The sequence below is a fragment of the Methanovulcanius yangii genome (assembly GCF_018687785.1).
GTDB lineage: Archaea > Halobacteriota > Methanomicrobia > Methanomicrobiales > Methanomicrobiaceae > Methanovulcanius > Methanovulcanius yangii.
The window spans coordinates 2,177,024-2,231,894 of sequence record NZ_LTBL01000001.1 but is presented as its reverse complement, the minus strand read 5'-3'; the positions used below and the strand labels follow the sequence as shown (position 1 = coordinate 2,231,894).

Below are 54,871 nucleotides of genomic sequence, written 5' to 3'. Positions count from 1 at the left end.
CCTCGGATGGAAGACTCCTGATGTCCCACGTGACCAGTGGGGACGATTATACCACCATACGGTATGAAATCTGGTATCCCATCCAGCCCGGGGAGGAGTTGACCTATATCCTTGAATTCGATTCCCGCGACCTTGCCCAAAGAGGAATCCTCTTCACGAATATCGCCATACCGGTGGCATCGGATCTTCCCATTGAGGACTATTCGGTGACTTTCCTCTCCGACCAGAATCTTGTATTCAAGGATGGCACCTCGGGAAGCCTTGCAAAGGGAGAGATCGCATTTGCACAAGCAGAATTCTCCTCGCTCCCTCTCCCCGAGGCGGGATTTTCATGGTCCGTCGTCCTCTGGGGGCTGGTTCTCCTGGCAGGTATGGCCGGAGTAGTCTGGTACGTAAGACGGGAGCCGGAAAAGAAGGAAGAACAATGACGAAAATGACAGAGCGGAGAAAAATATCAAGGGTGATGGTCACGCTTCTGGTATGCGTGCTCATCGCCACCCTCCCCGGCCTGGCCTCGGGGGATGTCGGTGACGGAAACGTCAGCGACACCTATGGGCCGCAGGAAGGGACTGACCCGGTCCCCCCGACCGGACTTTACGCAGGAGAGTCATGGGTGCCGGGAGACGTAGTGCTCATCGGATATGACGGAGATGTGACGACGGGAACAGTCACCGATCCTGCAGGAATCGATCATGAGATTATCTTTACCTTTGCAGACGGCGTAAGCCGGGCAGAATTCCCTCTTCTGGAAAATGTGATCATCGGGGAATACACCGTATCTGCGGGAGGGGAGACCGTCACGTTCTGCGTCGGATGCTGCGCCATCAATGCGTGGTATGTTGACGGCCGGGTAAACGGAACCATCTCCGAATCACTCAGGAATGAAGGCCCGGTCATCTATGCCTGCGAAGATCTCCACGGAGAAATCATGCCGGCCGATGCAGACGGCAGTTTCTCGATTCCGGTCGACCTGCCCCCCGGCACCTATACCATGAATCTTACCTGCGGAAATGCGCAGACGAACCTGCTATTCACTGTTTATGAGGCCGTTACCGTTCAAAAAGCCGCCGTACAGGCTTTTGACGGCAATGGCATGACAGCCGGGGTGACGGTTTCAGGAATCGTCTACGAAGACCTTGTCGTTACCGACCCCGACCGTATATATGACGCCCCCATCGAAGGGGCACTGGTGGAGATATTTGCCGATGACGGGAATCTCGCCTTCGACCCGGCATCGGACATGCCAATACTCTCGACCACCACCAACTCCGGCGGCGCATACTCCTTCGCCGGACTTGACCTCAATTCGTATTATTTCATAGCCGTGCAGGCGTCGTCGCTTGACACGACACGTGGGAGGGAAAAAGGTGCGGGACCTGAAGACATCCTCGCGGAACAGACCTACCAGGTGACCTTTGACCCGACAACCGGAACCCACGACTTTGTCCTCCGGTTCGGAGGTCTAAACCCTCTCGTGACGGACGACTGGGACGAAGGTGCCTATGAGCACGTGGCGTTGCTCAATGCCAGTGCCTACGCAGATGAATCAATGGACTTCGGATTCTCCTACGATGTCATCGTAAACGACATCGGTGAAGAGGAGGCCCAGGGTTCACTCCACCGGTTCCTCACCAATGCAGAATATATCTCGGGGTTCCAGGAGAGCCGGTTCGTCATGGCGGTCCCCCCCAACACGCATGACGGTACCGCCCAGTGGTGGAAACTGGACCTTGACTATAGTATCGTAAACTTCGACGGGCCTTTCGGACTGAACGGCACGGTGTTTGATATTTCACTTTCCCCCTGGGATACCAACCCCGGCTTTGTTTCATACGACCCGGATGCTCACAGGATTATCTCCGTCAGCTCCCCTGACGGCGTCCCTGTCGGCACCGGGGGTGACGGACGCGAGCATACCTCTGACGACAGCCTGTTTCTTCCCATCGCCAAACCGGAAATAGAACTCAACCCCCCCACCGGCGACGGCCTCCTTGAACTCGGAAGCGCAGGCTCATATGTTTCGGATATTGCAGGATACTCCAGTGGAACGGCCATCAGTTCCCGGGCTCCGGATATCCTCATCGAGCGCTGCCTCATCGGCCTGACGGCAAATGCCACTCCCCCTGAAGAGGAGTATGCGACATCCAAGGACAGCGCCGACGAGGGCATCTTCCTCAACAATGATGCAGCAGGCAATATCGTCCGCGACTCGGTTATCGCCTTTACCAAGCACACCGGCGTCTCACTCGTCGACGGCGCGGAAAACTGCCTGCTGGAAAATGTCCTCGTCTACAAGACGGCGCTGGACCCGACCGGCGGTCATACCGCAGTCGAGGTCGGGGCATCCGACCTGCATATCGACCGCAGCATCATCGCCCATACCGACGAGAAGGATGCCATTCAGATCACGCTCCCCGGAAAGGGAGGGGGCAGCGGACCTCTAATCTCGGGCTCACTCATTGAGATGAATCAGGGGGTCGGCATCAACATCCTGCAGGCGCCGTTTACCACCGTCAGTTCGTCAATCATCCGTGAGAACGGTCATTCCGGCATCGTGGTGGAGAGCCACCAGAGTGTCGGCAACACCTTTACGAAGAACGCCATCTACAACAATTCGTATATCGGTATCGACCTCGGCGTCACCGGCGGCGTCGACAATGTGACCGTGAATGACGGCGTACTTCTGGAGAACAAACCCAACCGCGGTATGGATTATCCGGTCATCACCGGGGCGGTCTGGAATGCCGTTGCGGGCACCCTTACCATCCAGGGATGTGTCGGACTCCCCGGCCATGACAATTCCGACTTTTCCGGGTCGAGAGTGGAAGTCTTCCTCGTCCGCAATGACACTGCAGGTGACAACCTCATCGGGAACAACTGGGACAAGAAGAATGAGATCGATGCATACTACGGTGAAGGGTGGATGTATCTCGGCATGACGGAGGCCGACACCGAGGGCAACTTCAGTGCCGTACTGGATGTTTATGGTATTACCCCCGGAACGGATCTCATCCTTGCCGGAACGGCGACGCTCTACGATGGCTGCACATCAGAATTCGGTGAAGTCTATTACTACGGTGGAACCCCCGAAAACTTCCGGGCAGTGACGGCAACCATCACCCTCTCGGGGACAACTGTCCTGATGAACATCACGTCCGAATCGGGCACCATTCCCCAGGCATCGCTCTACTGGCTCAAACCCGAAGGCATGACGATCGATGCAATGGCCGGAGATTACTTCCTGAATGAATCGGCTGGAAACGAGTTCACGTGGTACTTCACCAACCTCATGGAGGGGGTACCACAGACGGTCGAGCTGCAGTTCAGCCTTGGCCCGCTCGATTCCTGGCGGATAGGTGACCTCTATAACCTGGGGGTGGACCCACGATGAAGATGATTCGCGTATTCCTGTACATTCTTTTGATTGCCCTCTTAGGCATCATACCCGCCATGGCGGCTGATACCACCGTCGAGGAGTACCGTGTGGTATTCTACGGCATCGCCCCTCCTGACCAGACAATCTATTATGACAATGTCATCGTCACCGGCAGTGATGAGATCACGCTGGTCATCAACGGGACGCCATTCCATTTCCCTCCGGGTGGCGGCGCAGCCCAGGTCGCAAAGACACCCTTTGACATCTACGTCACCCTGGAAAAGGTGGACAAATACCACTGGGACTACATCGTCCACAATGACTATGAGTTCCTGACCCCCGTGGATGTCCGGTTCCTCCTGTCCGACAATGTAACACTGACAAACGGGAGCAACTGCGGCCCGTTAACCATAATCGGAGAAGACACCATCGCCCCGATGGCAATCCCCGCCCACGGCACGGGTTCGGTTCATCTGGGTGTCCCGGTGCTCTCCGGGGTCACCGGCACCTTTAGCTATGAGGTGAATCAGAGCTACCTGGACTTCACGGCTGCAGACACCATGGACATCGATAGAACGGTGTCCCCCGTCATCAGCGTTGAGAAGTCGTTCAACGGGACCGCATGGAAGGCCATCTATACCGTCGAAAATCCCGGGGAAGATGAAATAGACGCTGATATCACCTTCTGGTATGAACTCAGGGAAGACCTGATGGGAACGAGCCGGACCGACCTCGGGAATACCTCGGTCACCATCCCCGGCAAAGAAGAGTGGACGACGACCCACACCATCGTAACGGACGGGAAGGTTCCGGTCTTCTACCTCCAGGCGGATGCCCATGCCACGGACACTGTCGGGTACACCATCACTCCCGCATACCCGGTCTATGCAAAGACTCCCGGTGACAACACACCGCCGAATGTGGAGAATATCACCAACTACATCATAGGTGAAGGGCTTGTCGCCGGAGTTCCGCTCACCGTCACCTACCAGGATGACGATGATGACGATGATGACGACGACGGTCCCACCCCCGGTCCGACGGAGACACAGGGGCCGGGGCCGGGACCCACCGACGGACCCGGACCCGGTCCGGGACCTGACGGAACCCCAGTTCAGATAGGCGAAGAGGGCACGACCGAACCGTTCGGTGGACTCGCCGAACTCTTCCCCGGGGTCTCCGGACTCACCTTTGCGGGAGGCATCCCCTGGTGGGTATGGCTGCTCCTCCTTATCTTCCTCGGAGCATTCCTCTTCCTCATCCTGAAGAGGACGACGGACTTCGAAAGCGACATCAGGGAAGGCCCTGCACCGCTCACGGTGAACTTCACCGATCTCTCGACCAACAACCCGACCACCTGGCACTGGGACTTCGGCGACGGGGCGACGTCGGACGAACAGCATCCGGTCCACACCTTTGCAGGCGCTGGCACATACACGGTGACCCTGACCGTGCATAACCGCCTCGGCGACCACGCACGGACCAAAAACGAAGAGATCAAAGTCACCTGAGAACCGTTGATCAAATCGGCCATGGGAGGAGATGGTTCTCCCTGAGCCCATCTCATTTTTCGAATCATTGCCGCGGCAATTTCCCGGCAGAGGTGCCCCTCTGAAAAAAAAATATCGGATTTCACCACCATTTGAAAAAGCGGCGTCCGCGTGTGTGAACGCCATGAAGGTTTTTTATCAAAAGAGCGCATTATATATAAGGAAGGAGTGAGACGTCTGGCGAATCCAAGCAGGAGAAAATCCAATCAAAATGAAGCACCTGCAATCGTACGTGTGCGATTGCCCAATAAACGAAATCGGGAAATGTTTGCCGAAGCCGAGCTGATGCTCGGTGCAAACCACATCAGGGTGCGCTGTTTCGACGGCATAACCCGTACCGGCCGGATCAAAGGAAAGATCAAAAAGCGTGTCTGGATTCGTGAAGGCGATATCCTGATTGTTGTCCCGTGGGACTTCCAGGATGAAAAATGCGATATTATCTACCGCTACACCCGCCCCCAGGTCGAGTGGCTGCAGCGCAATAAATATCTCTGATATTTTTTGATTTTTTTTTAAAAAAAAGGGTATAGGCTCTTTTCAGATCCTTTCGATCTTTACGGTGTACTTCTTGATGACGAGACGTGAAACGTTGGGGGACCTGTACCTATTATCCCCATCAGGAGTAAATCCACCCTCAACGATGGTAGAACCCATGAGGTAATTCTTCCAGGCAGTACTATAGTCAAAGGTGTTGTCGGGGAAATACTCTATTATAATAGTCTGAGATCCTGTCACATCGGCAACAACCTCCGGGGGATCAAGCATGCTCATCTGGATGTTAGCAATCCCGTCACCGGACATGGCATCATCCGCCTCAATCTCCGTGAAGAAGAGCACCAGCGCATCTTCGCTCGCATCATAGAACCACCGCGGGTCCGCCACCATCGTGGACCCTTCGGCATCCTGGTAGCGTTTTACGACCGCACCATTCTCCACGGAGATGGCCGCCTGCCCCTGCGAGGAGATGAACCGGAGTGCACCAAGGGAGAAGGTCTCGTTCACCCAGGCTCCGGTATTGTTGTTATACCAAACCTGGAAGTAGTGGTTATCGGCATCGGTCCGATTCGAGTCCAGCACAAAGATCGACCCGCCCGAAATACCCATCGTCGTATCACGGTACGGGACGTTGGAGAGCGTGAGAATCTTCAGGTCGTTCTGCAGCGTGATCATATTCTGTTCCATAATCCGCTCATCGGACCCTATCTGCGACTGCTGCAGCAGGGGATACCCGTAGAGCGTGACAATCGTGATGCCGAGGACGACGATCGTAAAGATAAGGATAAACCCGATCGCCTCCGAGACTCCGTCATCATTCATTCCTTTCACCCAGTTTCTCTTCATCAGACACCCTCCGAATTATAGTAAATCACATTCTGTCCGGCACCGCTCGTCTTGCCGGTCACACCGCGGGTGCGCCCGATACCCGCTATTGCGATGCGGGATGAGGTCGTTCCGTCGGTCACCATGATCAATTGCGATCGTTTCCCGTCGGGAGCGGGCTCAGCCAGCACCTCCACCCAGTAGTCCTGATTGGCCACATCGTCCGGGAGGTCGAACGTGGTGTTGATTCTCCCGTTCTGCGGCGCAATGGCATAGAGCTCCACCATCCTCGTGGAGACACCGTTGCCGATATCCACGTAGGCATGGTACTTCAGCGTGTTCGTCGGCCCCTCCACCAGTGCCGCGTTGACGACGAGGGTCATGACAATGAACATCGCAATCACGATGGCCGTAATCGAGAGATACTCGGTCATCGTGGAGACCGCATCGTCATTGAGCCGTCGTTTTTCAGAGCCGGACCGGCACCGAGTATTCCTCGTCATACGTTGTCACCCCGTTGTTGTAGTGTATGTCCAGCCGGTTATACTGGTAGAAGAGATCCTCAAACCCTGTATTCCGGTCGATGTCGAAATCCATCACCGCATTGTTGCGGGCCATCGAGAGGGCCTGCATGTCAGCCCTCATTTTGTTCTCCTTGTCGATCAGGCCGGTAGTGTTGGCATCAAGTTGCGCGATGGGGGCAAGATGATACCGTATGTCCTGGATCTCGTTTTTCGGGAACTCCAACACCGCCTCCGCAGTCGACTGTCCGACCATCGGGGCCTGATTGATGATGATGGCAAGGATGAACATACCGGTTGCAACCACCACTCCCATCAGGACAATCCACTGCCCCTCGTCGTCTAGGCTCTCCATAACAACACCTCCAGGAGGACCATCTGCTCCCGGTTATCCATAATATTTCTCACATCCACCGGAAGATACGACGGTTCCCCGGAAAGATGCACATAGCGTGTCACAGAAATCTCCGGTTCGCGTGTCACAAATTCTCCCCCGCGAGTCGAATTTCCGAATGCATATGAATGCAACAAATTGTCGTGATCCGTATCCCGATAGTAAATCGTCGCATTCCACTGGGTCCGTTCGTCAATGATAAACCCGGCAGGATCATCCATGTATGTCGTCCCGGTCCCCTTTTGGAGCAACATATTGAATTCGTCCTTAAAGGCCGCCTGATCATTTGTCATGATCAATTCCTGCAGCCTGCTCTTATCATCCTCGATGGAGCCCGGTGTATCCATCACAAGCAAGGCATCATACCCCAGCTGCTGGAGTTGCATATCGGCGATATGTGCATCGCCGGGGGTGAAGACAAAACCGGTGGAGAAGACCACGTATGCCGTCAGCAGCATGATGATGCCCGCCGTGATGCCCTCGATGGTGTAGAGCTGCCCCTCGTCGTTCATTACCATATCGCCACCTCCATGACGCCGTCCACGAGGTACGGCTGGACCACATTGTCGGAATCGTAGTTGTACTCATGGATGCCACTGAGATAGCGGTGCCCACTTATTGGGTCGCTGCTTCCATCCCATATATAATTGAAGGTAAAGTTCACCCGGAGCCCCGATGTCATCTCATCGGAGAACGGCAGAGGGGGATTCAAATCCATCCGGATATACGTCTCATTCTCTATCGTCTTCGGAAACGACGACCCGTTGAGCACCGACGCTTCAGAGGACCCCGGCGTATTACCATAGTAGAAGATGTAGGTCTCGTTATTCCAGTCGTTCCAGTTATACGGCAATGGCTGGGATGAGCCGTCGTCGAGGACCTTATACAGCCTGACTTTCTCCAGTGTCATCGTACCGTTATTGAGGAACAGATTCCAATCCAGGCTGTGCAGCATATTCTCCATGTCAAACCCGAGTTCTTCGCTACGCGGATCAATGCGGTACGCCGGACTGATGGACCGGTCATACAACTCGCCATAATCCATCTCAACGGCGAAATCTGCCTGATGGGGCGGATCTGTCACGTTCCATACGACTCTGCTGCTACTGTATTCCGGATGGCTCCCGTCGGTGAAATTGATATGCGCAAAACTCTCCTCCTTCACCTTCACGAGCCGCCGCTGGTACCCGTAGCTGCTCTCCGGAATCTCCTGCCCGACGAAGAGCGGCTGCTCCCCGTCGATCCTCAGGGAAAAGTTGTAGAGATACGGGATGTCCCCGAAGATCACCTTTGACCGGTAGTCATCCTCATCAAGGGCGAAGTCTGCATTCCGATTGAAGAACAGATCTATCTTCCCCTGCGAGAGGATATTCGGCGTATCCTTCGAGAGCGAAAGCCCCATCCGCTCGATATCAGCCTTGTGATATTCGTCCATCTGGTTCCATGGCGGATTCGACGGCCATCCGGGATCTTCGACGAGGATGACCGATGTCCGGTAGGCGACCGCATCATAATCGATTGCCTCGCTCTCGATGCCTGCCAGAATTCCCGGCAGGAGGGAGATCACCATGATCAGCGCAATCATGAAGATGGTAAACCCTGCGAGAAAATCGACGGACAGTACACCGTCCTCATTGAATTCCATGCTCCTGTTCATTGCAGCGGCTCCCCGGTCCGTGCATCAAACCGCAGTTTCCGCATATCGCCTGTGGTTCCGGGCAGGACATGGTAGACCCCCCCGGCAAGCTCGATATCGGTTGTATCAACCCCATTATCTGTCATCATCTCTTCAATTACCCCCCGGTTCTGTGCGAATAACTCATCCGGCATCAGAATCTCACCGGTGCAGCAGAACTCTGTCCCGTTCACGGGCTCTTCGGGCCACGCCGCATCCTGCCAGCCGTTCCCGCTCAGGGTGAGAAGACGCGCCCGCCCCTCTCCTTCGGGAACGATCAGAAACGACCAGCTCTCCGCGGCTCCATCCCTGCCCACACCGCTCCCTATTACGGTATACAAAGAATATCCCGAATAGGAGAAAAGCGAATCGGCGATTCCGGCATCGAGGGATGCCATGGCATCACTCAGCATGAAGGATGCGGGCTCCTCGCCTGCCACCTCCCCAAAACCGGCATCCTGACCACCCGCGACGCTCTCAAGGCAGCCGCAGGCACAGCAGAAACATAAGGATCCAATTATCACCGCGGAGAGATATTTTTGCATAAAGAAGATCCTTCCCATTCTTCTTATTAGATTGACTGCATATAAACATTCATATCCAAATCCTGAATATTAACGCTCTTAGAAGGGTTTTTGGCCCGATTCAACGGTAAATATCAGCACCATTAAGAATATTTAATTCATACGGCGATTTTTCGCAAAAAAATGCCACAAATATTGCCCGAATGGCCACCATCCGCCATCTGAGCGGCAGTTTCGCATTGCCATTGCCATGCAATGTGCGCGGCATGACACTAAAAAAAGTTTTGGGAGGGACCTAGTCGTTTATCGTATGAAGAACCAGGCCGGAGAGAAGTTTTGGTTCGAACCATGTTGATTTCGGCGGCATGACACCGCCGGCATCGGCAATCGAGAGCACGTCCTCGACATCGACCGGCTGCATCGAGAAAGCCACGGCAAACTCACCGGAATCGACCTTCTCTTTCAGGTCGGCAAGCGGGCGTGCCCCGCCGAGGTACTGGAGCCGGGGGTCCCCACGGGGATCGGTGATGCCGAGCATCCCTTCCATCACATCCTTCTGGAGGACGGAGACGTCGAGTGCGGCGATGCGGTCGAGTGCGGGGTCCACCGGCCGGGAGAGTTCGTACCAGGCATCGCCGATGTACATGTGCATCACGTGTATCCGCTCCTCAGACTCGCGAAGGGGCGGGATGCGGAAGACGGTGTCATCGATCTCCCCGTACGGCCGGACCTCGAAGAGACCGCCGAGTGCCTCCATAAAACTTTCCGGGGTGTAATCGCCGAGATCGGTCACCATTCTGCTGTACCCGTGGATTTTGACACGGTTCTGAGCGAAGATGATCGCCATGAAGCGCTCCGCTTCCGGAGTGCAGGTGCCTTCCTCGCGGCGGCGGGTCGCCACATTCACGGATGATTTTGCCCGGTGGTGGCCGTCGGCGATGTAGAGGGCGTCCACATCCCCGAAGAGACCGGTGAGGTGGGCGATTGCCGCCGGGTCGGCAATCCGGAAGACCTCGTGGACCACACCGGCATCGGTCTTGACGACGCCGTCCGGCTCACCCTCGGGGACGAGAGAGGAGACATAATGGAAGATCTCGCCGGGGTCGCGGTAGAGAAGGACGACGAGCCCGGTGTGAGTGCCGGTTGTCTCGATATGCCGTGTCCGGTCCTCCTCCTTGTCGTAGCGCGTGTGTTCGTGGCGTTTGATGTTGTTCTCAAGGTAGTCATCGACGCTCACGTTCGCGACAAAGCCCGTGTAGATGTTGCCTCCCTGCTTGACGCGGTAGAGGTAGATCCCCGGTTCGTCGTCACGACGGAAGAGCCCGTCTGCGATCATCTCGTCGAGGTGCTTCTTTGCCGTCGTATAGACCGACGGGTCGGCGGGGTCGACATCCCCCATCGTCGCTTCGGAACGGATGACGCGAAGGAAACTCTTCGGATTCTTCTCAAGGATCGCCCGTGATTCCGCCGTCGAGACGACATCATACGGGACAGAGGCTATCTTCTGCGCCTCGGCAGGTTCTGGCCGGAGCGCCCGGAAACTGAATATCTTAACCATGGTTCTGTGCCTGCCCGGGATTTGGGTGCGTTATTTATTGGCTGCAAAGCATAATATGAGTATCCCGGTCAATGCAATATGAATACTTCGAGCTATCTAATCAGGCGGGCCACCCCTTTCGATATAACTGCGGTCGTGGCCCTGGAACAGGACCTCTTCACCGACCCGTGGGATGAGGAAGGATTCGGTGACGCCCTCAAATACTATCAGGAACTCTTCTTTGTCGCCGTCGAAAATGGCGAGATTCTCGGATTCATCTGCGGCGGCATGGAGAATACCGGCGAGGAGACCTACGGCCATATCATGAACCTCGGCACGGCAAAAACGATGCAGCGAAAAGGGATCGGCGGTGCCCTCCTGCGCCGCCTCGAACTCGAGTGCATGGTCCGCGGCGCCGGAGGGATGCAGCTGGAGGTGAGGGTCTCGAACAGCGCCGCACAGAAATTTTACCGGAAATACGGCTATACCCAGGTCTTCGTCATCGACCAGTACTATAGCGACGGAGAGGACGCCATTCTCATGATGCGCTGGTTTTCATAGCCCTCTCGCAAAAAATGCAATCGTCCAAAAAATGATATCGGAGGGTTATCCGCGCCCGAGCTGCTTGTGCGCCCGTGCAAGGTGGCCGGCACCAAGTGCCCCGAGAAGGGAGAGTTCGCCCGCGAGGACTCCCGCGGCGATGATCTCCGCAAACATTTTTGCATTGTCGCCGGGGTGTTCTCCGCCACCGGCGCACCCGAGGAGCCGCAGGCACTCCTGCTGGGTCGCAATCCCTGTCCCGCCGCCGACGGTGCCCACCTGAAGGGAGGGAAGGGTCACCGAGACGTAGACGCCGCCCGGCACCACATCGACCGTGGTCATCGCATTGCTCCCTTCGACGACATGGGCAGGGTCCTGCCCGCACGCGAGGAAGACGGCGGCGATCACATTTGCCGCATGGGCGTTGAACCCGAGCGAGACCGCCCGTGCGGAGCCGACCAGGTTCTTCCTCGTGTTCACCTCGGCAAGGGTCGCCGCATCGGTCTTGAACGTCTCCCGTACCATCTCATCGGAGAGGAAGACACCCGCAGAGACCGTCTTGCCCCGTCCCATGATGACGTTCATTGCAGCAGGCTTCTTATCCACGCACATGTTGCCGGAGAGCGCCACCCGCCGGGCCCCCGTCGCCTCCTCGATCAGCTCCGAAGCCGTTTCGCTTCCGATGGTAACCATGTTCATTCCCATCGCATCGGCCGTGAAGAACTCGAAGCGGACAAAGAGGTTCGTCCCCGCCGTGTAGGTGGAAATCCCCGTCAGCTTTCCGTGCGAGGTCGTCTTCTCCGCCGCCGCGGCAAGCTCTGCAAAATGCTCGTCCACCCAGCGAGCGGCATCGGTTGCATGCGGGACGCTCTCGCAGGCGAAGAGCGGCGCCCGGGTCATCCCGTCACGCTTGATGCGCACCTCGGCACCACCGGCGCGGGTGATCGCCTTGCATCCCCTGTTCACGGAGGCGATGAGCGCCCCCTCGGTGGTTGCAAGCGGAAGATAATATTCGCCCCCGGCGTACTCACCCTGCACCCCCAGCGGTCCTGCCACGCCCACCGGCACCTGGACGGCGCCGATCATATTTTCGCAGTTGCGCTTCACCACCCGTTCGGTGTCAATCGAATACGCACCCACACGGGAGAGGTCGGCCCCGGTCTCCCCCTCGATATAGGCCCTGCGCACCGCAATCGCCTCGTCCGAGGACATCTCCTGCTCGAGTGCATGGAGTTTGAGTGAACCGTCCCGTATTCGCTGTATATATTCTTCCATACACATATCATAGTGAGAAAACCCAAAAATACTGGTGGTCGCATGGAACGGGAACAGTGGTGCAGGCGGGTGCCGAAAACAGGCGCAGAACAGGTCAGACGGCAGCTCATTGCAGAGGGAATACTCGACACAACGCTTCGCCCGGCATCCGACGGCGAAGATATTCTCTTTCCGGTGACGGAACACGGGGAAGGGGACATACTGTGGCAGTGCAGGGAACTTCCCGTGCGTGCCCCGCTCCCGCGACATGAACTGGTGGGCGGGATTGCCATTATGCAGGACGAGGACGTGGAGGAAGCACGCCGCCTCCTCGCATCCCGCCCCTCGCTGCACACGGTGCTCGGCGGCGAAAGCCCGGTACTGGGGACGTACCGCACGCGCACCTACCGGGTGCTCGCAGGTGTTGCAACGACACGGACCATCGTCACCGAATATGGCCTGCGTCTCGCCGTCGACCTGGAAGAGGCGTACTTCTCCCCGCGCCTTGCAAACGAACGCAACCGCATCGCGGCCCTCATGCACCCCGGCGAACGCGTCCTCGACATGTTTGCAGGTGTCGGCCCCTTTGCCATCGCCTGCGCCCCGAACGCGAGTATCGTCTACGCCTGCGACCTCAACCCCGGTGCGATACGCCTCATGGATGAGAATATCCGGATGAACCGGCGCACGAATGTCATCCCCGTCCTCGCCGACGCCTGCCACCTCCCCGGAATTCTCCCCCACGCCTCGTTCGACCGCATCATCATGAACCTCCCGATGGACCCCGCACCCTTCCTCGATGCCGCCTTCACCCTCGCACGGGACGGCGCGACGATCCACCTCTACGCCCTGCAGGAGGGGGAGGGCGCTCTTCTCCCCGCCCTCGCAGCCCGGACCCTCGGCGACATCCGTGAACACGAGGTCAGGTCCTACTCTCCAACGCAGCACCATGCGGTCTATGACATCGACGTTCTCCGGTAACGGTACGGATATTCCACTTCAATTTTTCCGCCACTCTCTGATGAATGCGGGAAAATCCCATTCTACCGGCGTTGATCCGGCATCATGACTCACCGCGACACCTCCTGCTCCAAAAAAAACCTACTAACCGGACGCTGGAGAAACGTACGAATCCATGGCGTGCATTGAAATTATTCGAAAATTATGAAAAAATAAGGAGATTTTGAGAGCTGTTTTGGGGGTTATGCCGGGACGAACTTTGTCCCGTAGACGATCACGCCGGAATCACCATCGGCCATGATCTTGCGGAATGCCCGTTTCACCGGCATCCCAATGTAGACCTCTGCGGGATCGCAGACGACATGCGCCGTCATCGAGGTCCCCTCGTCGAGGTCAACGATCGCCAGCACAAAGGGGGTCTGGATATCGTAGTCCTCGCTCGCCGTTCGGATAATCGAGAATGTACGGACCTTGCCGTCTCCCTTGAACTCGTAGTCGACAATCTTTCCGTCGCGCCTGCAGTCAGGACAGAGGTTGCGGGGCGGGAAGAAGTATCTTCCGCAGGTCTCGCAGTGCGTGCCCTTCAGGCGGTAGCGATTCTGCTGTTTTCTCCAGTAACGTGGTACAGACATCTTCTTCACACTCCAAGGATATTGGTGACCACCGTCGCACCCGTGCCGCCCACGTTGTGGGTCATACCGATCTCGGCGTCCACCTGGCGTGCTCCGGCCTCGCCGCGCAGCTGTTCGACAATCTCCGCCACCTGCTTGATGCCGGTCGCACCGACGGGGTGCCCGCATGACTTCAGGCCGCCGGACGGGTTGACCGGGATGCTGCCGCCGAGTGCCGTCTGCCCTTCCTCGGTCAGTTTGCCTGCCTCGCCCTTTGCGCAGAACCCGAGATCCTCGATGGCACAGAGTTCTGCGATGGTGAAGCAGTCGTGCACCTCGACCATGCCGATGTCCTTCGGGGTGAGTCCCGCCTGGGCATAGGCACGCTTTCCTGCGGCAACCGTCGCATCCAGGGTAGAGATGTCACGGCGGTCGTGCAGGGAGATGGTGTCGCATGCCTGGGTGCTTGCGAGCACCCTGATGGGGGTGTCGGTGAACTGCCGTGCCATCTCCATCGGGCAGAGGATCACCGCTGCCGCGCCGTCGGTGACCGGTGAACAGTCGAGAAGGCGCAGCGGGTCTGCAACCTGCGTCGACCTCATCACGTCCTCGACCGTGATGTTCTTTCTGTACTGGGCAATGGGGTTCTTTGCACCGTTGGCGTGGTTCTTTACCGAGACCATCGCAAGCTGCTCGCGGGTCAGGCCGAACCGGTTCATGTAGTCCGTTGCGATCATCGCATACAGACCGGGGAACGTGGCCCCGACGAGGCCTTCCCACTCGCGGTCTGCCGCGGCGGCAAGGGCATCGGTCGTTTCGCTCCCGCCCACATCGGTCATCTTCTCGACACCGCCTGCGATGACGATGTCGTTGAGACCGGAGGCGACGGTCGTATAGGCCTGCCGGAAGGCAAGACCGCCGGATGCACAGGCCGCCTCGACACGGGTTGCCGGGATATGATTGCCGGCAAGGCCCGCGTAGTCTGCAATCAGTGCACCGATGTGTTCCTGAAGAACAAACCGGCCTGCACTCATGTTCCCGACGAACATCTCGTCGATCTGGTCACCGCCCATGTTCGCGTCTTCGAGTGCCTTTGCACCTGCTTCCACGAAGAGGTTCCTGAACGATGTGTCCCACTTTTCTCCGAATTCGGTTACCCCGATTCCTACAATTGCTACTTCCCTCATGTAAACCACCTTACTGCATCAGGATCTTTCCTTTGTGTTTGGCATACAGTGCATAGTCGAGGTAGACAGGGTTTGCCAGGAGCTCCTCAACAGTGGGGCCCGCACTCCGGTCGAATGCATCGGAGTCGATGACATCGGTGACAGTGATGTCGAAGGCGTCGCTACCGGCACCGGACCCGTATGAGGTCACGAAGATGCGATCGCCGGGCTTTGCGACATCGAGCGTTGCCGAGATGCCGACGGGAACCGCACCGGAGTAGGTGTTGCCGAGACGGGGGACGGCCAGGCCCGGTTTGATCTGTTCGCGGGTAAACCCGAGCATCGCGGATACCTTCTGCGGGAACTTCGCGTTCGGCTGGTGGAAGATCGCGTAGTCATAGTCGGACGGTTTGGTTCCCATCTGCTCGAGCATCAGCTTTGCTGCACCCTGGATGTGCTTGAAATATGCGGGATCACCGGAGAACCTGCCGCCGTGGCGGGGGTACTCCTGTCCCTCGCGCCGCCAGAAGTCGGGGGTGTCCGTCGTAAACGAACAGGTGTGGTTGATCTCTGCGATCGGGTCGTCGTTGCCTATGATGATCGCAGCGCCGCCCGCGGATGCGGTGTACTCGAGGGCATCGCCCGGAGCGCCCTGTGCGGTATCCGCCCCGATGGCGACCGCATACTTGACCATGCCGGACTTCACAAGCCCCATGCCGGTCTGGATGCCGGCGGTTCCCGCCTTGCAGGCGAACTCAAAGTCCGCTGCCGTCATGACCGGGGTTGCACCGATTGCTTCTCCGACCGCTGCCGCACTCGGCTTGACCGCATACGGATGGGACTCGGAACCGACGTAAATCGCTCCTATTTCGCTGGTATCGATGGGACGGCGGGCAAGTGCGCTGCGTGCCGCCTCCACCGACATCGTAATCGTATCCTCGTCAAAGTCGGGGACGGATTTCTCCCGGACCCCGAGTCCTGCGGCGATCTCTGCGCCGTTTGCACCCCATACCCGTGCGATCTCTTCCGTCTTGATGCGGAAGCGCGGGATGTATGCACCATAACTGATAATTCCTACCATGCTTCTTCCCTCAGTATCTCTACAATCTCGTCCACGTCCATCTCCGTGCACATGAGCGTGATATTGTCCGTCTCCGCAAGTTTGGGAACGAGGGGATGGACCTGTCCGGGAGCAATTCCCTGCAGTATCACACATCGCGGCTTGAAAGGCGTGACCCTGATTGCAATCATCGGCGATTTGCCGGTTGAGACGTTCGTGAAGATGAGCGCCCGTTCCGTGCTCCAGCCGTAAATCCGGTAGAATTCACTTGCCGAAAGCTGCAGAATGGCCTTCTCACTGTTGACTACCGTATATCCGTAGATCCGCTGGTCCACAGGCCCGCTCATATGGTGGCAGCCGATGGCACTGCAGAACCGTTCGAGCGGGATTGCGGCGTTGTAATCGTGCATGTCGTAGATGACATCCAGATCAAAGTCGTTGTAGAGGATCTTGGCAAATTTGTTGATGTTTCGTCCACCATTTGCTTCATCGATGCTCAGGATGGTGTCAACAATCTTTCCGACAACCGCGGTCCCGGGACTCTTGCGCCGGCCTCCCTCATAATCGGAGATGACCGATGGCGAGACGTGCATCTCCTCTGCGAGAAGACCGGGAGGAATGTTGAAGAGCTGGCGCCATTTTTTCAGCGCCTCTCCCGGCGACTCGGAGAGGGTAATCTCCCCTGCCATTTTTTCTGCGAGACGGGACCGCAGTGCGGCGTTCATGCGTAGTATGTCAGTTTCGATATATTATATAATTAACGAACTCCGTTTCGTCATTCCACGAAATCCCCCGAGGGATCGGCACATGGCAACCCATATATGGTATGCTTACCAATTATGGGTATATGGTGGTAGCTGAAGATCTCCAGTGCCTGAAGTCCATCGCCCTCATGGGCGGCATGGACGGCCCGGTCTCAATATCTACACAAAAACTGGGCGCAGAACTGGGTATCAGCCCCCAGACCGCATCCCGCCGCCTCATTTCCCTTGAGGGGCAGGGACTCATCTCCCGGACCATCCGCCCGGATGGCCAGTTCGTTACGATCACCGCCACCGGGGAGGAGGAGCTGAGGACAGAATATGCCGCTTACCAGAGAATCTTCGAGGAGGGCGAACAGGCGTATCAGCTACAGGGCGAGCTGATCAGCGGCCTCGGCGAGGGGCGCTACTACGTCAGCATCGCAGGGTACGTTGACCAGTTCCGCGAACGGCTCGGCATCGATCCCTTCCCCGGCACCTTCAACGTCCGGTTGAGCCCCGCAAGCGTGGAGACCCGAAGAAAGCTGGCAGGGCTCGACTGGACGGCCATCGAGGGCTTTACCGACCATGACCGGACCTTCGGCGGGGCAAAGGGCCTGCGCTGCACGATTGCAGGGTACGACTGTGCAATCATCGTCCCCGGCAGATCCCATTACCCGGATGACATCATCGAGATCATCTCCGGGACGGGCCTGCGAAGAGCACTCGAACTCAAGGACGGGGATCCGGTGACCATCGAGGTGAAGAGGGAATGAGAACCGACGCGATTGAGGCATTCAGGCGAGGGGAGATGGTGCTCCTCTACGACTTTGACAACAGGGAGCGTGAGACGGACTTTGCCATCCGGTCGGACATGGTGACACCGCAGGACATCCTGCGCATGCGCCGGGACGGCGGCGGACTCATCTGCACCGCTATCCACGGGCAGGCCGCAGAGAATTTCGGGCTGCCATTCGCGGCCGACGTCCTCCGGCCGACGCATCTTGCCGAGGAGTTCGGGGAGATCCCCTATGATCGCAGGAACCACTCGTCCTTCTCCCTCTGGGTGAACCACCGGGACACCTTCACCGGCATCACCGATATCGACCGGGCGCTGACGGTGGGTCGCATCGCCGAGCAGGTCCATGCGACCCTGGCCGGCAGGCCCCACACCTTCCACGAGGAGTTTCGCACCCCCGGCCATATGGCTCTTCTCCGGGCGGCGGAAAACCTCCTCGACCAGCGCAGGGGGCAGACCGAACTCTCCGTCGCCCTCGCCCTGATGGCGGGCGTCACTCCGGCAGTCACCATCTGTGAGATGCTCGACGATACGACCGGGTTTGCCCTCTCAAAGGACGATGCAAAACGCTATGCACGGCGTCACGGCCTCGTCTTTGTGGAAGGGGAGGAGGTCTGCGGGATGTGGGATGCCTTCCGGGAGACACAGGCATCCCCGGCGGCAACGGGCGAAACGGTCGCAGAACAATAACCAATACACAACCATTGCAACATACGAGGTATACAGATGATAGACGAGGCACTTGCAGCATTTGAGAGGGGGGAATTTATCCTCCTGTACGATTTCGACGACCGTGAAGGCGAGACGGATTTTGCCATCCGTTCGGATGCCGTCACCCCGAAGGATATCCTGAGGATGAGAAAGGACGGCGGAGGCCTCATCTGTACCGCCATACACCCGCAGGCGGCGAAGAATTTCGGGCTGCCCTTCGCATCCGAAATTCTCCGGCCCACCCATCTCGCGGAGAAGGAAGGCGATATCCCGTACGACCGGAAGAACCACTCGTCCTTCTCCCTCTGGGTCAATCACCGCGACACCTTCACCGGCATCACCGACCGTGACCGTGCACTGACCGTCACCCGGATAGCCGAACAGGTGAAAAAGACCCTGAACGGCGGGAGCGACGACTTCCACGCCGAATTCCGCACTCCGGGCCACATGGCCATTCTCCGGGCGGCGGACGACCTCCTCGACCAGCGACAGGGACAGACCGAACTCTCCGTCGCCCTCGCCGAGATGGCGGGCGTCACCCCTGCGGTTACCATCTGCGAGATGCTCGACGATGCAACCGGCAAGGCACTCTCCAAGGAGGATGCCCGTGCCTATGCAGAGGCGCACGGCCTCGTCTTCATCGAAGGAAGCGATGTCAGGGACGCCTGGCAGGCACGCCGCAAATCCTGATCCCCCACCTTCATTCTCTCCATTTTTCGGGCAGGCCCCGGTCTGTTTCCTATTCCTTCATTACCTATCGCGGGCAAGAGACTACCTGCGTGCATTCCGAACCACTTGCCGGCTACTCTGTCGTCACCATCCCGAAAAATGTCCGTAGGGTATCGATACGGGTCGGCCCGGACCGTACCATCCGGGTCACTCTTCCGCACGGGATCGATCCCGCCCCGTACCTCGAGAAGAACCGGGGCTGGATCATGCAGCGAGCCCTTGAGATCGAGAATGTTGCAGCCTCCTGTCCGGGGTGTGAAGATCAGCTCCTCATCGACGGACGACCATGCACCATGTCCCAGGGTCCTGTCTGCACGCTCGACCGGGAGGCGGGGGAGGCGACCTATACGACACCGGCATCGTTCAGGGACTTTCTCACCCGCGACCTCCGGGAGGACCTTGCCGAAAGGATACGGAACCGGTCGGCGGAGATGGGGGTGCGCCCCGGCAGGGTCGCAGTCCGACGGCAGAAGACCAGATGGGGGAGCTGCTCGTCGCTTGGAAACCTGAACTTCAACCTCCGGCTCGCGGCCCTCCCTGCGCACCTGCGGGACTATGTCGTCGTGCACGAACTCGCCCACCTGCACGAGCTGCGCCACTCCCCCGCCTTCTGGACCATCTGTGCCCGCCATTATCCCGACCCGAAGGCGGCCGAGGCGGAACTGAAACGATACTGGGTACTGATCGAACGCAGCGGGCCATGGCAGGTCATTGCCGGGGCTTGAGACCGGCGGGGAAGAATAAATGAAGACGGCACTGACAAAACTCTGGCAGTCGCGGCATGACCCGATACACCGCGGATGGCATTTCATTTATGCCCTCCTGCCCTTTGCCATCCTCACCGTCTACCTGATCATCCTCTATATCGCCTTCGAGCCGGGCCTCTTCTGGAAGTTCGGGGCACTCGGCCTTGCCTATCTTTTCCCGCCCGCGGGAAAGGAGTCGGTCATCCCGCTGATGGTGGTCGCCGGGATTCCCTGGTGGCTTGCCGCCTTCTCGATCGCGCTCTTCGACGTCCTTGGCGCCCTCTTTATCACATGGAACTTTCAGCTTGCCCTGCGCATCCCGCTGCTCGGCCCGTGGATCGAGAGGTTCATGGTCACCGGACGCCAGGAATTCGACCGCTACCCCACCCTCGAACACCTCTCCTCCATCGGTCTTGCCCTCTTTGTCATGGTACCGTTCGAGGGGTCGGGAGGGGTGGCGGCATCGGTCATCGGGCGGGTGCTGGGGATGAGCCCGATACGGGTCATTCTCAGCGTCGCCGTGGGATCAGCCCTCTCCTCGTCGATCATCGCCCTCTCGGCGGACTATATCATCACCCTCTTCGAGAACGGATTTGTCGCCGGGATGGCGGGTGTTGCCATCATCATCGTGGTCATACTAATACTGGCCCTCACCAGCAGGCGTATGAAGAAAAAAGAGATTGCCGCAACGGAAAATCCGCGGCGGCCCGGACCCTGACGGTCACTCGTACTTTCCGCGGGGCTTGTCCCAGCCGGTATACCCGCAATAGATACAGCATTCACCGCCGCATTTGGGGCAGAGCCGGGCGGGACGCCGGACTTCCACCTTTCCTGTCTTTCCGCAGTACAGACATCCTGCGCCATCACAGTGACGGCAGGTGACCACATCATACTCAACATCTTCTTCGACCATAACAAACACCTGTTATTCGTTCTGTCGGCACCGTGTCTCGAGGATACGCTCCATGATGCGGCGTGACCCCGCATACCCCGGACCGCTGTACGGACCGACACGCCTGACCTCGGCGTCTATGCCACGCCCCTTCAGGGCGGATACGAGCGCCTCCTCGGAGAAATGCTGGTTGAATCCGAGGGTGATCACATCAGGGTCGATCTCCTCAATCGGCCGGAACATATCCTCAAGATCTCCGAGACGGGCATGATCAACCGGTTTTAAGGCACGGACCATGCAGAGCCGCTGATCTTCGGGAAGAACCGGCGTCGGCTTATGCTTCACATTGACATCACGCGCCACGATGACATGCAGTTCGTCGCCGAGGTTCCGCGACTCCTCGAGATAATAGACATGTCCGGGGTGCAGGATATCAAAGGTTCCGGTTGCAATCACCCGTTTCATGGCACGACCTCCAGGCGGGCGGGCGTCCCGTCGGGATAGAAGCAGCGCCATGCATCCTCGGTATACGGGGGCCCGACGATGATGTGATACCGGCCGACCGACCCGAAGAACCGCAGGTCGGCATCCGACGGCATGAGGACACCATTCGGGTGTGAATGGGCGCTGCCTGCCACGTGCGTGTCCAGGGGCATCATATCGTGGGAAAAGGATGCACTGAACTCGTTCACCCGCGTCCCGGGGGCGAGGTCAAATTCTTCGATTATTCCCTCCTCTTCCCGGAGAATCGCAATGAATTCGTTCGGGTGCTGACTTTCCCCCAGCGCAAGAAGGGTCATAAGAAGATCTTTTCTGATGCCATGAACTGCCATTTATGTCATATATGTTGGCAGAGCGCCAAATTAAGGTTTCATCCCTATCCATCAGCCCCTTCCGGGGTGCATGCGGGGGTAACTTTTTTCCCGCAGCGGACATATCCTCTGCCGGAGATGATGTCATGAAATTCAGACGGCTCCTTGTGGCCTATGACGGCTCCGACTTCAGTCGGGCCGCACTCCAGACGGCACTCGACAATGCAGGATTCTGGGGATCGGAGATCTATGCCATCTATGTGGTCGACCCGGGCGCACTTACCCCGACGATCGTCGACCCCCAGATCGGGGTTGCCGACCCGAATACCCTCCGCCGTCTCGAAGTGATCGAGAAGGAAGGGGACGTGATACTTGGCGAAGCCGAGAAGATGGCACAGGATGCCGGGATGGAGCTGAAAGGGACCATGCTCATCGGTGACCCGAAGGACGAGATTCTCGACTACGCAAAGGAGATTGAGGCCGACCTGATCATCCTCGGCTCGGCGGGAAAAGGATGGACAAGGCGCTTTATTCTGGGGAGTGTCAGCTCTTCGGTCGTGGCAAACAGCCCGGTCTCGACACTGGTCATCCATAAACAGAAAAAGGAAGAATAATTTTACACCCCATTTTTACCGGCCGTAATAGTACGCACAACCGGAATGCCGGGGACCACAGGTGGTTGCCGGCGCTTCAGAAGGAACCGTCCTGTTCAAAACTCCGGTCGAACCGCAGGGACAGCTCCGCCTTGTAGAGCTCTTTGCCCAGATAGGCGGCATGGTCCAGGAGTGAGACGGATTCGTGATGCAGAAGGGCGTAAAAGACCTCATCCCACCGCTCGCCGGTATAGGCCGTCCCGTTATGCTCGGCAACGATCCTCCCTCCGGCGATCCCGATACGCACATTTCCGTACGGATCGTATTCGAGTGTCTCGGGAACCGGACCCGCCGGAACCTCCCGTTCATAGGGGATGGGCGGCTCGCGCCGCCGCCGTTTCTCCTTGATGCACATCAGGTCGAGTCCGAGATCCTTCGGATAGGGCCGGGTTCCCATCAGTGCCATCATCTCCGTCGCCCGGCGCATCTCCCGGACCGACCCGCGGGTCTTGTCCGAGTGCTCGCTGGTGAAGATCACCGCGGCACCCGCCTCATGCGCAAGGCCTGCCAGAAGGGCATTGACACCCACCGAATCCGCATCGATAAGTTCGGTCACATTCCCCGCACCGAAGAAGAGCGGGCATCCCACCGGTTCGAAACCCGCAAGCGAGGCGACGAGACCGGACCCCACAGGCTGGAGGAGCGGGTCGGCGATGACGGGCATGATCCCCGCCTCACGGGCGGCCCGTATATTCTCCTCAAGGGACGCGCCGCCGGGCACGACGACCGCGGCTATGCCCGCCTCACGGGCGGCCTCCCCCACCTCGGGAAGATTTTCCTCCTGCAGCGAGAGGATAAGGTCGGCACCCCCCTCGATGGCGGCCAGGATCAGGGCAGGGTCCTGGGTGTCGGCCGCGAGAGGAAGACCTATGTCACGGCAGGCCCCGAGGCAGCGGAGGACGTCCTCCGGCGTCGCATCGAACCCGAACCCGAGGTCGAGGATGTCGGCACCGGATGCGGCCATCCGGGACGCCTCTGCGGCGAGATCCTCCCGCCGGTGTGCGTCCATGATCTCCGCAAGAACCTTCATCCGCGAGCTCCCTCCGATCCTGCACCCGGCAATGGCATAGTCAAAGTCCGCCCCTGCCTCGCGGTCGGCAAGGGTTGCCTCCGCCTCCTTTCGCCGGATATCCCTGAGGAGTTCGTCGGCCGGCACCGTCCGGGAGAGCTCCACCGTCCCGAGGAGCGGCAGAATGAGGGGGAGATCCACGGCATGCCGGGGGCCGAGGTAGACCGGGATGCCCAGTTCCTCTTCGACCGCTGCAAAGGAGGCGGTGCACATCCCCGAAACAAGAATCAGGTCATAGGAACCGCCGCGGGCGATCTCTTTGAGATGGGCAGGGCGGAGAAATGCGGCGATATGGCCGGTGACGACGACATCGGCGTCATATCCACGGGCTGCCGATCGGACGACGGCCTCGGTCAGTTCCCCGGTTGGCAGGAGACAGCGCATACGCTTCAATTTAATTAAGAGGAATGATAAAAGGTATTGATCTGATGCTGCGTTGCGACCTCCATGTCCATACCAGTTTCTCCAAAGACGGGGAGAGCAGTGTCGAGGACTGCCTCCGTGCCGCCGAGGAGCGGGGACTCGACGCCATCGCCATCTGCGACCATGATACGATGGAGGGCGTCCGGTATGCACAGTCACTGGAATCCCCCGTCATGATCATCCCCGGAATCGAGGTTTCCACCCATGAGGGGCATATGATCGCGCTGGGCATAGGGGAACCCATCCCGGACGGTCTCCCGTTCGCAGAATCGGTGAAACAGGCCAGAAGGATGGGGGCCCTCGTCATCCTCCCGCATCCCTACCACAAGTGGCGCCACGGCGTCGCACTGAAGATCCGGGATGCACTGGAGATGGTCGATGCGGTGGAGTCGTTCAACAGCCGATATATCACGGGCTCGGCCAACAGGAAGGCGGATCGGACGGCACGGGAACTGGGAAAACCCCGGGTGGCGGGAAGTGATGCCCACAACGCCAGGTTCATCGGCTACGGGGAGACCCTCGTCGATGCGGAGAAGAATATCGATGCGGTGCTTGCCGCCATACGCGAGGGGCGCTGTCAGGTGAGGGGAAGGATGACACCCCTGCGGACATATACCCGTCAGTCGATGCGGGGGGCGAAACGACGAATAGCACGCAGGATACAGCACCGGTGAGGCTTGCCTTCCGGGTCGCCTATTTTGGCACGGATTTTTTCGGGTCCCAGGTCCAGCCCGGGCTGCGGACCATTGAAGGCGATATGGCGCAGGCATGCATCCGGCTCGGCCTCTTCGAGGACTGGCGGGAGGCGGGACTTGCCTTTGCCGGACGCACGGACCGGGGAGTGCATGCCAGGGGTCAGGTCTGCGCCTTCTCCACAACGCAGCCGACACGTGCGGTGGCCAAACTCAACGCGGTCCTCCCGCCGGACTGCTGGTGCACCGGATGGGCGGCGGTCGATGACGCCTTTCATCCCCGGTACCGTGCCAGGCGCCGGACCTATCGGTATTACCTGTACGATCCACTCCTCGACGAGGACCTCCTCCGGGAGGCCGCAGGGTGTTTTCCGGGGACGCACGACTTCTCCTGTTTTGCCCGTCTGGAGGGCAAAAATCCGGTCCGGACCATCCATACGACACGGATCATCCCCCTGGAGGACTTCCTCGTCTTTGAGATCGAGGGAGAGAGTTTTCTCTGGAACATGGTTCGCTGCATCGCATCGTCGCTGATTGCTGCGGGACGCGGTGAAATGAGCGCAGACGAGATAGGGCGCCTCCTTGCCACCGGAACCGGGAGACATCTGCCACCCGCACCTCCCGATGCACTCGTCCTCTGGGACATCGACTGCGGCACTGCATTTGCCCCGATGGCTCCCGGCAACCGCCGCGAGGATGCGCTCACCGAACAACGGCGCAGGTATGCGTCGTTAAAAAAAGTGACGGATTGTTTATCTATACCGCACGAACGAGGACATCCCTGGGAATGATCATCCCCGACATCCATCCGGGCATCGCCGGTTGGGATGTCCGTGCAACGATGAGGAAGTTGAGGCGATTGTCCACGAGGCCGCGATAGGTCACGGTCAGTGCATAATCGCTCTCCCGCAGTGCCATCCCGTACATCTTTACGGTCATATGCTTTGCCGGAAATTCCACGGTCTCCCCGAGGCCGAACGTGCGCCGGTCATTACCGATCTTCAGGGTAATCTGCTCACCGGACGTGACGGCAAGGACAGGGACGTTGCCGAAGTGGACCTCCTTTGAATCAGGCAGGTGAACGTCGTAGTTTGCGACGTATGGATAGGTGTCACCCCACGGGTTCTGGTTCCCGAATGCATCGAAGGTCAGGTATCCCACGGCCCCGATGACGACCACTGCCGCAAGCAGGAGGATAAGGAACTTCCCGAATCCGAACCTATTCCCTTTTGCCTTCTTTTTTTCCTCGGCACGGATCTCCTTCTCGATTTTTTTACGTTCGGCCGCCTTGCGTTCCTCTTCCTCCTTTACCTTCCGTTCCGCTTCGCGGCGCTCCGCCTCGGCCTTCTTCTCCTGCTCTACCTTCTCGAGCTCGCGGGCCTTCTTTTCCAGTTCCTCTTTCCGCTGCTCTTCTTCCCACTTCTTTCGCTCTTCTTCGACGATTTTCCGGCGCTCCTCTTCCGGGATGGGAGAGGCGGCACCACTGTCTCCTGCAGCAGGAGCGGTACCCGTATGCTCTTCATCTGACATATGCGTAATTTCCCCCTGAATTGAACAATAAATGAAAGCACGTCAGCCTATTTATGCATTCCCAGATATATTCGTGAAAAAATAGGATTTGTCAGACAATTTCCGCGTTGACGGGGTATGCCTCGACATTATCGGGAAGGATGACATCGACAGCCCACCCCGGCAACGGATCCGTGGTCATCACTGCCACATAGAAATCGTTCTGCTGGGTCTGCGGGATGTATCCCCTGAACTCCGCGATCACCTGATAATCGGTTTCGAGAAGGGTGATACCAAAGATACGGATGTTGACCCGCCTCGGATCGGAGAACGTGATCTGGTCGCCGACCTGCAGTTCGGTTCCGAGCCCTCCGGCGATGCTTACGATCACCTTCTCGCCCGTGCCCGAGACTGTCACGGGGATGTTTGCAAACTCCACCGGCGTTCCCTGCGGCATCCGGACATCATAGGTGCTGATGAACGGGAACGATTCGGCCGTTGAGGGCAGATTCATCGAAACGGAGAACGAGAGCAGTGCAGCGACAAGGACAATGACGAGAAGTCCGCCGACGACCATGGCATTCCGTTTCCATTTCCCGTGGCGCTCGTCCTTTCTCCTCTGTTCGTACTCCCGTTCGATCTCCTTTCGCTGGAGATCCTTCTCCTGTTTTGCGGCCTCCTCCTTCTCCTCCCATTCGCGGACGCTGTCGAGACGGCGCCGGATCTCTTCGTCTGCACTGGCATCCTCAAGGCGGCGCGTGAGGTCTTCGGCGACAACGCCCTTTTCACCGACATCCCATGAGGCGTCCATGCCTGCAGAAACATCCGCCATGACCTCTCCGGATGCAGCTGATGGCTCGGCCGCGGGCTGGGCATCGGCGGAAGGAGCGGAACGGCCCACCTCAGCAGGACCGCCAATGATGTCGTCAGGAGTGACGGCCGGTTTTGCCGCCCCTCCCGCCGCCGTTTCTGCAGGCGGAGGGGATGTGGCAGCCCCCCCTCCGCTGTCGGATTCTCCTTCCGTTCCGGCCGGCTCCTTATCTCCTGCAGCACCACGCAGCTGGTCCCTGACTTTCTCCCCCATGGACCTGGTATCTGCCGTTGCAGGAGTGCCGTGAGCATCTTCAGATTTCTCTGGCATTACGGGTACACTTCCTAATAGTAATCGACGATGCACGGATATTTAAGAATATTGAGTTTCGCATTCAGGGAATTATCCCTCATCCGCCGCCGGATGCCTCAGGAAACCCCACCGCCCGATACCCGAAAATTACGGCCATGTCTTTCCCCGAAACCCCGTCGCTGCTGAACCAATACGAAAAAATATACGGCTGATTCCCGATTTCGTGGCCGGAAGGCGCCTTTCGCCTGCATCGTTCCTTCGCATCAGCTCACCGAAATGGACACAGGGGAAAGGCTATACTGTTTCCTTACAAAAATTACCTGACATTCATCATTAATCATGAAAAATTATCTCTGTGGGTTTGAGTGAGTATGGCAATTCCAGACGAGGAGTATATCTTAAAGACGACATCGGCGTGCGCCGGGTGCCCGTCATCCCTGATCCTCCGCTACGTGACCAAGGCGGCGGGCCCGGATACGGTGCTGGTCATCCCGGCCTGCTGTACGAGCGTCATTCAGGGCGTCTATCCGACAACGGCAATGAATATCCCTGTCTACAACGTCGCCTTCGCCTCTGCCGCGGCCGTCGGGTCGGGGATGAGCGAGGCGTTTCGGGCAAGCGGAAGGAAGACGAATGTAATCTGCTACGCAGGTGACGGCGGAACGGTGGATATCGGCATCCAGGCACTCTCCGGTGCCCTTGAACGAGGCAACGATTTCCTGTATATCTGCTACGATAACGAGGCGTATTCCAACACCGGGATGCAGCGGTCGGGGGCAACCCCCCTTGCCGCCCGGACCACCACGACGCCTGCAGGGAAGACGGACCATAAGAAGGATCTGGACGCCATCGTTGCGGCCCACAACCCCGTCTATCAGGCGACCGCCTGCGCCGCCTACCCCATGGATCTCTACAACAAGGTGGTAAAGGCCCTCTCCATTCCGGGCCCGAAGTTCATGCACGTGCTTGCCCCCTGCCCGCCGGGCTGGCGCTTCCCCTCGGATGAGACCGTCGAAATGGGCAAACTCGCGGTCAAGTCCGGCATGTGGGTCCTCTGGGAACGCGACCACGGCAAACTCGCCATTACAGGCGCATCGAAGGCTGCGATGAAGAAACGCATCCCTGTTGCAGACTACCTCACCCGCCAGGGGAGATTCAAGGGCATCACCGACGACCAGATCACCGAGATACAGGCGATGGTGGATCGCACCATCGGCTGCCTGCAGAAGGAGGTGGAAAGCGAATGCTGACCATAGGAACAGGCAACAAGGCCGTCGCTCTTGCCGTCCGTGACGCAAAACCGGTCGTCGTCGCGGCATACCCAATCACCCCCCAGACCGAGATCGTCGAGGAGATCGCAAACTACGTCGCCGACGGGTCGATGGACGCCCGCTATATCCCCGTGGAGTCCGAGCACTCCTCGATGGCCGCCTGTATCGGAGCCGCCGCAACGGGTGTGCGGACCTTTACGGCAACGAGCTCCCACGGGCTCGTCTATATGTGCGAGATGCTCCACATGACGGCAGGCGCACGCCTCCCGATCGTCATGGCAAACGCAAACCGGGCCCTTGGTCCCGGCTGGAACATCGGCGCAGAACACTCGGATTCCCTCTCCATGCGGGACACCGGGTGGCTCCAGTGCTACGCCGGCACCGCCCAGGAGGCCTACGATGCGACCTTCATGGCATTCCGGATTGCTGAGCATGCAAATGTCCTCCTCCCGGTCATGATCAACCTCGACGGGTTCCTCCTCACCCACATCACCCAACCCTTTGACACCGTCGACCCCGAAGGATTCCTTCCTCCGACGAGCACACCCCACGCCATCGATATAGAAAACCCAGGCGGCTACGGGACGCTCACCACCGGCAGCGAACACTTCAAGTTCCGCTGGGACATCGAGCGGGGCATGCGGGACTCCGTTGCGGTCATAAAAGAGGTCGAAGAGGCCTTTGCCGCGAAGTACGGTCGCCGCTACGATATGGTCGAGGAGTACCGCTGCGAGGATGCGGAGGTCGTCATCATCGCGATGGGTACCCTCGGAAAAGAGATGGAGGTCGCCGTCGATATGCTCCGTAACGAAGGAGTCCGTGCAGGCTCGATGCGGGTCCGCTGGTTCCGTCCCTTCCCGGTAATCGACCTTGCCGACAAGGAGGTCGTCGTCATCGACCGCGACTACTCCTTCGGATACGGCGGCATTCTCGCAAACGAGCTTCGGGCAAAATGCGGGTGCAGACCGTTCTCCGTCATCGCCGGCCTCGGCGGCCAGGACGTGACCTACAAGGACATCGCCTCCTTCGTCCGCATGAGAGAAGAAGACGGCGAGTACTGGTTCGGAGTTGATGCCTGATGTATGAAATACGGCTTCACTCCCGGGGTGGACAGGGCGGGGTGACCGCGGCAAAGGTCCTTGCCTACGCGGCCTTCCTGGACGGAAAATACGCGACCGCCACCCCCCTCTACGGCGCCGAACGCCGTGGGGCGCCGGTCGTCTCCTTCATCCGGGTGGACGACACCCCCATCCGGGTCTATTCGCAGATTCGGACACCGGACCTCGTCATCGTCCTCGATGCGTCGATCATGGACCTCGTCGATGTGACGGCGGGCCTCAGGGAAGACGGCGTTGTGCTCGTCAACTCCCCGCACCCGGTGGAGATCGAAGGGCATACGACCTACACGGTGGACCTCACCTCGATTGCCCTCTCCCTGAAGATGGTCCTTGCGGGCAACCCGATTCTCAACACGCCGCTCATCGGAGCGATTGCGAAGATGGGCATCATCTCCCGTGAATCGGCACAGAAGGCCATCGCAGATACATTCCCTGACGAACGCAATGTAGAGGCCGCACTGAAGGCCTATGAGGAGCTGAAGATATGAGCGCAAAACTTGCCATTTCACGCCCGGCACAGGGCGCCGCAGGAAAGACCGGTACCTGGCGGACATTCCGTCCGGTGGTCGACAGGGAGGCATGCAACGAGTGTGGTCTCTGCCGCCAGTACTGCCCGGACGGGACGATCGACGAAAACCTCGAGATCGACCTCGACTACTGCAAGGGCTGCGGCATCTGCGCAAAGGAATGCCCGAAGAAGGCCATCACCATGGTCAGGGAAGAGGACTAAAAGCGTCCTTTCCTCCCACTCAATTTCCCACATCACCTTTTTTCCCCTCATCCCTCATGTGCCGATAATCCGGGTAACATTTAAAAATAGTGACGGGTATTCTCCCTCTTTATTATGAATACCCAATGGATGGGATTTCTGACGCTACACCTGTCCGGGACATCCCGGACAATATCCTCGAAGAAGTGGCCGATTCTGTTGCTGATTGCAGGGCTCCTCATGGTGGCAGGCCCCGCAGCCGCACAGGACGACGCAACCATACTGCCTGTGACTCAGACACCGGAAGCGACCGTTCTCCCAATAACTCCGACGCCCGAGCCGACCAATCTTCCCGGCATACCGGGCTCGGGCACGTCGTACTACGACATCTACACCAATATCAACGGGGCATCGATCTCGTTTGACGGGGAGTACAAAGGGGTGACCAGCGGGGGCCTTCTGACGGTTCCCGTCGCAACGACAGGGACACCGTACTCAACGGTGACTGCCGAAAAGAGCGGCTACCAGTCCGCATCCACGTCGCTTCCGCCGGTACCTGCGGATGGACAACATACCTCGGTCTACCTCACCCTCAACCCCGTACAACCGACAACCGGTGAGATTGATGTGACCTCTTCCCCATCCGGAGCGAGTGTCTACGTGGATGGCGTCTATTACGGGGCGACCCCGCAGCTCTGTTCAGGCCTTCCCCCCGGCAGCCACACGCTCGAAGTGATCAAATCCGGCTACGATACATGGAAGCAGACCATCTCTGTCGTTGCAGGGCAGACGACGCATATCCATGCCTCTCTTACGGCCTCACAGCAGTATGGATCGCTGTATGTCAGCTCGAATCCGCAGGGAGCGAACATCTATCTGAACGGCAAATACCAGGGACAGACGCCGCGGACCATCGGCAGCCTCATACCCGCCTCCTACACCCTTGAACTGACGAAATCCGGCTACTATGACTGGACGAAGTCCGCTGTCCGCATCTATGCCAACCAGGAGACGACCGTCTCGAAATCACTTGAGAAGATCGCCGTCCCGACCACCGGCACCCTGAGTGTGACATCGAACCCCTCCTATGCAGCAATAACGGTCGACGGGGTGGCATACGGCGTCACCGACCCGGCCTATCCCCTGATCATCAACGGGATTTCCGCCGGGAGGCACACGGTCCGGGCGGAACTTGAAGGGTACAATGATGATACGACCTCCGTCTCCGTCATCGCCGGGGCATCCACCACGGTCTCCTTCTCCCTCACACCGGTAGCACCCGGGACCGGCACCGCATCAGTGCAGGTCGCATCCGACCCGCAGGGAGCACAGGTCTACATCGACAATCTCTATAAGGGCGCAACGCCGGTCACCGTGGAGAACCTTGCACCCGGCGAGCACACCCTCAGACTCGCCCTGGCAGGCTACGAAGACTACACCACCTCGGGAACACTCTCCGCCGGAGAGACCGCAAGCCTCACCATCGGGCTCACCCCCGCCCCACCGGCACAGGAGACACCCGCGGGCACCTGTGTTGTCCCTGCCGGTCTTCTGGCACTTGCATGTTTTGCACTTCGGGGCAGAAAGAGAAGAGAGTAGAAGAGAGAACAATATTTTTTTTATTCTTCAATCGGGCACTGCCCGACGTACTCCATGTCGAATTTGTAGAAGTGCGTGTACCCGCAGTTGTTGCAGCGCGTACTGAAGTTGTTGCACCCGATGATAATCTCATGCGGCCCGGTTACCTTGCAGTTCTTGCAGGTCGCCCCCGTCTCGAGCTGCCAGATCTCATAGCAGCTGATCGGCGGTTCGAACTGCCCCGGCTCTGCCACTTCCTCATATTTTGGAATAAAAATCCGGGTTGCCGAACAGTTGGAACAGACCACTTCCGCCTTCGGCGAGACGGCCTTGATCACCTGATCGACATCCTGGCCGCAGTTGTAGCAGACTGCCCGGTGCTTCATAAAAACGAACTTCTCACCCATAATGGTCTATACATCCTTGTATGGCATAAATGTGCGGTCACGGAGGTGAACGGCAGACGTTCCCCCCGAGAGACACTCTCCGGCCGGAAGAACCACGTGGATCATGGCGGCCAAACAGCCTTCCGGTAGATGAGATGCAGCTCCTGCGCCAGTTCCCTGCAGCAGAGATCGGAGCGGACCCTGAGGCGGATCGATGCCATCTGTTCGCCGCTGTCGAGGGTGTCGTCCATTCGTGCAGTCTTCTCATCCACGATCCGCCCAACCGTTTCCATAAGGCCGGGACTCTCCCATATTCTCTCAAATGTCTCCATGATCCTTCGCGGCGACGGCCAGCCTTCGGGACCGGGCTGCATGGAATAGACAACCGTTTTCCCGACGACACGAACCTCCTTCAGGGAAAAGTACGACGCCTCCATGAGATCCCGTGCGGTGAATGAGGCCTCCGACGGATGGTTATGGGTCATGATCTGCCCGGCAATCGCTTTCTGCCGGCTGTCGGGTATGATGGTGCGACATCCCTCCCGAGGCACGCAGGTTCCCTCCAGCCTGAGAAGAAGGACACCGTCCGGGGTGAAAAATCCGGTAATCTCATCATCGGTGAGATTGCGGATCTCCTCTTCAAACCGGAGAATATCCGGGTGTACGGCAAAAACCGGAGATGATGTCATGTCCTGCCACCTTCCTCTTTCCTTCTTCGTAACGCCTGCCGGACCATGAAATTTCGCATATTGGGTATTACCGGTCCCATATTGCCGGACGCATTCCCTGCATCCGGCACGGGCATGAAATAGAAAACGCAGGAGATACGGAACGCCGTGATTTCCCCAAAACGACATCCCTCTCCTTTGAGCCGAAAACAATCGACCCGTCTTCACTCCTTAGCACAGGAGTGCACATGTGGGTGTTGCAGTTATCTGCCGCAGCAGAGTTTGGTAGCGCGTTCGATGCACCGGTCGCCTTCTTTGGCATCCCCTCTTCCCTTCAGGATCTGCCCTTTGTGGAACCAGGCTTCTGCATTGTATGGATCTACCTGAATGGCACGTTCGTAGGACTCCAGTGCTTCATTCTCGCGATTCATGAAATGGAAGCAGTTGCCCTTCTCACAGTGTGCAACGGAGAAACCCGGCGCAAGCGACACGGCCTCATCGAGGAGCGCAAGCGCTCCGTCGAAGTCCTCGCCATCGGCCTTCTGACGAGCCCTCTGATACAGATACTCGGCTTCTGCCAGTATCATGATTCGATCCTTTACCTTCATGATCCTCTTCCCCTGACAACCTCCTCCGAAATGCTTCGGATTGTATGAAGGATCACAATGAATGACGATAAAAATTTGCGCTGTGGCGTTGCATGGCAAAGAACAATATGCGATAGAAGAGCGACATTTTCCGTAATTAATCCCAACATTCCAATATTTATTTTCGTGACCCGATACACCGGCTCTCCCCCCGTGGCATTATTCTCTCACATCCTGCGAAAGAGAAGGAGGGATGTTCGACGAGGCATGACATATCGAACATTCATGCATCCCTCCCACCACGTGAAGCGGCGACAGTTATTTACCGGTTGATGACAAGTAGCACCTCTTTGGAGGTACCATGGTATCATTCAAGTGCAAGGATATCGGACTCGATTGCCCCTTTGAAGCAGAAGCGGATAATGTGCACGATCTCGAAAACAAGATCGCCCAACACGCCCGCGAAGTGCACAAAAAGGAGCACCTCTCGCAGGACGAGTGGATAGAGATCAAAAAACAGATGAAATGAGGATTTCCCCATTCCAACACACGACTTTTTTTTTCGCCGCCCCGGCAATAGAAGAACTAGACCCATGATCTACATAGGCAAGAGGAATTTCCTCCCTCGCAGATCATGAGCCATCCCCACCGAACCCATGCAAAACAATCGCACCTCACCTGATTCAGGGACACGGCACGATATGCCACGGAGAGTCAGTGAATTAAAAAAAATGTTGTCGATATTCCCACTCAGGATTCACGTCGCCGTAAGAGGATAAATGCGGCACCGCCAATCCCCGTTGCCGCACCAAAGGTGCAGAGGGGGGTTGTCGTCGGTACAGGTGTGGCGGATGAACCCGGAGGAACAGGATCTTCCCCTGCCGATGAGGCAGGCAAGGATGCATCTACCGGTCCGGGACTGGCCAGGGGGGCGTCGGCGTTATCGGCGGGTTCTCCTGATGTCCCATCGATGAGAATCGCCACGGTTTCGTCTGCGGCAGAGGCCACACCGCTCCCGTTCACCGTCGGCGTCGGGATGGCACGGGTCACCGGCGGGTAATCGGGACCGCTGTCGCCATCCTCGGCCTCGTTGATGTACAGGTAGTCCGACTTCGTCGTCTGGTTCTGCCCGTTCTCGTCGGTCACGGTGAGGGTGACGCTGTAATGCGCCGGGAACGGCCCCACGGGCGCCCAGGACGGGTTCTGCTCGGTCGCATCCACGGTCCTGTCGCTGGTGAAGTCCCACGCCCAGGCGGAGATGTTCGAACCGGTCGACAAATCGGTAAACTGTATTGTCACCGGCATTCTGCCGCTCGTCGGGGAGGCGGTGAAATCCGCGATCGGAAGGGGTGGGGAAAGTACGAGTGCCGTTGTCGTGGTATTCGTCTGTGCCGGCACCTGGGAGTCGGTCACCGTCAGCTTCACGAGGTAGGTCCCCTCGGTTGCATACAGGTGATCAGGGGGCGCCTGTCCGGTGAAGTTCGTTCCGTCGCCGAACTCCCAGTACCATGAGGCTATGGCAAATCCGCCGTTTGCCGCCGATGCGTCGGTGACGTTTACGAGCACCGGGACATTGCCCGCCGGCGGAGTGAGGGCGGCAGAAAACGCGGCCACCGGCGCCGGAGCGAGAACGGTGATGAAATTCGTCTTTGTGGTGGTGTTGGAAACCGACTCTATATTGGCAATGGTGAGGGAGACATCATACCTGCCGGGAAGGAGATAGGTATGAACGGGTGCCTCCACATTGAAGAGATATCCCGGTCCGTCGCCAAACTCCCATGTGGGATTCTTCAGCCCATACCCGGAAGAGGTGTTGGTGAATTGCACGGTGAGCGGCATTTCACCGACGGTCACATTCGCATTGAAATCAGGAACCGGTTTCGGGGGGGAAGTATAATAGGCGGTAATGTTGGGCGGGAACGGTGCGACGGAGGTATTGAATGCTGCCGCCGCCATGGTAACTGTACAGTTCACATCGTCGATATCCTGAACAACGAGCGTCGATGAGTCATTCCAGTACCGCACGGTGATGTTGCCCACGATTGGGGGAAGAGCAGCAAATCCATGGAAGGAGAGGTTCACCGGAGCGGGGATATTCGTTCCATTGAGCCTGTATACCGCCTGCTGAGGGTAGATATTATTGATCGTCCGCTGGTAATCGCAGATGACCGGCACACCGTCTTTCTTTTCCAGCCACATACCCGGATCAGCCGGGACTGCCGCCACGTCGATGCTCGCGTTATAGGTGGTCCAGCCATACGGATCCGTCCCTACCACAAAATATTCCTGAGAATCATTGTTCGTCCCGATATTCGAGGTAAACCTCAGTTCCCAGTCTCCTGCGGCCGCAATGCCGACACAGAGGCACAGGACCAGTACGATGCATCCTCCCTTTTGCACCACATTCTCCTCCCGGATATTTTCAGACACCCGATTGTACCTTTTATTTTCCGATAAATGCTTTGGAACAATATAAAATTCAATATTTATCCAATAAATCTTCAAATACAGAAAATATCATTATAATAAGGTTTCATTTCTGATCACGAGAGCCCCTATGCAGGAAAAGGAGCGCCACCCGGCACAAAATCGACTCAGGACCCTGCGCTCTTCCACCGATGACCTGCAATAACAATCGGTTGCCCGGACCCGTGAGAGCAGAAGTGAGAATATTTCCATAGTGGTGCGACAGTGATGCAGGGTTCGGGAATTGGGGGCAAGAACCTCTGCCCCGTCACCGCAAACACATCGGAACGCTCATTTAATAACCACCTGTGGACCGGGCGATGTTCCTGAAGGGGGAGGGCACCTGTAAAAAGAACCTGAAAGAGAAAACGGTTATCTTCAGGAAAAGTGGGCATTCACACATATCCCACCCTGAGAAGAAGTGAGACCAGCTGAAATATCGCATACATGAAGACGCACAGGGTAATCACCAGAATACCCAGTTGTATCCTTGTCGAATCCCACCGTGTGTATATGCCGCAGAAGAACATGACGATGGCAAAGAGGACCGTGTTCGATATGTATGAGTCACCGTTCTGGTTTGCATCTTTTCCCCGGTTAAAGGCTGCCGTTGCATTCTCTTCGAGCAGAATGCTCTCCTTGTATTCGGATAAGGTATATTCCGGAAGGGAGAACGGCGTCCCGGGAGGAATCGGGTTTTTTGGATCGTCACCCCCAATGGCAATCCACGCCTCGAATGACGGTCGGAACTCGTCCCTGAATCGTTCTTCGATAAAATCCGCCCGGACCTGATCGCCCTCGCTTATCGCATGCACCCAGTCCAGATACAGCTGTACATCAATAATCACAAGGGAATTGCCCATCGTCGTGGCCCTGATCGATTCCGTGCGATACTTGGCCGATTCCCCGAAATCGACAGCCTGAATCCCATTCCAGCGTGTCGCCTGGTACACGCAGAACGCGGTCGAAAGTGTGGCAATCAGCAGAAGAACAGCAAAAATGAGATCTATCTTGCGAATCTCCTTTTTCGGAATTTTCAACCTGTCCTGAGAAATCATGGCGAACCCTCAGCGTCATATGAAATACCCTGGTTGACGATAAATGATGCGGTCGCAACGAGGAAGGATTGCACGCTTCCGGGAGATGGTGAATGGCACCGGCCGTGGCCTTCATGGTGCACTGACGTGCTACCAGCCGGACCCCGTCTGTTCCCGGGAATATGCCCGGATCGACATTCCGGATGCACGGAGTCCGGTACAGGGGATAACTCTTCCCGGAACGGCGATTGAAATATCAAACGCGGAAATCTCACCTATTCCGAATTATGGAACGACAATGGCTTCACCGTCTTCGGATGTAGACCCAGATGAATCGATCACGCGAAACGGAGACCGAATGGACAGTTGAAACTGGATCCGATTTGATGGATTCGGGTCGTTTTTGCAAGATCGTCTGCTGAAATACCAGGATGTTTGGGCTCAGAAATTATTTTCCCTGAATGAAAGAGTGGAAATATCGATACACCCCAGTGACGGGATCGTTCGGATGATCTCATCCGGGTATTTGTTGGATTTCGTCCAGTGGCGATACGGGGCAATCCCAAAATTAAAAAAAAGGTTATGGAGAGGTGGCAGACCTACATCATGCCGGGCATGCCGCCCATTCCGCCGCCCATGGCTGCCATCTCCTCAGGTGACGGCATGTCGCCGCCGCCCATCTTGGAGGCTGCGATGACATCGTCGATACGGAGGATCATGACGGCTGCTTCTGCTGCCGAGGCGATTGCCTGGGTCTTGACACGCATCGGCTCGATGACGCCTGCTGCGAGCATGTCCCGGGGCTTTGCCTCGAAGACATCGAGACCTGCGGTCTTGTGGCCTGCCTCGTGCTCGGAGCGGAGCTCGACGAGCATGTCAATGGGGTCGAGACCGGCGTTCTCCGCAAGGGTGCGGGGGATGATCTCGAGCGCTGCTGCAAATGCCTCGATGGCGAGCTGTGCACGGCCGCCGACGGTTGCTGCGTATTCACGCAGGCGCAGGGAGAGCTCGACCTCAGGTGAACCGCCGCCTGCGACGAACTTGTGGTCCTCAACGGCAACGGAGACGACACGCAGAGCGTCTTCGAGGGCACGGTCGAGTTCATCGACGACGTGCTCGGTACCGCCGCGGACAATGAGGGTGACCGCCTTCGGGTTGGTGCACTCGGTCACGAAGATCATCTCTTCGCCGGAGACCTTCTTCTCCTCGACACGGCCTGCGGTGCCGAGCTCGGACTCCTCGATTGCATCGATGGAGGAGACCACTGCTGCACCGGTTGCACGGGAGAGCTTGGTCATGTCGGACTTCTTCACACGGCGGATCGCAAGGACGCCCGCCTTTGCAAGGTAGTGCTGTGCGATGTCGTCGATACCCTTCTGGCAGACGAGGACATTTGCACCGGACTTGACGACCTTGTCGACGATGCCCTTGATCATCTTCTCTTCCTCATCGAGGAACATCTGAAGCTGGTCCGGGCTGGTGATGGAGATCTCCGCATCCACTTCGGTCTTCTTGAACTCGACCGGTGCGTTGAGGAGGAGGATCTTTGCGTCCTGAACGAGCTTGGGCATGCCGGGGTGGACACGCTCCTTGTCGATGACGATGCCTTCGATGATCTCGGAGTCCTCGATGGTGCCACCGACCTTCTTCTCGATCTTGATGTAGTCGGTGTCGACGCTGCCGTCCTCATCTGCGACGAGGGTGACTGCACGAACGACGAGGTCGCAAAGCTTGTCCTTTGCTGCTTCTGCACCCTTGCCGGTCATTGCAGTGTCGGCGATCTTGCGGAGCATCTCGATGTCATCGGATTTGACTTCGATGGCGATGTCTTTGATGAGCTCCTGCGCCTTGTCTGCGGCGAGGCGGTACCCGTGTGCGATGACGGTCGGGTGCACGTCCTGCTCGAGAAGTTCCTCGGAGCGCTTGAGAAGCTCTCCGGCAACGACCACAGCGGTGGTGGTGCCGTCGCCGACCTCGTCGTCCTGGGTCTTTGCGACTTCGACCATCATCTTTGCTGCCGGGTGCTCGATGTCCATCTCCTTGAGGATGGTCACGCCATCGTTCGTGATGACAACATCACCGATGGTGTCGACGAGCATCTTGTCCATTCCTTTCGGACCAAGGGTGGTCCGTACTGCACTTGCAACGGCCTTTGCTGCTGCGATGTTCGAGCCCTGAGCATCGCGACCGCGGGTTCTCTGGCTACCTTCCTTTAAAATGAAGATAGGCTGTCCACCAAGATTTGCTGCCATAATAGTCACCAATTGTGTTGATAAAATAGGTTTGTGGTTCTATATAAATATTGTTAATCGTCGATCAAATTAATGAGGTCTGATCCAGATTCAAGGCCTGATAAATGCTTTTCTCCGATAACAAGCGTTTTTCCAACCTTCTTTCTCTTATTGTAGTCTTTAATGACGCATATTGCCCGAGAATTCGTTATATCGGAGATATTTCCGATCAGTTCAGCGCGACGCATCACCTTCTGGGCAGGGCCGTACCCGGTCAGGATCGTCTCTTCCTCATATACCGCGAGTGCCTCGAAGGGTGCCCGCCGGATGCCGTGCAGCTCCATCCCCATCCGCTCGAGATCGGCGGGTGCATTCTGTGGGGAGACGTCCTCATGATGATGGGCAAGCTGGTGTTGCTTTTCCAAAAGTTCGATCGCCTCCACGAGTGCCGCATCGAAGATCTCCTCCAGCCGGATGGCGATCTCAAGCGTTGTCCCCATACCACTCTCGTACTTCGAGATCGTCCGCCGTGACACGCCCAGCGCACCGGCGAGGTCGCCAAGAGACATCTGGCGTTCCTCACGAAGGTCCCGGAGAAGGGAACCGTTGATATTGACATAAAGACCCCCCGGCTGGGCATAGACGAGAGGGGGTGCATCCTCCACCAGATAATCATAAAGGGTCATCACGTTCGTTGCAACGATCCCGTACCGCAGGTAGACGGCCCCCCGTTCCAGTTCGGAGTCACGGGCCTTCTCACCGATGATCATCGGCACCCCCTTGATATAGCGGGAGATGAGAGCGAGGTCGCGGGCGTTCTCCTCGCTCACGCTATCGATATGGGGTGCCACCTTGATGACCAGAACTGTCGAACCCCGGGCGCCGATGATGTCGAAACTTCTCGGCCGCATACCACAGCGTTCGGACACCTTAAAATCCGCCATCAGAAGAATACTTGTCAGTGTCTGAAGCAACCGTTCCTGTATCATCGGTCTGTATGTTTGATATAGCTGCGATACCCTTATAAATGGTATCATTCATGCGAATTGCAATCGATGATACGGATTCCCCCGAGGGGATGTGCACGACCTACCTGGGCGCCGTCCTTCGCCGGCGTCTTGAAGCGGCGGGATGCAGAATTCATGACCGCCTTCTTGTCCGGCTCAACCCGAACGTGAAGTGGAAGACCCGCGGCAATGCAGCCATCTGCATCGAGGCGGAGGGCATTGCGCCGGAAAAGGCTTTTGTCATCGCCTGTGATGCCATCGATGAATTCGCCGACCTTGGGGCCGAAAATACCCATCCGGGACTTGTCGTCGCCTCCACCCCCCTGCCGCCGGATTTTTACGAGAAGGCAGTGAAGGGGTTCTGCACCATTGAAGAGGCCGAAGGCGTCCTGAGAGAGCACCGGGCACTCTACCGCGGCTGGAAACTGGGCCGCGGGCTTATCGGTGCCACCGCCGCCGCGAGTGCCGACTTCCCCGACTGGACATATGAGCTGCTGACCTACCGTGACCCCGCCGAACGTGACGAACGGCAGGTCGACCGGGAGAGCCTCTTTACAGCGGAGGCGGAGACCTTCCCCCACACATGGGACACCGTGGACGAGGCAAACGACTGCATTGTCTGCTTCCCCCACACTCCCGACCCCGTCCTCTTCGGTATCCGGGGCGAGTCGCCCGAGTGGGTCTGCCGGGCCAGGTCCTATGTCATATCCGAAGAGCCGGTGATGGAAGAGACGTACCGGACCAACCAGGGAACGGATGCCCACCTCATCGAAGCCGCCAGCCTTGCGGATGTCGAGGATGGCCTCTCATACCGCGTCGCGGGAACCGTCGCCACAACGCCTGCGACCGGACAGGGAGGACATGTCACCTTCGAACTGGAGGAGGGGGCGGTCCGTGTCGACTGCATGGCGTACGAGCCGACGAAAGGCTTCCGGGATGTCGTTCGCTCCCTCGCCCCCGGCGATACGGTCCTTGTGACGGGGAGCTACAAGAACGGGAGCATCAACATGGAAAAGATCCGTGTCATAACCTGTCCTCCCGTCGTCACCACCCGGCCGCCCATCTGCCCGGAATGCGGCCGCCGGATGAAGAGCGACGGGAAAGGCAAGGGCTGGAAGTGCCGCCGGTGCAGGACGCACACGAACACGCCCGAGACGGTGACGACCAAACGCACGATAACACCCGGCTGGTACGAAGTGCCGCCGTCCGCCCGCCGCCATCTTGCACGGCCGCTCTGCCGGGACCTGGATCCAGGCTCACGATAAGTGTTATATATAATATTGCCAAATGCGCATCACCAGCCTGGAAAGGGGCGGTGATGTATGAAGAATGGGACATTTTTGGGGATATTGGTCATCCTCTGCGCCGTCTGGTGCGCAGGATGCACGGATTACGGGGGGCCTGCGGAACCGGCGCCGACGACAGGGCCGGTCGGGTACACCGACATTACGGCACAGGAAGCAAACGCCATGGTCTATCGGGCGCCGACGCTGGTGGTCGACGTCTCGCCCATCTGGGGCCGGGGCCACCTCCCGGGGGCGGTCAACATGCCGCTTGCCACCCTTGATGATGAGATCCAGTATCTCTCGAGGGATCGCGAGTACTTGATCTACTGTCACACGGACGCCGCAAGCATCGAAGGGGCTCAGACATTTGCCGAAAACGGATTCTCCCCGGTCTATCGACTTGAAGGGAACTACCGGGCATGGACCGATGCCGGGTATCCCGTCGAGATGCCGGATTACACCAACGTGAGTGCGGAAGCACTGAACACCGCGATGACCGAACTTCCCTATCTTGTCGTCGTGGACGTATCAACGGTGTACCTCGAGGGGCATATCCCGGGGGCAAAAAACATCCAGCTCCAGAATCTTGACGAAACACTCCCAACCCTTGACAAGGCAGGAGAGTATGCGATTTACTGCCACACGGACGCGGTGAGTGTCCAGGGGGCAGAGATGTTCGTCGATGCAGGATTCAACCCGGTATGGCGCCTTGACGGCAATTATCAGGCATGGGTCGATGCAGGATACCCGGTCGAGGTCGGCCTCGATGTGACATCCTGAAATTTCCTTTTTTTCCGGACTCCTTCACAGCAGGGATCGGCCGCCGTAATGTGATTTATTGTTCATTGGCACCTACCAGTATACCACTACTGGGAGTATCATGGAGCACGAATGCGGAACACCGGTCGAGCAGGCACGGGTGCGTGCCGGCATGACGGTCAACGAACTGGTCGGAGAGATGGGAAAGTCGGGAGCCTACAATGCTGGCTCCCTCTTCAAGGCAGCGGATATTCTGGAGGAGATGCTTACGGACGACGCGACGGTGAAGTTCTTCGGTCTTGCCGGAGCGATGGTCCCCGGCGGCATGGGCGGCATCGTGGAGGACCTCATCCGGGACGGGTACATCGACATCCTCGTCTCGACGGGGGCAAATCTCACCCATGACGTCATCGAGGCGATCGGCTGTAGGCACTATCACGGAAGCGAGGTCTGTGATGACGTTGAACTCTACGAAGAAGAGATAAACCGTATCTACGATGTCTACCTCCCTTCGGAGGCGTTCATCTCCTTTGAGGAGTTCATGCAGGAGACCTTCGGGCAGATCGAGGACGGCACGACCGTATCCATTGCAGACATGTGCCGTCATATCGGCGAACGCCTCGACCATGGCATCCTTGCAGCAGCAGCGGCGGCGGACATTCCGGTCTACTGCCCGGCCCTGCAGGACTCCATGATAGGCCTGCAGTACTGGCTCTTCAATCAGACCCACAAGGTGACCGTCGATGCATTCGGAGACATGAACCGGATGCTTGATACCTGCTTCACCGCAGAGCGTGCAGGAGCGCTTCTGGTCGGAGGCGGCGTCCCCAAGAACTACATCTTCCAGAGCATGCTGATGACCCCGAAGGGATTCGAATACGCGGTGCAACTGACCGGGGACCGCCCGGACCTGGGCGGCCTCTCCGGTGCCACCCTTGATGAGGCAAAATCATGGGGCAAGGTGACCGGCAAGGCAGGGGCCCAGACCGTCTACGGCGATGCGACGATCACTCTGCCGCTACTCATTGCGGCCGTACGGGAGAGGATCGGCCGATGACGGGAATCATCCTCGCCCTCGACGTGCTCTCGACAGAGGAGGCGCATCGGGTCGTGGGCGCCGCAGCACCGCACGTCGATGCGGTGAAGATCGGCTATCCCCTCGTCCTTGCGGCAGGCCTCGGCATCGCAGGCGAGCTTGCAACGTACGGCCTTCCCATCATCGCCGACTTCAAGGTCGCTGATATTCCCAACACCAACCGCCTCATCGCAGAACAGGTCTTTGCGGCCGGATGCGGCGGCATCATCTGCCAGGGGTTCTGCGGAAGCGACTCCGTTTGTGCATGCGTCGACGCCGCCGACGATGCGGACGGAGAATGTTATGTGGTCTGCGAGATGAGTCATCCCGGTGCACTCGAATTCCTGAGCGGAGAGAATGCCGAAGCACTCGCCCGCATGGCAGTCGCGGCAGGCGCTCACGGCATCATCGCTCCTGCGACCCGCCCCGACCGGGTCAAGGTACTGCGCGGCATCGTCGGGGAGAAGAAGATCCTCTCCCCCGGCGTCGGTGCGCAGGGCGGTGACCCCCATGCCGTCGCCCCCCTCATCGACGGCATGATTGTCGGGCGTTCCATCTACACCTCGGACGACCCGGCGGGCGCGGCCGCCGCCTATGCAGAATTTCGCCGATGATGAGTGACCCGGACTGATGCTCCAATGGGCATATGATGAGCCCTATGAGTCACCTGAGGCCACCCTTTTTGTTGCTGAACCGCGATGAGCATCCCGCCGCGTGACAAACCCCGCCTGAATAGCAGGCGGATTCAATATATAATATATGGCAGATGAATCCGCCCGGGCCCACAATCACTGAACGGATACATGTGTGCACCCAAAAGCTTATCCTTGCAATTACTGATGGAATATCCATGAACTGGTCTGAGGAACAGAAGAAACTGGCAAAAAAATATGGATCACTTGAGGATATTCCGGTCGAAGAGCGCCGGTATAAGTGTTTTACCTGCCACCACATCGTCGATGAAAAGCCATGCCCCAACTGCGGTGAGGTCCACCTGCAGATCATGTGCCCCCTCGATCACTGCCACTGTTCCCATACGATCATCGAGACCATCGAATACTGCCCCCTCTGCGGTCAGCCCGTCTGTCCCGAGTGTGGATCACACGATGTGTCACAGGTATCGCGTGTCACCGGGTATCTTGCAGATGTAGCCGGCTGGAACCAGGGCAAACAGCAGGAACTAAAGGACCGGGCCCACTACAACGTAGCCTGACCATCCTATTCTTTTTCGGCAAAAACCGTTCAGGTTTTCTCATACGACTTCTAATCACTAATTATGCGGTATTTCCTCCGGGGAGAGACCCTCTTTCTGCGTGGAACATTCCATGCGGCAAGCACAGGGATCGGAGGGGGCATCAGGGATGTTTCCACCATCTGCAACTCCACGGTTAACAAAGACTTCAACGACGAGGATCCTCTCGCCTATATCCACGGCATTGCGCGATCGCAGGGATATGGGGAGGATATCTTCGGCCTCCTGACGGCGGTCGGGATGCGTACTCTCTGCGCCCTCACTTATGACTATGTCACGGTGTTCATCACGGCAGGGGTGACCAACAGAAACCCACAGGGCCCGGGTACCATCAATATCATCGTCTACACCCGTGAGGCATGCACCGAAGGTGCCCTTCTTGAGCTGATCATCACCGCCACGGAGGCAAAGGCCGATGCCCTGCGGAGGATGGGCTATGACTTCACGGGCACGACCACCGATGCCGTCATTGCCTGCCACGAGGGGGGAGAGGTGCTCCACCAATACGCCGGAACCCTGACGGATCTCGGGGCAAAGGTGTATGAGAGCATTCTGCACGGTCTACCGGAGGCACTCGGTCGTTTTGAAGGAGAAATCCCCTGCAGAGGTCCGGCATTTTTTATCCTGAGCACCATCGGCACGAAGCGGTGGTTCGAATGGGAACCGGAAGGATGCCCGTATTATCCCTGCCACGGGTATCCCGGCCAACGCTGCGATTTTTGCTACTGCCCCTTCTATCCCTGCAAAGATGAGACTCTCGGGAAATGGACTCAGGGATCATCAGGAAAGAAGGTCTGGTCCTGCGAGGACTGCACACTCCCCCACGAAGAGGCAATCGTGGAGAAGATGCTCGATAACCCTGATATAACTCTCGATGAGCTGAAAGAGTTGAGGAGGAAACCCTCCGAGTAAAAAATATTGGGTGGGAATTACTCGGTCATATCGAGCGCTGCAAGAAGCTCGTCGAGTGGAATGCCATGTCCCATTGCTGCCTGCCGAAGTGTTTCTCCGTTTGCAAGGGCACACCCAATACAGCCCATACCGAATCTGAAGAGGACATCAGCGGCTTCCGGCTTTTCTTTCAGGATATCTGCTATTGTACTGTCAGCAGTCAAAGTCATGGCATCTCTGTTTTTCATTCCCGGTATTTAATGATATATATGCTGTCCCGGCAGGCACAGTGGAATGCCTGCCGGAGGTCACTTTCATCCTGCACGGCACTTCCATTCATACCCGCGTGTGAAGGATCGTGGTGACCAATCGGTTGGTTAAAGTACTGAATGACGACTATCATTCCCTACCAGAATTTCAAAAAAAAAGAACAAACTGGAGATGAAAAAAATGGATTCACATCCTGATGTAGTAGAAAGAATCTCCCAAAAAATCGCAGAGAAAGGAGTTACCCCCGACAGGGGCAGAATCGCTTCCAAACTCAACCTCCTCGTACGGGAATTTTCCATTCCGGTCGACGAGGCGGAACGGACCGTCACCAATGAGATGATGCGGGAGTACAAGCTCGATAGAACCCGCGGTGGCGGAAGTTCGGAAGAACCCACCGCCATCGCCTCGGCAAAACCGGGGTCGTGGGTGACCATTGAAGGGAAGGTAATCGTACTTCAGGAGTCCGCGACGCCTTCAATTGCCCAGAAAGGCTTTATCGCGGATGCATCCGGTGCCATTGAATTTGTAATCTGGGCCAAGGCAAATGCGCCCGTCCTGGAAGAGGGAAAATGGTATCGATTGGAATCAGCTGTGGTCGATGAATTCCGTGACAATCCAAATCTCAAAGTACACTCGGGAACAAAGATTTCCGCTATCGAAGAGAAACAGGAAGTTGTCGGAAGCATACCCGCCGGAAGGGCAGAAGCTGCAAACGGAGGAGGTACCGGGGGAGGAACCGAGAAGGTTTCCATCGCCTCGGCAAAACCGGGGTCGTGGGTGACCATTGAAGGGAAGGTAATCGTGCTTCAAGAGTCCGCGACGCCTTCAATTGCCCAGAAAGGCTTTATCGCGGATGCATCCGGAGCCATCGAATTTGTGGTCTGGGCCAAGGCAAATGCGCCCGTCCTGGAAGAGGGAAAATGGTATCGATTGGAATCGGCTGTGGTCGATGAATTCCGTGACAATCCAAATCTCAAAGTACACTCGGGAACAAAGATTTCCGCTATCGAAGAGAAACAGGAAGTTGTCGGAAGCATACCCGCCGGAAGGGCAGAAGCTGCAAACGGAGGAGGTACCGGGGGAGGAACCGAGAAGGTTCCCATCGCCTCGGCAAAACCGAATATGTGGGTGACCATTGAAGGGAAAGTTGTATCCCTGACGAAAGCCCCCAACATCTCCATTGCCCAGAAAGGGATCATCGCGGATGCATCCGGTGCCATTGATTTCGTGGCCTGGGCCAAGGCAAATGCTCCTATCCTGGAGGAAGGACAGTGGTATCGCCTCGAATCGGCCGTTGTCGACGAGTTCAGGGGAGCCCCGAACATAAAGATTCATTCAGGAACCACAATATCAGCAATTGAGGAACAGGTGGCATTTTTCCCCCGGATCATCCCCATCGCCGACCTGACCCCGGGAGTGGTCTCAGTCCGGGCCAAGGTCACCGAACTCTGGGAAGTCCGGCATGAACGCATGCTCCAGACCGGACTTATCGGGGATGAAACGGGGACGACCAAATTCGTCATCTGGAAGAGCGACGGGATCGAAACTTTGGAAGAGGGGATGGTCTATACCATCTATTTCGCCAGTGCAGAGGAGTACAATGGACGGACATCCCTTAACCTGAGTGGGGCGGAGTGGTGCAAAGAGGAAGGCACCGACATTGAAGTTTCAAGAAGGCAGGGAACGACGATTACCGGTGCTTTTGTCCATCTTGCCCCCTCATCAGGCCTGATAAAACGATGCAAGGTCGAGGGGTGCAACCGGGCCCTTTCACGCCAGAACTTCTGCCCGGTCCACGAAATCCAGCAGGACTTTCGGTATGACCTGCGTATCATCGGTGTCGTCGACGACGGCAAAACCGCCCACAATGTGATCTTCCAGCTCGCAGCGACCGAAAAGGTCACGGGCATGGGTCTCCAGGAGGCCGTGGAGATGGCGGAAAACAATCCGCTTGGGCTCGATGATGTCTATCTTCGCATGCAGGAGCTCCTCATGGGGCGCTATATATCCTGTAGTGGCAATGACATCGACGGCACGATGTTAGTCCGCGAAGGGGAGAGTGTCGAACTTATGGAGTTCGATACCGCCCGTCATGCAGGGCTCATCAACCGGGCAGACCCCTCCACAGGAGGTGCACAGGAATGACCGAACAACAGACAGAACGACGATACATGCGCGAACCGTCAAGAAGGGTCTTTGCCAGTGAACTGCGGGAAGTCCGACTCGACTTCCGGGAAGGGACAGATGAAAAGAGTCCCACATATGTCATGTTCCCCACCGGCATCCGGTGCAACCGCATCTTTGTCTGCGGTGAGATGATTCTCAAGGAACAAAAGGGAGAGGATAACATCTTCTATTCGGTGCGGGTGAAGGACCCGACAGGGATGTTCTTTGTCAATGCCGGCAGTTACCAGCCGGATGCGATGCAGCAGATTTCCCGCATCGAACAGGGATCCTTCGTTGCCGTCGTCGGAAAGCCCGTCATCAGGAAGAATGACGACGGTTCCGCCTTCGTCTCCGTTCGCGCCGAATCCGTCTTCCCCGTCGACCGCGACACTTACCGCATCTGGGTGGACGACACCGCTGAGCAGACGCTCGACAGGCTTGATGAATTTGGCACTACCCCTGATTCCGAAAAGGCTGCTCAGTTTTACAATACCGACCCGGAAAAATACCGCCAGATTGTCGGTGGTGCCCTGCGGGAGATAGAATTCTGATACCTTTTTTTTCCTTCATTCCTATGATCTTATAGGACGCCCCTCACATCGAGGGAAGTCCCGGATTCATGGCCAGGTGCCCACATGGAGGAAGATACAACAGCGGATGAGCGGATGCAGGCACTCGCCGGGTTTCTCGGGGTCGACCCGGTACGCATCGCAGAATCCATCGGCACCCTCTACGGCTACCGGGCATACTATTGCGACGCAGATACGGCATACCTCGTCCTTACAGAGGAAGAGGCCAATGTGGCCGCAGAAGAGGCCATAGGAGAACGCCTCTGGGCGATTGCCATGGAGACGACCTTTGACTATTTCGGGATCAATGCATATCCGTCGGATATCGCCGCAGCACTGGACACCCGCGACATTCTCCGAATTAACACGGCAATCCGGAAGATGATAGATGCATCCTGCGGAATCGAATCACTGAGTTCGGCAATGCTCTCGCTTGGCAACAGGAAAAACATTCTTGCGGATCATAACCAGAGAGAGGAATGCTTCGGGGGGTATCTCATTTATCGTCTGTTTTAATGCCTGAGGATTCGCCTTCCCTGCCGCCCTGCCCCGGACGGGACCCTTTCCATTCCCCCTTGAGTTCCGGATAATCGACAAGGATCTTGCTGATAGTGCTCCGGGACACACTGAACTGGCGGCATAATTCCCCAATGCTCTTTCCCTGTTTCCGGGCAGCAATCAGTTCTGCAATGCCTTTTTCATCAAGGGCACACGGCCTTCCCGGCCTCCGGGCCGCCCGTCCGCCCGACGGTACCTCCTGCGATTTGCGAATCCGGGTTATCACCTGCTCGAGATATGCAGCGAAGGAACGTACCGCATCCCTGCGTGATTCTATCTCAAGACCGCCGCCGATACAGTCACCGACGGCCCAATAAAGGGCAATGCCAGCATCGTCCAGATCCCTGACGGTAATAAGGAATATATCGGGCCTTTTCAGCCATTCGGGAAGATTATAGAGGATAACATTATCGACACCATGCGCTGAGCAATAAGACAGCATTTCCCGGTAGGCAGGACGCTTCTCCGGAACGACCACCGGCGAAACGGTGTCATGAAAAATGGTTTTGATCTCAAATTTATATTTGCAGAAATCCTCGATGGTTGCCTTCTGCTCTTCGAAGTCAGATAGTCTCCGCGCATTGAGGTACACTACTGAACATCGTTTCATTGATTGTTCCTGTTTTTTTGAAGAATATATATGGTTTGTTAATTATTCCGGTTCAACGTACTTCCTTTCCGTCACGCTTCCGGGTCATCGCCCGCAGCCGTCCCCGTATACGGGCACTGTGCATTCCGGTAAATCCTCCGGCAAAGGCCGTGATTACGACGAGGGCAGCAACGGTCGAGGATACCATCGCAGACCCGTATATTGCCGCAAGAGCGATGGAAAACTCTCCCCGTGCAGCGGTATCCGACCATATCTCGACTCCCGACAGGGAGGATTTGTGCACCAGTCGGCCGATGAGGATACCGGAGCAGAGTTTTGAGAGGAGGGCAAGGGCTCCCAGGCCAAGGAGAAGGACCGGAGAAAGAGCTCCCGCAAAATGGACAGAGACACCGAAGAAGACGAAGAAGAGGACCATGAAGACCTCCCGGAATGGCCGTGCAATCGCCGCAGGGGCATCCTGTGACACCAGGGAGAGAGCCGACCCAAGGGCAATGACCGTCAGACTGTCCGGCACGCCGGCAAGTGTCGACAGGTACGCGGAGAGGAGGACTGCGGTCACGACAAAGAGAAGAGGGATCTCATCCTCCCTGGCGAGCAGCCTTCCAATGGGATCTTTGAGGAGATGGACCAGGCCGTAGCAGAGGGCGATGAACACCAGTGTCGCCGTGATAACCCGAACCGGACTCTCCTGCGTGACGGCAAGGAACATGATGAAGACGACGAGGACGATGTCCTCGAAGACCATCAGCCAGACGACGGTCTCGGACTCCCGAAAGCCCAGCTTCCTGTTATCGATGAGCGAGGAGAGGGCCATTGCAGAACTGCTGATGAAAAAGGCCGCCGCAATGACGACCGCCTCGTACACCGGGAGGCCCAGCAGGAAGGCCGCTCCAAGGCCTATCGCAAAGTTCACGAGAAGGTCGACGGCCCCGGCCCGCACGAACGAGCCTTTGCGTGCGAGGACGTCGCGGGGCCGGAGATGGAGGCCCATCGTAAAGAGGAGGAAGAGGAGCCCCATATGAGCGAGATAGGCAGCCGTTTCACTCTCATGAATCACGTTGAAGCCCGTGACCCCCAGTACGATCCCGATGACGATATAGAATGGTATTGCCGGAAACCGCCATCGTCGCGCGAGGTAGGCGACGGTAAATCCGGCGGCGAGTGCCAGTGCTATCCCATGCATGGAAACCCGTTACCCAAGGATATCCTTTTCAAAGCGCTTGATCTGATCCGCTTCACCGATCACGACGACCGCATCCCCCGCCTCAAAGATGAACGAGGGACGGGGATTGACCGTGTTCTCCCCCTCGCGGGAGACGGCAAGGACGGTCACCCCCGTCTTTGAGCGGATATCCATCTCACCGATGCTCTTCCCGGAGAGGGATTTTCCTATGATATAGGTATGCACGCTGATCCTCAGATCGGCAAGGGCCGAGAAGGCAATCTCCACCCCTTCCTGCTCCGCCTCGATGATCGCCCCCGTGAGCACATTCCCCAGCCGACGTGCCTCCATCGCGGTCAGTTCGGCAGAGGAGCACCCGGTGCGGGCTCCACTGCAGGTATACATCTGGACTTTGCCGTTTTGCATATAGACGACCGATATTATATCCCCGTCGTCGGTCTCGAGCTCATACTTCGTCCCGATCCCCGGGAGGCTGAGATGGTGAAAGTCCATGCAGGATTACTCATCGTATGAGATATTTAATGTAGAGGGCATGATTACCATTCATTACAGGGATTTTGACCGACATTCGGAAAAACCGGGCGTCATCCTGCCGGAGGCACTGTTTTGAAACACCACGACAAACCACTCAAAATCGCCGATATCGCCCGCAAAACCGGGATCAGTGAAGAGGAAGCAAGAGATATCACCCGGAGACACCCGAAGGAGATCCCCTCCAGACGCCTGGGACGGATCAAGGTGTTCCCTGAACAGGCAGTCGAGGCTGTTCGACGCATTGCTGAGAAGGAGACCGCGGCTGATGACGGGAGTGAGAACGAACCTCAAAGGAAGGGAGCACCGGCAGGAGCGAACGGGAGAAGCGATTCCCGCCTCGGTGCAATCGCCCAGCAGCGTCAAGAGGAGCGGAAACGCGAACGGGCATCTTCTCCCGGTCCGTCATCTTCAGCGGTGCAGGGTGCCCCCTATCACCTTATTGAGAAAGTTGCGTTGCAGGAGAAGCAGATCCAGCGGATATTTGCACGGCTTGAGGAGGCGGAGAACCGGCACCTCAAGACGGCCACCACCATGGAGGAGCGGATCGCTCTTCTCGAGCGACAGGTCGAAGCTCTCCGGGAACAGAACCGTATCACCGGTGAATGGATACGATATGTCGATGGACGGCTCGATGAGATGGCAGCGGCGGACCGGAGCATCGCTGAGACAACCAATGCGTGGGCATCCTATACCGAATCAGAACTGGCTCTCCTGAAACGGTCATTCTCCGAACGGCTGCTGGACCGGTTCCGGCACAAACAATGAAAAATTGATAATTATATTGCGGCCTTTATCCCGGCCATATCGTCATTTTAACCCGGAGAATCCGCCCCTTCACCGGAACACAATCCGGTGAATGAGCGACATCACACCCGGCGTTGCCTTCGGCCCCGAACGCCCGGGATGACCGCCCCTGCCCATTCCCATCGGCATCCCCATTCCCATGCCGGGGGGAGATGCGAACATCTCCGTGTTCATCCGGTCGGTGATCTCGTCGAAGATCCGCCGGTACGCAACGCAGTGGGGATCCACCTCCTTCACCTCACCGCCGGTGGGAGTGATGGCATTGTACGGACAGCCTCCGCGGCAGTAGTTGATGTGCCTGCAGTCGGCGCAGGCGGTGTCGACGAACTCCCTGAACGCGAACATCCGTTTCCATGCAGCGGACCGGGCAAGATCATCCATCGTCGGGTGGTCGGCGACATGGCCCATCACCCATTCCGGCATCCCGACGAAGCGGTAACAGGGGTAGATGCCGCCATCCGGCCCGACCGCAAAGGTGCTTCCCATGCAGTCGGCGAAGGTGCAGACGCTCCCGTGCCGGGTAAAGACACACCGGCAGAGATCGTTGATGTTCATCACCTCCATGTCGTCGAGGTGTTCAAGTGCGGTATCGAGAAGGTAGACCAGAAGCTCCCCGTACTTCTCGGGGGGAAGCGCCCACTGCTCGGGTTCGCTGCTCCGAAGCGACGGCAGGGCAGGGTGCAGCTTGAGGGGGAACCCGTTCTTCCGGAAGAAATCGACGATCTCGTCCCTGCGCTCGAACGAGGCCGTGGTGAAGGTGCAGATGAACCGGACCTCGAGGCCATGCTCGCGGGCGATGTCATATCCCCGCATCGTCTTCTCAAAATACCCCGTGCCCCGCTGGGAATCGTTGAGGTCTTTCGGCCCGTCGATGCTTGATCCGATGGGGACATGGTATGCCGCAAGGGCCTCCGCCATCTCGGGTGTCATCCGCCAGAGATTCGTCTGGAGGGCAAAATCCGGCGTCAGGTGAGAGAGGCCCCCGGCAAGCAGGGGGAGCGCCTCGCGGTAAAACGCGGGGCCTGCGAGGAGTGGTTCTCCCCCGTGAAAGGTGAAGGTGACGGGTTCGTCCTTGAAATCCTTGAGCCATTCGACGATCTCTTTCACCGTCTCGATGCTCATGACGGGGGAGCCCTCCTCCGAACTCCAGCAGTAGCTGCAGTTCGCCGGGCATCCCAGCGTCGGGACGATCATCACGTGAAAAGGATTTTTCATAAGTCTGTGTTTTTGAGTTTCTTGGGGAGCCTATTGAAGGTTTTCTTCATGCATCGCCAGTGCCTGTCCCAAAGATCCCCGGAAGACAATGAAAAGGAGCAAACCGGGGATGTTTCTGTCGAAAACTGCATTTCGTCCCGCCCGAAAACGAAAACACCCCTCTGAACTGCCCACCACTCGGTCTTATATAGTGTCAGCCGGATTCCAATACATGAGATCACAATCGATCACGCTTGTCATCCTCCTCGCAGTTGTGATCGCCGGGTGCGGCTGTACCGATACCGGGGCACCTCCGCGGGAAGAGGATGCGGCAACCACGGAAGCGGCAACTGCCACTCCATCATCATCATCATCTCCGGAAGGACCGACATCAATTATCCGGAACTCCGACGACTCTTCGCCGGGTTTTGCGGATGCTGCAATCACACCGGATGATCTGGCCTCCTTTGTCTGGAATGCCTCGGACTACGCGGGTCGTGTAGGGCAGGAGGCATCCCTCGCTGAATTCTCACGACAGGAAGGCACATTCTCCCATGGGAACCTGTATATCTATGCCTATGACTACAACTGCACCCTCCTTGCCCATCCCTACCAGGCGGAGGTTGTCGGCACCGACCGTTCGGGCTGGACCGATGCACGGGGACTCCCGCTCATCCGGATAAGTGCGGCCACCGCTTCGGCCGGAGGGGGGTTCAACGCATACCTCTACCCATCGCCGGAAGGAGGAATCATCGATGAGAAGGCGCTGGATACCTATGAACCGAAGATCGGCTACGTCGCTCCGGTGGGAGATGACTGGTGGATCGGATCGGGGATCTACTTCTCGGACATGATGCCCGAAGGAGCCGTGCGGCCCGAGGTCATATCGGATATGATCGGGCTTGTGGAGGACGCCGCCGCCTACGGCCGCGAGGAGGGGTCCGGGATAGCATTTGCGGAGATATCAAACAGGTCAGGGATGTTTGTCGACGGCGTCGGTCACTATATCTATGCGTATGACTACAACGGCACCCTCCTTGCCCACCCGTATCTGCCGGAGACGATCGGGTCCAATCTGATGGAGAACCGCGATTCGTTTGGTATGGAAAATATCCGGGCCCTGTGCGATACGGCACGCTCGGGGGGCGGGTATGTGGTCTTTATCTGGCCGAACCCCGACAGTGAGAACCGGGAGGAGTTTAAGATCGGGTATGTCCTTCCGGTGGATGAGGACTGGTGGGTCGGCTCCGGGGTGTACCTGAGCGAGATCACGGGG

Annotated in this window: 61 protein-coding genes (2 of these 61 cut by a window edge); 31 read left to right on the top strand and 30 right to left on the bottom strand. The window is 57.7% G+C overall.

The features are described 5' to 3' along the window. The 4 genes from AZH53_RS11070 to eif1A all read left to right on the top strand — a co-directional run. Positions 1-428, top strand: the 3' portion of a protein-coding gene (locus AZH53_RS11070; protein ID WP_319643585.1) for a hypothetical protein. The gene continues 313 nt to the left of window position 1, outside the view; only the last 428 of its 741 coding nucleotides appear in the window; its start codon lies off the left edge, out of view; the stop codon is at positions 426-428. Continuing rightward, positions 425-3,391: a right-handed parallel beta-helix repeat-containing protein gene (locus AZH53_RS11065; protein ID WP_319643584.1), complete on the top strand. Its 2,967-nt coding sequence runs from the start codon at positions 425-427 to the stop codon at positions 3,389-3,391. Before AZH53_RS11070 ends, AZH53_RS11065 begins: the two co-directional genes overlap by 4 nt. Continuing rightward, positions 3,388-4,887 (top strand): PKD domain-containing protein, encoded by a 1,500-nt coding sequence (locus AZH53_RS11060; protein ID WP_319643583.1) that lies wholly within the window; start codon positions 3,388-3,390, stop codon positions 4,885-4,887. Before AZH53_RS11065 ends, AZH53_RS11060 begins: the two co-directional genes overlap by 4 nt. Before the next feature lie 216 nt (positions 4,888-5,103). Then, positions 5,104-5,421: a translation initiation factor eIF-1A gene (gene eif1A, locus AZH53_RS11055; RefSeq protein ID WP_319643671.1), complete on the top strand. Its 318-nt coding sequence runs from the start codon at positions 5,104-5,106 to the stop codon at positions 5,419-5,421. Positions 5,422-5,463: 42 nt separating this feature from the next. On the opposite strand, the gene AZH53_RS11050 is transcribed toward eif1A, so the two are convergent. The 7 genes from AZH53_RS11050 to AZH53_RS11020 form a co-directional block, all read right to left on the bottom strand. Further along, complete coding sequence (locus tag AZH53_RS11050) at positions 5,464-6,267, bottom strand: DUF7289 family protein (RefSeq protein ID WP_319643582.1); 804 nt, start codon at positions 6,265-6,267, stop codon at positions 5,464-5,466. Further along, entirely contained in the window at positions 6,267-6,749 is a 483-nt protein-coding gene (locus tag AZH53_RS11045) for a hypothetical protein (RefSeq protein ID WP_319643581.1), read from the bottom strand. The genes AZH53_RS11050 and AZH53_RS11045 overlap by 1 nt, the downstream gene beginning before the upstream one ends. Continuing rightward, positions 6,715-7,122 (bottom strand): hypothetical protein, encoded by a 408-nt coding sequence (locus tag AZH53_RS11040; protein ID WP_319643580.1) that lies wholly within the window; start codon positions 7,120-7,122, stop codon positions 6,715-6,717. The genes AZH53_RS11045 and AZH53_RS11040 overlap by 35 nt, the downstream gene beginning before the upstream one ends. Next, entirely contained in the window at positions 7,110-7,679 is a 570-nt protein-coding gene (locus tag AZH53_RS11035) for a DUF7288 family protein (protein ID WP_319643579.1), read from the bottom strand. Before AZH53_RS11035 ends, AZH53_RS11040 begins: the two co-directional genes overlap by 13 nt. After that, a complete protein-coding gene (locus AZH53_RS11030; RefSeq protein ID WP_319643578.1) occupies positions 7,673-8,818 on the bottom strand; it encodes a hypothetical protein in 1,146 nt (381 codons plus the stop codon). The genes AZH53_RS11035 and AZH53_RS11030 overlap by 7 nt, the downstream gene beginning before the upstream one ends. After that, positions 8,815-9,360 carry a hypothetical protein gene (locus AZH53_RS11025; RefSeq protein ID WP_319643577.1) on the bottom strand — a complete coding sequence of 182 codons (546 nt, stop codon included), beginning with the start codon at positions 9,358-9,360 and terminating at the stop codon, positions 8,815-8,817. Before AZH53_RS11025 ends, AZH53_RS11030 begins: the two co-directional genes overlap by 4 nt. A 295-nt stretch (positions 9,361-9,655) precedes the next feature. After that, complete coding sequence (locus tag AZH53_RS11020; protein ID WP_319643576.1) at positions 9,656-10,918, bottom strand: DUF1015 domain-containing protein; 1,263 nt, start codon at positions 10,916-10,918, stop codon at positions 9,656-9,658. A 78-nt stretch (positions 10,919-10,996) separates the two neighbouring features. Here AZH53_RS11020 and rimI point away from each other — a divergent pair, with 78 nt between their 5' ends. After that, positions 10,997-11,458 (top strand): ribosomal protein S18-alanine N-acetyltransferase, encoded by a 462-nt coding sequence (gene rimI, locus AZH53_RS11015; protein ID WP_319643575.1) that lies wholly within the window; start codon positions 10,997-10,999, stop codon positions 11,456-11,458. A 45-nt stretch (positions 11,459-11,503) separates the two neighbouring features. Here rimI and hmgA read toward each other — a convergent pair whose 3' ends face one another. Continuing rightward, positions 11,504-12,712 (bottom strand): hydroxymethylglutaryl-CoA reductase (NADPH), encoded by a 1,209-nt coding sequence (gene hmgA, locus AZH53_RS11010; RefSeq protein ID WP_319643574.1) that lies wholly within the window; start codon positions 12,710-12,712, stop codon positions 11,504-11,506. 42 nt (positions 12,713-12,754) lie between these two features. Here hmgA and AZH53_RS11005 point away from each other — a divergent pair, with 42 nt between their 5' ends. Beyond that, a complete protein-coding gene (locus tag AZH53_RS11005; RefSeq protein WP_319643573.1) occupies positions 12,755-13,672 on the top strand; it encodes a class I SAM-dependent methyltransferase in 918 nt (305 codons plus the stop codon). A 221-nt stretch (positions 13,673-13,893) separates the two neighbouring features. Here the strand turns inward: AZH53_RS11005 and AZH53_RS11000 are convergent, their stop codons facing one another. From AZH53_RS11000 to AZH53_RS10985, 4 genes are read right to left on the bottom strand one after another with little or no spacing between them, the layout of a single operon-like run. Next, on the bottom strand, positions 13,894-14,283 hold the full coding sequence (locus AZH53_RS11000; RefSeq protein ID WP_319643572.1) for a Zn-ribbon domain-containing OB-fold protein: 390 nt from the start codon (positions 14,281-14,283) through the stop codon (positions 13,894-13,896). A 5-nt stretch (positions 14,284-14,288) separates the two neighbouring features. Continuing rightward, positions 14,289-15,449: a thiolase domain-containing protein gene (locus tag AZH53_RS10995; protein WP_319643571.1), complete on the bottom strand. Its 1,161-nt coding sequence runs from the start codon at positions 15,447-15,449 to the stop codon at positions 14,289-14,291. 10 nt (positions 15,450-15,459) lie between these two features. Then, positions 15,460-16,509, bottom strand: a complete 1,050-nt coding sequence (locus AZH53_RS10990; RefSeq protein WP_319643570.1) for a hydroxymethylglutaryl-CoA synthase — start codon at positions 16,507-16,509, stop codon at positions 15,460-15,462. After that, a complete protein-coding gene (locus AZH53_RS10985) occupies positions 16,503-17,213 on the bottom strand; it encodes a transcriptional regulator (RefSeq protein WP_319643569.1) in 711 nt (236 codons plus the stop codon). The genes AZH53_RS10990 and AZH53_RS10985 overlap by 7 nt, the downstream gene beginning before the upstream one ends. A 122-nt stretch (positions 17,214-17,335) precedes the next feature. Between AZH53_RS10985 and AZH53_RS10980 the strand changes: the two genes are divergently transcribed. The 5 genes from AZH53_RS10980 (at position 17,336) to AZH53_RS10960 (ending at position 20,931) form a co-directional block, all read left to right on the top strand. Beyond that, a complete protein-coding gene (locus tag AZH53_RS10980; RefSeq protein WP_319643568.1) occupies positions 17,336-18,004 on the top strand; it encodes a DUF120 domain-containing protein in 669 nt (222 codons plus the stop codon). Next, the gene (gene ribB, locus AZH53_RS10975) at positions 18,001-18,717 is read left to right on the top strand and encodes a 3,4-dihydroxy-2-butanone-4-phosphate synthase (protein WP_319643567.1); all 717 of its coding nucleotides are present in this window, start codon (positions 18,001-18,003) and stop codon (positions 18,715-18,717) included. The genes AZH53_RS10980 and ribB (AZH53_RS10975) overlap by 4 nt, the downstream gene beginning before the upstream one ends. Positions 18,718-18,753: 36 nt before the next feature. Then, complete coding sequence (gene ribB / locus AZH53_RS10970) at positions 18,754-19,428, top strand: 3,4-dihydroxy-2-butanone-4-phosphate synthase (protein WP_319643566.1); 675 nt, start codon at positions 18,754-18,756, stop codon at positions 19,426-19,428. An 89-nt stretch (positions 19,429-19,517) separates the two neighbouring features. After that, a complete protein-coding gene (locus AZH53_RS10965; RefSeq protein WP_319643565.1) occupies positions 19,518-20,192 on the top strand; it encodes a M48 family metallopeptidase in 675 nt (224 codons plus the stop codon). Positions 20,193-20,211: 19 nt separating this feature from the next. After that, positions 20,212-20,931, top strand: a complete 720-nt coding sequence (locus AZH53_RS10960) for a small multi-drug export protein (protein ID WP_319643564.1) — start codon at positions 20,212-20,214, stop codon at positions 20,929-20,931. 3 nt (positions 20,932-20,934) lie between these two features. On the opposite strand, the gene AZH53_RS10955 is transcribed toward AZH53_RS10960, so the two are convergent. From AZH53_RS10955 to AZH53_RS10945, 3 genes are read right to left on the bottom strand one after another with little or no spacing between them, the layout of a single operon-like run. Beyond that, positions 20,935-21,126: a hypothetical protein gene (locus tag AZH53_RS10955; protein ID WP_319643563.1), complete on the bottom strand. Its 192-nt coding sequence runs from the start codon at positions 21,124-21,126 to the stop codon at positions 20,935-20,937. A 12-nt stretch (positions 21,127-21,138) separates the two neighbouring features. Then, entirely contained in the window at positions 21,139-21,570 is a 432-nt protein-coding gene (locus AZH53_RS10950; protein ID WP_319643562.1) for an adenylyltransferase/cytidyltransferase family protein, read from the bottom strand. After that, positions 21,567-21,938, bottom strand: a complete 372-nt coding sequence (locus tag AZH53_RS10945; protein WP_319643561.1) for a Mov34/MPN/PAD-1 family protein — start codon at positions 21,936-21,938, stop codon at positions 21,567-21,569. The genes AZH53_RS10950 and AZH53_RS10945 overlap by 4 nt, the downstream gene beginning before the upstream one ends. Positions 21,939-22,063: 125 nt before the next feature. Here AZH53_RS10945 and AZH53_RS10940 point away from each other — a divergent pair, with 125 nt between their 5' ends. After that, a complete protein-coding gene (locus AZH53_RS10940; protein ID WP_319643560.1) occupies positions 22,064-22,531 on the top strand; it encodes a universal stress protein in 468 nt (155 codons plus the stop codon). 76 nt (positions 22,532-22,607) lie between these two features. Here AZH53_RS10940 and AZH53_RS10935 read toward each other — a convergent pair whose 3' ends face one another. After that, positions 22,608-24,023: a dihydropteroate synthase-like protein gene (locus tag AZH53_RS10935; RefSeq protein ID WP_319643559.1), complete on the bottom strand. Its 1,416-nt coding sequence runs from the start codon at positions 24,021-24,023 to the stop codon at positions 22,608-22,610. A 23-nt stretch (positions 24,024-24,046) separates the two neighbouring features. On the opposite strand from AZH53_RS10935, the gene AZH53_RS10930 reads away from it, so the two are divergent. Next, positions 24,047-24,736: a PHP domain-containing protein gene (locus AZH53_RS10930; RefSeq protein WP_319643558.1), complete on the top strand. Its 690-nt coding sequence runs from the start codon at positions 24,047-24,049 to the stop codon at positions 24,734-24,736. After that, the gene (truA, locus tag AZH53_RS10925; protein WP_319643557.1) at positions 24,733-25,545 is read left to right on the top strand and encodes a tRNA pseudouridine(38-40) synthase TruA; all 813 of its coding nucleotides are present in this window, start codon (positions 24,733-24,735) and stop codon (positions 25,543-25,545) included. Before AZH53_RS10930 ends, truA begins: the two co-directional genes overlap by 4 nt. Here the strand turns inward: truA and AZH53_RS10920 are convergent. Together AZH53_RS10920 and AZH53_RS10915 are read right to left on the bottom strand one after the other, a co-directional pair. Continuing rightward, a complete protein-coding gene (locus AZH53_RS10920) occupies positions 25,511-26,284 on the bottom strand; it encodes a hypothetical protein (RefSeq protein ID WP_319643556.1) in 774 nt (257 codons plus the stop codon). The two genes, truA and AZH53_RS10920, sit on opposite strands and share 35 nt — an antisense overlap. Before the next feature lie 91 nt (positions 26,285-26,375). Beyond that, positions 26,376-27,404: a hypothetical protein gene (locus tag AZH53_RS10915; protein WP_319643555.1), complete on the bottom strand. Its 1,029-nt coding sequence runs from the start codon at positions 27,402-27,404 to the stop codon at positions 26,376-26,378. Positions 27,405-27,757: 353 nt separating this feature from the next. Between AZH53_RS10915 and AZH53_RS10910 the strand changes: the two genes are divergently transcribed. From AZH53_RS10910 to AZH53_RS10890, 5 genes are all read left to right on the top strand, one after another. Beyond that, entirely contained in the window at positions 27,758-28,636 is an 879-nt protein-coding gene (locus AZH53_RS10910; RefSeq protein WP_319643554.1) for a thiamine pyrophosphate-dependent enzyme, read from the top strand. After that, complete coding sequence (porA, locus tag AZH53_RS10905) at positions 28,630-29,736, top strand: pyruvate ferredoxin oxidoreductase (RefSeq protein ID WP_319643553.1); 1,107 nt, start codon at positions 28,630-28,632, stop codon at positions 29,734-29,736. Before AZH53_RS10910 ends, porA begins: the two co-directional genes overlap by 7 nt. Next, positions 29,736-30,263, top strand: coding sequence for a 2-oxoacid:acceptor oxidoreductase family protein (locus AZH53_RS10900; RefSeq protein WP_319643552.1), 528 nt, complete (start codon positions 29,736-29,738; stop codon positions 30,261-30,263). The genes porA and AZH53_RS10900 overlap by 1 nt, the downstream gene beginning before the upstream one ends. Beyond that, positions 30,260-30,505 carry a 4Fe-4S binding protein gene (locus AZH53_RS10895; protein ID WP_319643551.1) on the top strand — a complete coding sequence of 82 codons (246 nt, stop codon included), beginning with the start codon at positions 30,260-30,262 and terminating at the stop codon, positions 30,503-30,505. Before AZH53_RS10900 ends, AZH53_RS10895 begins: the two co-directional genes overlap by 4 nt. 114 nt (positions 30,506-30,619) lie before the next feature. Continuing rightward, entirely contained in the window at positions 30,620-32,083 is a 1,464-nt protein-coding gene (locus AZH53_RS10890; protein ID WP_319643550.1) for a PEGA domain-containing protein, read from the top strand. Positions 32,084-32,103: 20 nt separating this feature from the next. On the opposite strand, the gene AZH53_RS10885 is transcribed toward AZH53_RS10890, so the two are convergent. From AZH53_RS10885 to AZH53_RS10875, 3 genes are all read right to left on the bottom strand, one after another. Next, the gene (locus AZH53_RS10885) at positions 32,104-32,469 is read right to left on the bottom strand and encodes a hypothetical protein (RefSeq protein WP_319643549.1); all 366 of its coding nucleotides are present in this window, start codon (positions 32,467-32,469) and stop codon (positions 32,104-32,106) included. Positions 32,470-32,570: 101 nt separating this feature from the next. Further along, entirely contained in the window at positions 32,571-33,137 is a 567-nt protein-coding gene (locus AZH53_RS10880) for a hypothetical protein (protein ID WP_319643548.1), read from the bottom strand. A 242-nt stretch (positions 33,138-33,379) separates the two neighbouring features. Then, positions 33,380-33,724, bottom strand: a complete 345-nt coding sequence (locus AZH53_RS10875) for a tetratricopeptide repeat protein (protein WP_319643547.1) — start codon at positions 33,722-33,724, stop codon at positions 33,380-33,382. A 340-nt stretch (positions 33,725-34,064) separates the two neighbouring features. Between AZH53_RS10875 and AZH53_RS10870 the strand changes: the two genes are divergently transcribed. Continuing rightward, on the top strand, positions 34,065-34,232 hold the full coding sequence (locus AZH53_RS10870; RefSeq protein WP_319643546.1) for a DUF1059 domain-containing protein: 168 nt from the start codon (positions 34,065-34,067) through the stop codon (positions 34,230-34,232). A 221-nt stretch (positions 34,233-34,453) separates the two neighbouring features. Here AZH53_RS10870 and AZH53_RS10865 read toward each other — a convergent pair whose 3' ends face one another. The 4 genes from AZH53_RS10865 to AZH53_RS10850 all read right to left on the bottom strand — a co-directional run bounded on the left by AZH53_RS10865 (position 34,454) and on the right by AZH53_RS10850 (position 40,426). Next, positions 34,454-36,133, bottom strand: a complete 1,680-nt coding sequence (locus AZH53_RS10865; protein WP_319643545.1) for a PKD domain-containing protein — start codon at positions 36,131-36,133, stop codon at positions 34,454-34,456. Between the two features lie 431 nt (positions 36,134-36,564). Then, positions 36,565-37,227 (bottom strand): hypothetical protein, encoded by a 663-nt coding sequence (locus tag AZH53_RS10860; protein WP_319643544.1) that lies wholly within the window; start codon positions 37,225-37,227, stop codon positions 36,565-36,567. A 578-nt stretch (positions 37,228-37,805) separates the two neighbouring features. Then, positions 37,806-39,458 (bottom strand): thermosome subunit alpha, encoded by a 1,653-nt coding sequence (gene thsA, locus AZH53_RS10855; RefSeq protein ID WP_319643543.1) that lies wholly within the window; start codon positions 39,456-39,458, stop codon positions 37,806-37,808. Between the two features lie 53 nt (positions 39,459-39,511). After that, on the bottom strand, positions 39,512-40,426 hold the full coding sequence (locus AZH53_RS10850) for a transcriptional regulator (RefSeq protein WP_319643542.1): 915 nt from the start codon (positions 40,424-40,426) through the stop codon (positions 39,512-39,514). 38 nt (positions 40,427-40,464) lie between these two features. On the opposite strand from AZH53_RS10850, the gene AZH53_RS10845 reads away from it, so the two are divergent. The 6 genes from AZH53_RS10845 to AZH53_RS10820 all read left to right on the top strand — a co-directional run bounded on the left by AZH53_RS10845 (position 40,465) and on the right by AZH53_RS10820 (position 45,728). Then, positions 40,465-41,709 (top strand): tRNA(Ile)(2)-agmatinylcytidine synthase, encoded by a 1,245-nt coding sequence (locus AZH53_RS10845; RefSeq protein ID WP_319643541.1) that lies wholly within the window; start codon positions 40,465-40,467, stop codon positions 41,707-41,709. Positions 41,710-41,766: 57 nt separating this feature from the next. After that, the gene (locus AZH53_RS10840) at positions 41,767-42,510 is read left to right on the top strand and encodes a rhodanese-like domain-containing protein (protein ID WP_319643540.1); all 744 of its coding nucleotides are present in this window, start codon (positions 41,767-41,769) and stop codon (positions 42,508-42,510) included. 100 nt (positions 42,511-42,610) lie between these two features. Continuing rightward, on the top strand, positions 42,611-43,546 hold the full coding sequence (locus AZH53_RS10835) for a deoxyhypusine synthase (RefSeq protein WP_319643539.1): 936 nt from the start codon (positions 42,611-42,613) through the stop codon (positions 43,544-43,546). After that, positions 43,543-44,178, top strand: coding sequence for an orotidine-5'-phosphate decarboxylase (gene pyrF / locus AZH53_RS10830; protein WP_319643538.1), 636 nt, complete (start codon positions 43,543-43,545; stop codon positions 44,176-44,178). The genes AZH53_RS10835 and pyrF overlap by 4 nt, the downstream gene beginning before the upstream one ends. A 236-nt stretch (positions 44,179-44,414) precedes the next feature. Then, positions 44,415-44,777 carry an anaerobic ribonucleoside-triphosphate reductase gene (gene nrdD, locus AZH53_RS10825; protein WP_319643537.1) on the top strand — a complete coding sequence of 121 codons (363 nt, stop codon included), beginning with the start codon at positions 44,415-44,417 and terminating at the stop codon, positions 44,775-44,777. 63 nt (positions 44,778-44,840) lie between these two features. Continuing rightward, complete coding sequence (locus AZH53_RS10820) at positions 44,841-45,728, top strand: adenosylcobinamide amidohydrolase (RefSeq protein ID WP_319643536.1); 888 nt, start codon at positions 44,841-44,843, stop codon at positions 45,726-45,728. A gap of 17 nt (positions 45,729-45,745) precedes the next feature. Here the strand turns inward: AZH53_RS10820 and AZH53_RS10815 are convergent, their stop codons facing one another. Then, positions 45,746-45,937 (bottom strand): DUF1858 domain-containing protein, encoded by a 192-nt coding sequence (locus AZH53_RS10815; protein ID WP_319643535.1) that lies wholly within the window; start codon positions 45,935-45,937, stop codon positions 45,746-45,748. Between the two features lie 220 nt (positions 45,938-46,157). Between AZH53_RS10815 and AZH53_RS10810 the strand changes: the two genes are divergently transcribed. The 3 genes from AZH53_RS10810 to AZH53_RS10800 all read left to right on the top strand — a co-directional run bounded on the left by AZH53_RS10810 (position 46,158) and on the right by AZH53_RS10800 (position 49,228). Further along, positions 46,158-48,122 carry a hypothetical protein gene (locus tag AZH53_RS10810; protein WP_319643534.1) on the top strand — a complete coding sequence of 655 codons (1,965 nt, stop codon included), beginning with the start codon at positions 46,158-46,160 and terminating at the stop codon, positions 48,120-48,122. Further along, positions 48,119-48,694, top strand: a complete 576-nt coding sequence (locus AZH53_RS10805; protein ID WP_319643533.1) for a nucleic acid-binding protein — start codon at positions 48,119-48,121, stop codon at positions 48,692-48,694. The genes AZH53_RS10810 and AZH53_RS10805 overlap by 4 nt, the downstream gene beginning before the upstream one ends. Positions 48,695-48,778: 84 nt before the next feature. Continuing rightward, positions 48,779-49,228: a hypothetical protein gene (locus tag AZH53_RS10800; protein ID WP_319643532.1), complete on the top strand. Its 450-nt coding sequence runs from the start codon at positions 48,779-48,781 to the stop codon at positions 49,226-49,228. On the opposite strand, the gene AZH53_RS10795 is transcribed toward AZH53_RS10800, so the two are convergent. From AZH53_RS10795 to AZH53_RS10785, 3 genes are read right to left on the bottom strand one after another with little or no spacing between them, the layout of a single operon-like run. Beyond that, on the bottom strand, positions 49,209-49,880 hold the full coding sequence (locus tag AZH53_RS10795; protein WP_319643531.1) for a helix-turn-helix domain-containing protein: 672 nt from the start codon (positions 49,878-49,880) through the stop codon (positions 49,209-49,211). The two genes, AZH53_RS10800 and AZH53_RS10795, sit on opposite strands and share 20 nt — an antisense overlap. A gap of 52 nt (positions 49,881-49,932) precedes the next feature. After that, positions 49,933-51,063, bottom strand: coding sequence for a cation:proton antiporter (locus AZH53_RS10790; protein WP_319643530.1), 1,131 nt, complete (start codon positions 51,061-51,063; stop codon positions 49,933-49,935). Positions 51,064-51,072: 9 nt separating this feature from the next. Beyond that, positions 51,073-51,555: a cation:proton antiporter regulatory subunit gene (locus tag AZH53_RS10785; protein ID WP_319643529.1), complete on the bottom strand. Its 483-nt coding sequence runs from the start codon at positions 51,553-51,555 to the stop codon at positions 51,073-51,075. 114 nt (positions 51,556-51,669) lie between these two features. Here AZH53_RS10785 and AZH53_RS10780 point away from each other — a divergent pair, with 114 nt between their 5' ends. Then, positions 51,670-52,362, top strand: a complete 693-nt coding sequence (locus AZH53_RS10780; RefSeq protein WP_319643528.1) for a hypothetical protein — start codon at positions 51,670-51,672, stop codon at positions 52,360-52,362. Between the two features lie 69 nt (positions 52,363-52,431). On the opposite strand, the gene AZH53_RS10775 is transcribed toward AZH53_RS10780, so the two are convergent. After that, positions 52,432-53,616, bottom strand: coding sequence for a TIGR04083 family peptide-modifying radical SAM enzyme (locus AZH53_RS10775; RefSeq protein ID WP_319643527.1), 1,185 nt, complete (start codon positions 53,614-53,616; stop codon positions 52,432-52,434). A 211-nt stretch (positions 53,617-53,827) separates the two neighbouring features. Between AZH53_RS10775 and AZH53_RS10770 the strand changes: the two genes are divergently transcribed. Further along, positions 53,828-54,871, top strand: the 5' portion of a protein-coding gene (locus AZH53_RS10770; protein ID WP_319643526.1) for a cache domain-containing protein. It continues 24 nt past the right edge of the window; the window shows 1,044 of its 1,068 coding nt (coding positions 1-1,044); the start codon lies at positions 53,828-53,830; its stop codon lies off the right edge, out of view.

What these genes read in the sequence shown, in the direction of transcription:
- AZH53_RS11065 (WP_319643584.1), top strand. Translation starts at nt 425, where the DNA reads ATGACGAAAATGACAGAGCGGAGAAAAATATCAAGGGTGATGGTCACG.
- AZH53_RS11060 (WP_319643583.1), top strand. Translation starts at nt 3,388, where the DNA reads ATGAAGATGATTCGCGTATTCCTGTACATTCTTTTGATTGCCCTCTTA.
- AZH53_RS11050 (WP_319643582.1), bottom strand. Translation starts at nt 6,267, where the DNA reads ATGAAGAGAAACTGGGTGAAAGGAATGAATGATGACGGAGTCTCGGAG.
- AZH53_RS11045 (WP_319643581.1), bottom strand. Translation starts at nt 6,749, where the DNA reads ATGACGAGGAATACTCGGTGCCGGTCCGGCTCTGAAAAACGACGGCTC.
- AZH53_RS11040 (WP_319643580.1), bottom strand. Translation starts at nt 7,122, where the DNA reads ATGGAGAGCCTAGACGACGAGGGGCAGTGGATTGTCCTGATGGGAGTG.
- AZH53_RS11035 (WP_319643579.1), bottom strand. Translation starts at nt 7,679, where the DNA reads ATGGTAATGAACGACGAGGGGCAGCTCTACACCATCGAGGGCATCACG.
- AZH53_RS11030 (WP_319643578.1), bottom strand. Translation starts at nt 8,818, where the DNA reads ATGAACAGGAGCATGGAATTCAATGAGGACGGTGTACTGTCCGTCGAT.
- AZH53_RS11020 (WP_319643576.1), bottom strand. Translation starts at nt 10,918, where the DNA reads ATGGTTAAGATATTCAGTTTCCGGGCGCTCCGGCCAGAACCTGCCGAG.
- rimI (WP_319643575.1), top strand. Translation starts at nt 10,997, where the DNA reads ATGAATACTTCGAGCTATCTAATCAGGCGGGCCACCCCTTTCGATATA.
- hmgA (WP_319643574.1), bottom strand. Translation starts at nt 12,712, where the DNA reads ATGGAAGAATATATACAGCGAATACGGGACGGTTCACTCAAACTCCAT.
- AZH53_RS11005 (WP_319643573.1), top strand. Translation starts at nt 12,755, where the DNA reads ATGGAACGGGAACAGTGGTGCAGGCGGGTGCCGAAAACAGGCGCAGAA.
- AZH53_RS11000 (WP_319643572.1), bottom strand. Translation starts at nt 14,283, where the DNA reads ATGTCTGTACCACGTTACTGGAGAAAACAGCAGAATCGCTACCGCCTG.
- AZH53_RS10995 (WP_319643571.1), bottom strand. Translation starts at nt 15,449, where the DNA reads ATGAGGGAAGTAGCAATTGTAGGAATCGGGGTAACCGAATTCGGAGAA.
- AZH53_RS10990 (WP_319643570.1), bottom strand. Translation starts at nt 16,509, where the DNA reads ATGGTAGGAATTATCAGTTATGGTGCATACATCCCGCGCTTCCGCATC.
- AZH53_RS10985 (WP_319643569.1), bottom strand. Translation starts at nt 17,213, where the DNA reads ATGAACGCCGCACTGCGGTCCCGTCTCGCAGAAAAAATGGCAGGGGAG.
- AZH53_RS10980 (WP_319643568.1), top strand. Translation starts at nt 17,336, where the DNA reads ATGGTGGTAGCTGAAGATCTCCAGTGCCTGAAGTCCATCGCCCTCATG.
- ribB (WP_319643567.1), top strand. Translation starts at nt 18,001, where the DNA reads ATGAGAACCGACGCGATTGAGGCATTCAGGCGAGGGGAGATGGTGCTC.
- ribB (WP_319643566.1), top strand. Translation starts at nt 18,754, where the DNA reads ATGATAGACGAGGCACTTGCAGCATTTGAGAGGGGGGAATTTATCCTC.
- AZH53_RS10960 (WP_319643564.1), top strand. Translation starts at nt 20,212, where the DNA reads ATGAAGACGGCACTGACAAAACTCTGGCAGTCGCGGCATGACCCGATA.
- AZH53_RS10955 (WP_319643563.1), bottom strand. Translation starts at nt 21,126, where the DNA reads ATGGTCGAAGAAGATGTTGAGTATGATGTGGTCACCTGCCGTCACTGT.
- AZH53_RS10950 (WP_319643562.1), bottom strand. Translation starts at nt 21,570, where the DNA reads ATGAAACGGGTGATTGCAACCGGAACCTTTGATATCCTGCACCCCGGA.
- AZH53_RS10945 (WP_319643561.1), bottom strand. Translation starts at nt 21,938, where the DNA reads ATGGCAGTTCATGGCATCAGAAAAGATCTTCTTATGACCCTTCTTGCG.
- AZH53_RS10940 (WP_319643560.1), top strand. Translation starts at nt 22,064, where the DNA reads ATGAAATTCAGACGGCTCCTTGTGGCCTATGACGGCTCCGACTTCAGT.
- AZH53_RS10935 (WP_319643559.1), bottom strand. Translation starts at nt 24,023, where the DNA reads ATGCGCTGTCTCCTGCCAACCGGGGAACTGACCGAGGCCGTCGTCCGA.
- AZH53_RS10930 (WP_319643558.1), top strand. Translation starts at nt 24,047, where the DNA reads ATGATAAAAGGTATTGATCTGATGCTGCGTTGCGACCTCCATGTCCAT.
- AZH53_RS10920 (WP_319643556.1), bottom strand. Translation starts at nt 26,284, where the DNA reads ATGTCAGATGAAGAGCATACGGGTACCGCTCCTGCTGCAGGAGACAGT.
- AZH53_RS10915 (WP_319643555.1), bottom strand. Translation starts at nt 27,404, where the DNA reads ATGCCAGAGAAATCTGAAGATGCTCACGGCACTCCTGCAACGGCAGAT.
- AZH53_RS10910 (WP_319643554.1), top strand. Translation starts at nt 27,758, where the DNA reads ATGGCAATTCCAGACGAGGAGTATATCTTAAAGACGACATCGGCGTGC.
- porA (WP_319643553.1), top strand. Translation starts at nt 28,630, where the DNA reads ATGCTGACCATAGGAACAGGCAACAAGGCCGTCGCTCTTGCCGTCCGT.
- AZH53_RS10900 (WP_319643552.1), top strand. Translation starts at nt 29,736, where the DNA reads ATGTATGAAATACGGCTTCACTCCCGGGGTGGACAGGGCGGGGTGACC.
- AZH53_RS10895 (WP_319643551.1), top strand. Translation starts at nt 30,260, where the DNA reads ATGAGCGCAAAACTTGCCATTTCACGCCCGGCACAGGGCGCCGCAGGA.
- AZH53_RS10890 (WP_319643550.1), top strand. Translation starts at nt 30,620, where the DNA reads ATGAATACCCAATGGATGGGATTTCTGACGCTACACCTGTCCGGGACA.
- AZH53_RS10885 (WP_319643549.1), bottom strand. Translation starts at nt 32,469, where the DNA reads ATGGGTGAGAAGTTCGTTTTTATGAAGCACCGGGCAGTCTGCTACAAC.
- AZH53_RS10880 (WP_319643548.1), bottom strand. Translation starts at nt 33,137, where the DNA reads ATGACATCATCTCCGGTTTTTGCCGTACACCCGGATATTCTCCGGTTT.
- AZH53_RS10875 (WP_319643547.1), bottom strand. Translation starts at nt 33,724, where the DNA reads ATGAAGGTAAAGGATCGAATCATGATACTGGCAGAAGCCGAGTATCTG.
- AZH53_RS10870 (WP_319643546.1), top strand. Translation starts at nt 34,065, where the DNA reads ATGGTATCATTCAAGTGCAAGGATATCGGACTCGATTGCCCCTTTGAA.
- AZH53_RS10860 (WP_319643544.1), bottom strand. Translation starts at nt 37,227, where the DNA reads ATGATTTCTCAGGACAGGTTGAAAATTCCGAAAAAGGAGATTCGCAAG.
- thsA (WP_319643543.1), bottom strand. Translation starts at nt 39,458, where the DNA reads ATGGCAGCAAATCTTGGTGGACAGCCTATCTTCATTTTAAAGGAAGGT.
- AZH53_RS10850 (WP_319643542.1), bottom strand. Translation starts at nt 40,426, where the DNA reads ATGATACAGGAACGGTTGCTTCAGACACTGACAAGTATTCTTCTGATG.
- AZH53_RS10845 (WP_319643541.1), top strand. Translation starts at nt 40,465, where the DNA reads ATGGTATCATTCATGCGAATTGCAATCGATGATACGGATTCCCCCGAG.
- AZH53_RS10840 (WP_319643540.1), top strand. Translation starts at nt 41,767, where the DNA reads ATGAAGAATGGGACATTTTTGGGGATATTGGTCATCCTCTGCGCCGTC.
- AZH53_RS10835 (WP_319643539.1), top strand. Translation starts at nt 42,611, where the DNA reads ATGGAGCACGAATGCGGAACACCGGTCGAGCAGGCACGGGTGCGTGCC.
- pyrF (WP_319643538.1), top strand. Translation starts at nt 43,543, where the DNA reads ATGACGGGAATCATCCTCGCCCTCGACGTGCTCTCGACAGAGGAGGCG.
- nrdD (WP_319643537.1), top strand. Translation starts at nt 44,415, where the DNA reads ATGAACTGGTCTGAGGAACAGAAGAAACTGGCAAAAAAATATGGATCA.
- AZH53_RS10820 (WP_319643536.1), top strand. Translation starts at nt 44,841, where the DNA reads ATGCGGTATTTCCTCCGGGGAGAGACCCTCTTTCTGCGTGGAACATTC.
- AZH53_RS10815 (WP_319643535.1), bottom strand. Translation starts at nt 45,937, where the DNA reads ATGACTTTGACTGCTGACAGTACAATAGCAGATATCCTGAAAGAAAAG.
- AZH53_RS10810 (WP_319643534.1), top strand. Translation starts at nt 46,158, where the DNA reads ATGGATTCACATCCTGATGTAGTAGAAAGAATCTCCCAAAAAATCGCA.
- AZH53_RS10805 (WP_319643533.1), top strand. Translation starts at nt 48,119, where the DNA reads ATGACCGAACAACAGACAGAACGACGATACATGCGCGAACCGTCAAGA.
- AZH53_RS10800 (WP_319643532.1), top strand. Translation starts at nt 48,779, where the DNA reads ATGGAGGAAGATACAACAGCGGATGAGCGGATGCAGGCACTCGCCGGG.
- AZH53_RS10795 (WP_319643531.1), bottom strand. Translation starts at nt 49,880, where the DNA reads ATGAAACGATGTTCAGTAGTGTACCTCAATGCGCGGAGACTATCTGAC.
- AZH53_RS10790 (WP_319643530.1), bottom strand. Translation starts at nt 51,063, where the DNA reads ATGCATGGGATAGCACTGGCACTCGCCGCCGGATTTACCGTCGCCTAC.
- AZH53_RS10785 (WP_319643529.1), bottom strand. Translation starts at nt 51,555, where the DNA reads ATGGACTTTCACCATCTCAGCCTCCCGGGGATCGGGACGAAGTATGAG.
- AZH53_RS10775 (WP_319643527.1), bottom strand. Translation starts at nt 53,616, where the DNA reads ATGAAAAATCCTTTTCACGTGATGATCGTCCCGACGCTGGGATGCCCG.